The organism is Micromonospora sp. NPDC004704 (assembly GCF_053601675.1).
Genome location: NZ_JBSGCD010000002.1, coordinates 284333 through 342003 on the forward strand (window position 1 = coordinate 284333; position 57671 = coordinate 342003).

At 71.3% G+C, this 57671-nt stretch carries 50 protein-coding genes and 1 pseudogene (2 of these 51 running past the window's edge); 29 read left to right on the forward strand and 22 right to left on the reverse strand.

Features of this window, described 5'->3' with window-relative positions:
* Window positions 1–391: the end of an SDR family NAD(P)-dependent oxidoreductase gene (locus ACWEFB_RS03560; RefSeq protein WP_452281851.1), read on the forward strand. It extends 524 nt beyond the left edge of the window; only the last 391 of its 915 coding nucleotides appear in the window; its start codon lies beyond the left edge, outside the window; the stop codon is at window positions 389–391.
* Between the two features lie 7 nt (window positions 392–398).
* On the opposite strand, the gene ACWEFB_RS03565 is transcribed toward ACWEFB_RS03560, so the two are convergent.
* Window positions 399–821 (reverse strand): hypothetical protein, encoded by a 423-nt coding sequence (locus ACWEFB_RS03565; RefSeq protein ID WP_452281853.1) that lies wholly within the window; start codon window positions 819–821, stop codon window positions 399–401.
* A gap of 421 nt (window positions 822–1242) precedes the next feature.
* On the opposite strand from ACWEFB_RS03565, the gene yicI reads away from it, so the two are divergent.
* Window positions 1243–3528 carry an alpha-xylosidase gene (gene yicI, locus ACWEFB_RS03570; protein WP_452281855.1) on the forward strand — a complete coding sequence of 762 codons (2286 nt, stop codon included), beginning with the start codon at window positions 1243–1245 and terminating at the stop codon, window positions 3526–3528.
* Between the two features lie 80 nt (window positions 3529–3608).
* On the opposite strand, the gene ACWEFB_RS03575 is transcribed toward yicI, so the two are convergent.
* Genes ACWEFB_RS03575 through ACWEFB_RS03585 form a run of 3 tightly spaced genes read right to left on the reverse strand, consistent with a single transcriptional unit; the run spans window position 3609 to window position 6091 of the window.
* Window positions 3609–4394, reverse strand: coding sequence for a YqeB family protein (locus ACWEFB_RS03575; protein WP_452281857.1), 786 nt, complete (start codon window positions 4392–4394; stop codon window positions 3609–3611).
* Entirely contained in the window at window positions 4395–5195 is an 801-nt protein-coding gene (locus tag ACWEFB_RS03580) for an ABC transporter permease (RefSeq protein WP_452281859.1), read from the reverse strand.
* Window positions 5192–6091, reverse strand: a complete 900-nt coding sequence (locus tag ACWEFB_RS03585) for an ABC transporter ATP-binding protein (RefSeq protein WP_452281861.1) — start codon at window positions 6089–6091, stop codon at window positions 5192–5194. Before ACWEFB_RS03585 ends, ACWEFB_RS03580 begins: the two co-directional genes overlap by 4 nt.
* A gap of 129 nt (window positions 6092–6220) precedes the next feature.
* On the opposite strand from ACWEFB_RS03585, the gene ACWEFB_RS03590 reads away from it, so the two are divergent.
* Window positions 6221–7471 (forward strand): sensor histidine kinase, encoded by a 1251-nt coding sequence (locus ACWEFB_RS03590; RefSeq protein WP_452281863.1) that lies wholly within the window; start codon window positions 6221–6223, stop codon window positions 7469–7471.
* Window positions 7450–8250, forward strand: a complete 801-nt coding sequence (locus ACWEFB_RS03595; protein ID WP_452282110.1) for a response regulator — start codon at window positions 7450–7452, stop codon at window positions 8248–8250. The genes ACWEFB_RS03590 and ACWEFB_RS03595 overlap by 22 nt, the downstream gene beginning before the upstream one ends.
* Here ACWEFB_RS03595 and ACWEFB_RS03600 read toward each other — a convergent pair.
* Window positions 8198–10642, reverse strand: a complete 2445-nt coding sequence (locus ACWEFB_RS03600; protein WP_452281865.1) for a hypothetical protein — start codon at window positions 10640–10642, stop codon at window positions 8198–8200. The two genes, ACWEFB_RS03595 and ACWEFB_RS03600, sit on opposite strands and share 53 nt — an antisense overlap.
* Before the next feature lie 243 nt (window positions 10643–10885).
* Here ACWEFB_RS03600 and ACWEFB_RS03605 point away from each other — a divergent pair, with 243 nt between their 5' ends.
* Window positions 10886–11593, forward strand: coding sequence for a hypothetical protein (locus tag ACWEFB_RS03605; RefSeq protein ID WP_452281867.1), 708 nt, complete (start codon window positions 10886–10888; stop codon window positions 11591–11593).
* A 112-nt stretch (window positions 11594–11705) separates the two neighbouring features.
* Window positions 11706–12194, forward strand: a complete 489-nt coding sequence (locus ACWEFB_RS03610) for an SRPBCC family protein (RefSeq protein ID WP_452281869.1) — start codon at window positions 11706–11708, stop codon at window positions 12192–12194.
* 25 nt (window positions 12195–12219) lie between these two features.
* On the opposite strand, the gene aceB is transcribed toward ACWEFB_RS03610, so the two are convergent.
* From aceB to ACWEFB_RS03625, 3 genes are all read right to left on the reverse strand, one after another.
* A complete protein-coding gene (gene aceB, locus ACWEFB_RS03615) occupies window positions 12220–13821 on the reverse strand; it encodes a malate synthase A (RefSeq protein WP_452281871.1) in 1602 nt (533 codons plus the stop codon).
* Between the two features lie 178 nt (window positions 13822–13999).
* Window positions 14000–14440, reverse strand: a complete 441-nt coding sequence (locus tag ACWEFB_RS03620) for a hypothetical protein (protein ID WP_452281873.1) — start codon at window positions 14438–14440, stop codon at window positions 14000–14002.
* Window positions 14441–14595: 155 nt separating this feature from the next.
* Entirely contained in the window at window positions 14596–15351 is a 756-nt protein-coding gene (locus tag ACWEFB_RS03625) for an MIP/aquaporin family protein (protein ID WP_452281875.1), read from the reverse strand.
* 179 nt (window positions 15352–15530) lie between these two features.
* On the opposite strand from ACWEFB_RS03625, the gene ACWEFB_RS03630 reads away from it, so the two are divergent.
* From ACWEFB_RS03630 to ACWEFB_RS03645, 4 genes are all read left to right on the forward strand, one after another.
* Window positions 15531–16622 carry an NAD(P)-binding domain-containing protein gene (locus ACWEFB_RS03630; protein ID WP_452281877.1) on the forward strand — a complete coding sequence of 364 codons (1092 nt, stop codon included), beginning with the start codon at window positions 15531–15533 and terminating at the stop codon, window positions 16620–16622.
* A 295-nt stretch (window positions 16623–16917) separates the two neighbouring features.
* Entirely contained in the window at window positions 16918–17331 is a 414-nt protein-coding gene (locus ACWEFB_RS03635) for a hypothetical protein (RefSeq protein ID WP_452281879.1), read from the forward strand.
* Between the two features lie 324 nt (window positions 17332–17655).
* The gene (locus ACWEFB_RS03640; RefSeq protein WP_452281881.1) at window positions 17656–18048 is read left to right on the forward strand and encodes a cupin domain-containing protein; all 393 of its coding nucleotides are present in this window, start codon (window positions 17656–17658) and stop codon (window positions 18046–18048) included.
* A 51-nt stretch (window positions 18049–18099) separates the two neighbouring features.
* A complete protein-coding gene (locus ACWEFB_RS03645; RefSeq protein WP_452281883.1) occupies window positions 18100–19917 on the forward strand; it encodes a glycoside hydrolase family 15 protein in 1818 nt (605 codons plus the stop codon).
* Between the two features lie 88 nt (window positions 19918–20005).
* Here ACWEFB_RS03645 and ACWEFB_RS03650 read toward each other — a convergent pair whose 3' ends face one another.
* Together ACWEFB_RS03650 and ACWEFB_RS03655 are read right to left on the reverse strand one after the other, a co-directional pair.
* Window positions 20006–22120 (reverse strand): catalase, encoded by a 2115-nt coding sequence (locus ACWEFB_RS03650; RefSeq protein WP_452281885.1) that lies wholly within the window; start codon window positions 22118–22120, stop codon window positions 20006–20008.
* Window positions 22121–22257: 137 nt separating this feature from the next.
* Window positions 22258–23466 (reverse strand): threonine synthase, encoded by a 1209-nt coding sequence (locus ACWEFB_RS03655; RefSeq protein ID WP_326560695.1) that lies wholly within the window; start codon window positions 23464–23466, stop codon window positions 22258–22260.
* A gap of 205 nt (window positions 23467–23671) precedes the next feature.
* On the opposite strand from ACWEFB_RS03655, the gene ACWEFB_RS03660 reads away from it, so the two are divergent.
* From ACWEFB_RS03660 to ACWEFB_RS03675, 4 genes are all read left to right on the forward strand, one after another.
* Window positions 23672–24457, forward strand: a complete 786-nt coding sequence (locus ACWEFB_RS03660; RefSeq protein WP_452281887.1) for an aldo/keto reductase — start codon at window positions 23672–23674, stop codon at window positions 24455–24457.
* A 217-nt stretch (window positions 24458–24674) separates the two neighbouring features.
* On the forward strand, window positions 24675–26513 hold the full coding sequence (locus ACWEFB_RS03665) for an IPT/TIG domain-containing protein (protein WP_452281889.1): 1839 nt from the start codon (window positions 24675–24677) through the stop codon (window positions 26511–26513).
* Window positions 26514–26627: 114 nt separating this feature from the next.
* Window positions 26628–27017 (forward strand): TOBE domain-containing protein, encoded by a 390-nt coding sequence (locus ACWEFB_RS03670; RefSeq protein WP_326560692.1) that lies wholly within the window; start codon window positions 26628–26630, stop codon window positions 27015–27017.
* A 528-nt stretch (window positions 27018–27545) separates the two neighbouring features.
* On the forward strand, window positions 27546–28595 hold the full coding sequence (locus ACWEFB_RS03675; protein WP_452281891.1) for a hypothetical protein: 1050 nt from the start codon (window positions 27546–27548) through the stop codon (window positions 28593–28595).
* A gap of 74 nt (window positions 28596–28669) precedes the next feature.
* On the opposite strand, the gene ACWEFB_RS03680 is transcribed toward ACWEFB_RS03675, so the two are convergent.
* The gene (locus ACWEFB_RS03680; protein WP_452281893.1) at window positions 28670–29818 is read right to left on the reverse strand and encodes a GH12 family glycosyl hydrolase domain-containing protein; all 1149 of its coding nucleotides are present in this window, start codon (window positions 29816–29818) and stop codon (window positions 28670–28672) included.
* Window positions 29819–30028: 210 nt separating this feature from the next.
* Window positions 30029–30823 carry an IclR family transcriptional regulator gene (locus ACWEFB_RS03685; RefSeq protein WP_452281895.1) on the reverse strand — a complete coding sequence of 265 codons (795 nt, stop codon included), beginning with the start codon at window positions 30821–30823 and terminating at the stop codon, window positions 30029–30031.
* A gap of 54 nt (window positions 30824–30877) precedes the next feature.
* Between ACWEFB_RS03685 and eda the strand changes: the two genes are divergently transcribed.
* The 4 genes from eda to ctaD all read left to right on the forward strand — a co-directional run bounded on the left by eda (window position 30878) and on the right by ctaD (window position 35903).
* Window positions 30878–31630: a bifunctional 4-hydroxy-2-oxoglutarate aldolase/2-dehydro-3-deoxy-phosphogluconate aldolase gene (gene eda, locus ACWEFB_RS03690; protein WP_452281897.1), complete on the forward strand. Its 753-nt coding sequence runs from the start codon at window positions 30878–30880 to the stop codon at window positions 31628–31630.
* Between the two features lie 2 nt (window positions 31631–31632).
* Complete coding sequence (locus ACWEFB_RS03695) at window positions 31633–32730, forward strand: sugar kinase (RefSeq protein WP_326560687.1); 1098 nt, start codon at window positions 31633–31635, stop codon at window positions 32728–32730.
* Between the two features lie 116 nt (window positions 32731–32846).
* Window positions 32847–33953 (forward strand): FAD-dependent monooxygenase, encoded by a 1107-nt coding sequence (locus ACWEFB_RS03700; protein ID WP_452282112.1) that lies wholly within the window; start codon window positions 32847–32849, stop codon window positions 33951–33953.
* A gap of 192 nt (window positions 33954–34145) precedes the next feature.
* Window positions 34146–35903, forward strand: coding sequence for an aa3-type cytochrome oxidase subunit I (ctaD, locus tag ACWEFB_RS03705; RefSeq protein WP_452281899.1), 1758 nt, complete (start codon window positions 34146–34148; stop codon window positions 35901–35903).
* Between the two features lie 81 nt (window positions 35904–35984).
* Here ctaD and ACWEFB_RS03710 read toward each other — a convergent pair whose 3' ends face one another.
* The 4 genes from ACWEFB_RS03710 to ACWEFB_RS03725 form a co-directional block, all read right to left on the reverse strand.
* Window positions 35985–37229, reverse strand: a complete 1245-nt coding sequence (locus tag ACWEFB_RS03710) for an MFS transporter (protein ID WP_452282114.1) — start codon at window positions 37227–37229, stop codon at window positions 35985–35987.
* A 75-nt stretch (window positions 37230–37304) separates the two neighbouring features.
* Window positions 37305–37886 carry an isochorismatase family protein gene (locus ACWEFB_RS03715; protein ID WP_452281901.1) on the reverse strand — a complete coding sequence of 194 codons (582 nt, stop codon included), beginning with the start codon at window positions 37884–37886 and terminating at the stop codon, window positions 37305–37307.
* 30 nt (window positions 37887–37916) lie between these two features.
* Window positions 37917–39203, reverse strand: coding sequence for a nicotinate phosphoribosyltransferase (locus ACWEFB_RS03720; RefSeq protein WP_326560684.1), 1287 nt, complete (start codon window positions 39201–39203; stop codon window positions 37917–37919).
* Window positions 39204–39256: 53 nt separating this feature from the next.
* Window positions 39257–41950 carry a LuxR C-terminal-related transcriptional regulator gene (locus ACWEFB_RS03725; RefSeq protein WP_452281904.1) on the reverse strand — a complete coding sequence of 898 codons (2694 nt, stop codon included), beginning with the start codon at window positions 41948–41950 and terminating at the stop codon, window positions 39257–39259.
* A 208-nt stretch (window positions 41951–42158) separates the two neighbouring features.
* Between ACWEFB_RS03725 and ACWEFB_RS03730 the strand changes: the two genes are divergently transcribed.
* From ACWEFB_RS03730 to ACWEFB_RS03740, 3 genes are all read left to right on the forward strand, one after another.
* Window positions 42159–43847 (forward strand): hypothetical protein, encoded by a 1689-nt coding sequence (locus ACWEFB_RS03730; protein WP_452281906.1) that lies wholly within the window; start codon window positions 42159–42161, stop codon window positions 43845–43847.
* Window positions 43848–43951: 104 nt separating this feature from the next.
* Window positions 43952–44242 carry an ATP-dependent Clp protease adapter ClpS gene (gene clpS / locus ACWEFB_RS03735; protein ID WP_326563011.1) on the forward strand — a complete coding sequence of 97 codons (291 nt, stop codon included), beginning with the start codon at window positions 43952–43954 and terminating at the stop codon, window positions 44240–44242.
* Window positions 44243–44306: 64 nt separating this feature from the next.
* Entirely contained in the window at window positions 44307–44801 is a 495-nt protein-coding gene (locus tag ACWEFB_RS03740) for a DUF2017 domain-containing protein (protein ID WP_452282116.1), read from the forward strand.
* Between the two features lie 60 nt (window positions 44802–44861).
* Here the strand turns inward: ACWEFB_RS03740 and ACWEFB_RS03745 are convergent, their stop codons facing one another.
* On the reverse strand, window positions 44862–45725 hold the full coding sequence (locus ACWEFB_RS03745) for an aldo/keto reductase (RefSeq protein WP_326560681.1): 864 nt from the start codon (window positions 45723–45725) through the stop codon (window positions 44862–44864).
* A gap of 127 nt (window positions 45726–45852) precedes the next feature.
* Here ACWEFB_RS03745 and ACWEFB_RS03750 point away from each other — a divergent pair, with 127 nt between their 5' ends.
* From ACWEFB_RS03750 to ACWEFB_RS03760, 3 genes are all read left to right on the forward strand, one after another.
* Window positions 45853–46341, forward strand: a complete 489-nt coding sequence (locus tag ACWEFB_RS03750; RefSeq protein WP_326560680.1) for a M67 family metallopeptidase — start codon at window positions 45853–45855, stop codon at window positions 46339–46341.
* Window positions 46342–46413: 72 nt separating this feature from the next.
* Window positions 46414–46767: a MoaD/ThiS family protein gene (locus ACWEFB_RS03755; protein ID WP_326560679.1), complete on the forward strand. Its 354-nt coding sequence runs from the start codon at window positions 46414–46416 to the stop codon at window positions 46765–46767.
* Between the two features lie 10 nt (window positions 46768–46777).
* Window positions 46778–47743 (forward strand): PLP-dependent cysteine synthase family protein, encoded by a 966-nt coding sequence (locus ACWEFB_RS03760; RefSeq protein WP_452281909.1) that lies wholly within the window; start codon window positions 46778–46780, stop codon window positions 47741–47743.
* A gap of 15 nt (window positions 47744–47758) precedes the next feature.
* Here ACWEFB_RS03760 and ACWEFB_RS03765 read toward each other — a convergent pair whose 3' ends face one another.
* The gene (locus ACWEFB_RS03765) at window positions 47759–48328 is read right to left on the reverse strand and encodes a hypothetical protein (RefSeq protein ID WP_452281911.1); all 570 of its coding nucleotides are present in this window, start codon (window positions 48326–48328) and stop codon (window positions 47759–47761) included.
* A 305-nt stretch (window positions 48329–48633) separates the two neighbouring features.
* Here ACWEFB_RS03765 and ACWEFB_RS03770 point away from each other — a divergent pair, with 305 nt between their 5' ends.
* The 5 genes from ACWEFB_RS03770 to rdgB all read left to right on the forward strand — a co-directional run bounded on the left by ACWEFB_RS03770 (window position 48634) and on the right by rdgB (window position 53228).
* Window positions 48634–49380: an MBL fold metallo-hydrolase gene (locus ACWEFB_RS03770; RefSeq protein ID WP_452281913.1), complete on the forward strand. Its 747-nt coding sequence runs from the start codon at window positions 48634–48636 to the stop codon at window positions 49378–49380.
* Window positions 49381–49481: 101 nt separating this feature from the next.
* Complete coding sequence (locus ACWEFB_RS03775) at window positions 49482–50627, forward strand: glycosyltransferase family 4 protein (protein WP_452281915.1); 1146 nt, start codon at window positions 49482–49484, stop codon at window positions 50625–50627.
* A gap of 5 nt (window positions 50628–50632) precedes the next feature.
* A complete protein-coding gene (locus ACWEFB_RS03780) occupies window positions 50633–51760 on the forward strand; it encodes a glycosyltransferase (protein ID WP_452282118.1) in 1128 nt (375 codons plus the stop codon).
* Between the two features lie 104 nt (window positions 51761–51864).
* On the forward strand, window positions 51865–52593 hold the full coding sequence (gene rph, locus ACWEFB_RS03785) for a ribonuclease PH (protein WP_326560674.1): 729 nt from the start codon (window positions 51865–51867) through the stop codon (window positions 52591–52593).
* A 20-nt stretch (window positions 52594–52613) separates the two neighbouring features.
* Window positions 52614–53228 carry an RdgB/HAM1 family non-canonical purine NTP pyrophosphatase gene (gene rdgB, locus ACWEFB_RS03790; protein WP_452281918.1) on the forward strand — a complete coding sequence of 205 codons (615 nt, stop codon included), beginning with the start codon at window positions 52614–52616 and terminating at the stop codon, window positions 53226–53228.
* Window positions 53229–53348: 120 nt separating this feature from the next.
* Here the strand turns inward: rdgB and hutH are convergent, their stop codons facing one another.
* From hutH to ACWEFB_RS03810, 4 genes and pseudogenes are all read right to left on the reverse strand, one after another.
* Entirely contained in the window at window positions 53349–54890 is a 1542-nt protein-coding gene (gene hutH, locus ACWEFB_RS03795; protein ID WP_452281920.1) for a histidine ammonia-lyase, read from the reverse strand.
* Complete coding sequence (gene hutI, locus ACWEFB_RS03800; RefSeq protein ID WP_452281922.1) at window positions 54881–56068, reverse strand: imidazolonepropionase; 1188 nt, start codon at window positions 56066–56068, stop codon at window positions 54881–54883. The genes hutH and hutI overlap by 10 nt, the downstream gene beginning before the upstream one ends.
* Window positions 56065–57387 carry a formimidoylglutamate deiminase gene (locus ACWEFB_RS03805; RefSeq protein WP_452281924.1) on the reverse strand — a complete coding sequence of 441 codons (1323 nt, stop codon included), beginning with the start codon at window positions 57385–57387 and terminating at the stop codon, window positions 56065–56067. The genes hutI and ACWEFB_RS03805 overlap by 4 nt, the downstream gene beginning before the upstream one ends.
* Before the next feature lie 68 nt (window positions 57388–57455).
* Window positions 57456–57671: pseudogene (locus ACWEFB_RS03810) on the reverse strand (allantoate amidohydrolase); its annotated part runs 999 nt beyond the window's last position; the annotation flags it as partial.

Sequence of the window (57671 nt, forward strand, 5' to 3'; positions counted from 1 at the left end):
CCGCAGCTACGACCCCTGGTTGGCGTACGGGCAGTCCAAGTCGGCCAACATCCTGTTCGCGGTCGGTGTCACCGGGCGCTGGGGTGACGCCGGCATCACCGCGAACGCGCTGAACCCCGGCGCGATCGCGACCAATCTCCAGCGCCACGTCGGTGGCCGGATGAGCACCCCCGCCGAGCGGATCAAGTCGCCGGAGCAGGGCGCGGCGACCTCGGTGCTGCTGGCCACCTCGCCGGTGCTCGACGGCATCGGCGGTCGGTACTTCGAGAACTGCAACGAGGCGTCCCTGGTTGCCCGCCGGAGTCCGGACCTGAGCGGGGTGGCGCCGTTCGTGCTCGACCGAGCCAACGCCGACCGGCTCTGGGAGACGTCCCTGCGCCTGCTCGCCTGACCGCGATTCACGCTGTTGGGTCGGCGGCGGTGGGAGTCGGCTCGGCGGGGCCGTCGACGACCTGTAGTTGCAGCGGCCGGTAGTCGGTGTGCGGGTCGGTCACGGTGAAGCCGGCCGAGTCGAGGATGGACCAGATCGCCTGCCGCATGGCCTCGGCGATGGCACCGAAGTGGCGCAGTACGGGATCGTCCATCCGTTGTTCGGTCACGCTCACCACCACGGCGTTGCCCAGCCGCCGGTGCGGTCGCCAGAGTACGAAGACGCCGCCGGCCTCGTCGTCGCCCGGATCGACGTCCACCGTCACCCCGGCGAAGTAGTCGTCGTCGCCCTCGGCGGCGACCGGCAGTCCCGCCTCGGCCAGCACGCCGCGCACCTGTGCCGCGAGGTGCTTCCATTCGTCGAGCACCGCGGCCGGTACGAGCGTGAACACCCCTGGACTCCTCCAGCGTCCGAAGCGGCCACGTCACCGCGGCCCTGACCTGATCATCTGGACCGACAGTAGCAACGCCCGTGCGCCGTCGCCCGCCTGGCAACACCGCCCGGCCGGGCTGTTGCCCTCCGTTCGCGCAGGGTAGCCGTGTCGGTTCACCCCGGCGCTTCCTCCGACGCCCGGCACGGCGGGCCGGATGACCGGCTCGTCGGTACGTCGCGGAAATTCGTGGTCGTGCCATTGACACAGCTCGGACACGCTCGTAGCTTCCTGTCGAAGCGGATAGTCGAACCGCTTCGACGCGGCGCCGGCCAACTGGCCCACCCTCTCGGTGCTGTTCTTCCTCATCTTCCAGCGCACCCTGACCCGCGGCGTGATGGCCGGCGCGGTCAAGTAACGCATCAACCGGATAGGACCCGAGATGAAGTTCAGCAACGGTTACTGGCGGATGCGCGACGGCGTACACCCGCTCTACCCGATGCAGGTACGCGACGTCGCGGTCGAGCCCGCCGCGCTCACCGTGTACGCCCCGACGAAGAAGATCCTGAACCGGGGCGACACCCTCAACCAACCGCTGATCACCGTACGGTGCACCTCGCCCGCGCCGGACGTGATCGCGGTCAAGGTCGCGCACCTGCTGGGGGAGCGGCCCCGGCGGCCGGAGTTCAGCCTGACCACCGACCCGGACACCGAGGTCCACACCAGCGACGGCACCGACTTCGCCACCATCACCTCCGGCGCGCTGACCGCCCGGTTCCACCGGGGTGACGACTGGCGCCTCGACTTCGTCGCCGACGACCGGGTGCTGACCGGCAGCGGCTACAAGAGCATGGCCGCGCTCGACACCGACGACGGCTCGTACGTCCGGGAGCAGCTCCTGCTCGGCGTCGGCGAAACCGTGTACGGACTCGGTGAGCGGTTCGGCCCGCTGGTGAAGAACGGCCAGACGGTCGACATCTGGCAGGAGGACGGCGGGACCAGCAGCGAGCACGCGTACAAGAACGTGCCGTTCTACCTGACCACCGCCGGGTACGGCGTCTTCGTCAACCACCCCGGCCGGGTCTCGTTCGAGGTGGCCGCCGAGGCGGTGTCGAAGGTGTCGTTCAGCGTCGCCGGGCAGTCGATGGAATACCTCGTCATCTACGGCCCCACGCCACGGGAGATCCTGCGCAAGTACACCGCGCTCACCGGCCGCCCGGCCCTGCCCCCGGCCTGGTCGTTCGGCCTCTGGCTGAGCACCTCCTTCACCACCTCGTACGACGAGGAGACGGTGAACAAGTTCGTCAGCGGGATGGCCGACCGGGACCTGCCGCTGTCGGTCTTCCACTTCGACTGCTTCTGGATGCGCGAGTTCCACTGGTCGGACTTCGAGTGGGACCCGCAGGTCTTCCCGGACCCGGTCGGCATGCTGAAGCGGCTGCACGAACGGAACCTGAGGATCTGCGTCTGGCTCAACCCGTACATCGCGCAGCGCTCGGCGCTGTTCGCCGAGGGGGTGGAGCACGGCTACCTGGTCAAGACGGCCGACGGGGACGTCTGGCAGTGGGACCAGTGGCAGGCCGGCATGGCCCTGGTTGACTTCACCAACCCCGACGCCCGCCGCTGGTACGCCGACAAGCTGCGGGGGCTGCTGGACATGGGGGTGGACGCGTTCAAGACCGACTTCGGCGAGCGGATCCCGACGGACGTGGTCTGGCACGACGGGTCCGACCCGGAGCGGATGCACAACTACTACACCCAGATCTACAACCAGGTCGTCTTCGACCTGCTGCGCGAGCACCGGGGCGAGGGTGAGGCGGTGCTGTTCGCCCGGTCCGCGACCGCCGGTGGGCAGCAGTTCCCGGTGCACTGGGGCGGGGACAGCGAGTCCACCCCCGCCTCGATGGCGGAGACGCTGCGCGGCGGGTTGTCACTGGCCATGTCCGGCTTCGGCTACTGGAGCCACGACATCGGCGGGTTCGAGGGCAAGCCGGATCCGGCCCTGTTCAAGCGCTGGGTGCCGTTCGGGCTGCTCTCCACCCACAGCAGGTTGCACGGGAGCCAGAGTTACCGGGTGCCGTGGGACTTCGACGAGGAGGCGGTCGACGTACTGCGGATCTTCACCCGGCTCAAGGCGCGGCTGATGCCGTACCTGTTCGGGCAGGCGGTGGTCGCGCACCGGGAGGGAATGCCGGTCCTGCGGCCGATGGTGGCCGAGTTCCCGGACGACCCGGCGGTGGCGTACCTGGACCGGCAGTACCTGCTCGGCGACAGCCTGCTCGTCGCGCCCGTGTTCAACGTGGACGGCACGGTCGACTACTACGTGCCGGCGGGCACCTGGACCGATCTGATGACCGGGGCGGAGATCACCGGTCCGCGGTGGGTCCGGGAGTCGGTCGGCTTCGACCGGGTGCCGGTCCTGGTCCGCCCGGGTACGGTGCTGCCGCTCGGCGCCGTCGAGGACCGCCCCGACTACCCGTACGCCGACGGCGTGACCCTGGCCGTCTACCAGCTCCCCAACGGCGCCGACGTCACGGTGAGCATCCCCGCCCCCAACGGCACCGAAGCCGCCCGCTTCTCCATAACCCGCACCGCCGGCACCCTAACCGCCACCCGCCTAACCGGCCCAGCTCTCCCCTGGCACATCCAACCCACCCCCGGTTCCACCCCAACCCCCCTCCCCCCCACCCACTCCACCTGGTCCGCCCCCGCCCCACCAACCCGTTGATCATGAAGTTAGGTACGGCGATCGGCCCGGATCGCGTCGCTAACTTCATGATCAACGGGGAGGTCCGGCCGGGCCGGGGGCTAGGGAGTGGGTGGGGTGGGGTGGCGCCAGTGTTGGTGTTTTTTGTCGTCGCGGATGATGAAGCCGAGGTGGGATAGTTCGGTGCGGATGCGGGCGGCGTAGCCGGTCTTGCCGTCCTTGAGGGCCTTCTGCCTGGCGGTGAGCAGGACGTTCACGGACTCGGGCAGGTCGCCGACCGGTGCCACCCAGAGCCGGTACTCGGCCAGGTGCGGATCCTCGTCCACCCAGCGGTAGCCGTGTGCCTCGAACGCCTCCCGCAGCAGCTCACCCTTCAGGTCGGACTTCTCCCGGGCAAGCTCGGCGCCGGCCGCGTCGAGCAGCACCAGGTGCTTGCCGTCGAGGAAGACCAGATCCACCGTTTTCCCGTCGACCTCCCGTACGGTCCCGTCGCGCCGGGCCAGGGTGACCCGGTCGGCGGCGACGGTCACCGCGAGCTGCTCGTGCACGGCCGTCACCGCGACGATCAGCCCGGCCACCACGCCGATCCCGATGGCGCCGAGGGTCGCCGCGGGGTCGGGTAGATCCTTGACGAACTTGGCCGCGATCTTCACCGGTGCCCACGGCAGCTTCACGAGCCAGTCGGTGAGCGCGTGCAACCCGGCGATCGCACCCGCGCCCAGCAGCGGGAAGAGGGTCCAGATCAGGAGCCGTTCCCAGCCCGGCTCGGCCACCACCCGCTCACCGGCTGCCGGCCGCTCGGCGGGAGGCGCTGCCGGGGCGGGGTCGGGGGGCGCTGCCGGGGCGGGGTCGGGCGGCGCCCCCGGTGAGGACTCGGTCGGCGACATCTACGAGACCTCGCGGCGCACGATCCGGATCAGTCCGGCGACCAGCGGAAGCAGCACCCAGACCGCCACCGAGACGCCCAGCCGGCCCCACTGCCCGGAGGTGACATCGGCCGTTGTCAACGGTACGGAGGTGACGCTGAGGTCCAGCCACTCCGCCGACCGGCGCAGCCCGCTGATCATCTCGCCCAGGATGGACCAGAGGGTCGGCAGCAGCAGGTAGAGCACGATCGCCAGCGGGGTGTTCAGGAACAGCATGCCGAACGCGACGCCCATCCCCACGTTGATGATCTGGAACAGGGCGGCGTAGCCGATTATGACCGGCTCGAACGACCAGGTGCCGGCCCCGCCGAGCGCCCCGGCCAGCGCGGTGCCGATCGCCGCCACCGCCAGGCTGGCCAGCACCGAGGCAAGCGCGGCGACGCTCGCCGCGAGCAGCTTCGCCGCCAGCACCCGGTGCCGCCGGGGCACCAGGGCGAACGTGGTCATCGCGGTGCGCTGGGACCACTCACCGGTCACCAGCAGGATGCCGAGCACGGGCAGCAGGATGCCGACCGGGAGCAGCGACGGGACGAAGAAGTTGGTGAAGGTCTGGTCCTCGTCGGGCATGACGAAGAGCTGGACGGTGACGATCGCCGCCGCGGCCAGGGCGATCACGATCAGCAACCAGTAGCCGGCCCGGGTGTCGGCCAGCTTCCGCAGCTCGACCGTGGTGAGCCGGGCCAGCCCGGGGCGGCGCAGGACGGGATGGGACGCCGGTCCGGCCGGCGAGGTGGTCGGGCTGGTGGTGGTCGTGGTGGTCATTTGACTGCCTCCCGTACGGAGTCGCCCGCGGTCAGGGTGAGGAAGATCTGTTCCAGGCCGTTGCTCTCGGCGGAGCGCAGCTCGATCAGCACCGCACCGGCGTCAGCCGCGACCCGACCCACCGCCACCGGCTCGGCCTGCACCAGGAGTCCACCGTCGGTGCTCGTGGTGGCGGCCAACCCGGCCCGTTGCAGGGCCGTACGCAGGGTCTGCGGGTCGACCGCCCGGACCACGGTCCCGGTGCCGGCCAGCAGTTCGTCCTTGCTGCCCTCGGCGACGACCCGGCCACCCCCGATCACCACCAGTCGGTCCGCCACCGCCTCCACCTCCCGCAGCAGGTGCGAGGAGAGCAGCACCGTGCCGCCCCGGTCGGCGAAGTCACGCAGCAGGCCGCGCATCCAGAAGATGCCCTCCGGGTCCAGGCCGTTCGCCGGCTCGTCGAGGATCAGCACCCGGGGCTCACCCAGCAGCGCCTGCGCCAGGCCGAGCCGCTGCCGCATACCGAGCGAGTACGCCCGTACCCGTCGTTTCGCTGCCACCGCGTTCAGCCCGACCCGCTCCAGGGTCTCGCCGACCCGCCGCCGGTCCACGCCCATGGTCATCGCGGCCAGGGTCAGCGCCTCCCGGCCGGTACGCCCGGCGTGCTGGGCGGAGGCGTCCAGCAGGATGCCGATCTCCCGCCCCGGGTTCGGCAGGTCCTGGTAGCGGACCCCGTTGACGGTGGCGGTGCCGGCCGAGGGCGGGGTCAGGCCACAGATCATCCGCATGGTGGTGGACTTGCCGGCACCGTTCGGGCCGAGGAACCCGGTGATCGTGCCCGGTTCGCAATGGAATGTCACGTCGTTGACGGCGGGGTGCGCGCCGTACCGTTTGCTCAGGTGGTTGACCGCAATCATGTGACCAGCGTGGCGGCGCGGAGCCTCCCGCCGCTGCGGCCGTCGGTCGCGCATCCGCGACCTTGGTCTACGGTCCGGCCTCGACTTTGGTCGCTGTCGGTGGGCGGTGACAGTTCGTAACATAGGGGCGTGACCGGTATCGCGGCTTCGGAGAACGCCTGGCTGCTGCCGTCCGCCCTGACCGCGGCGCCGGACCGGGCCGGGCGCCAGCCCAGGCGCACCACCCGTGACTGGATCGTCGACTCGCTCTGCTTCCTGATCGCGGCCGGTTTCGCGATCATGGTCTCCTGGGACCTGCACCAACGGGACCAGCCCGGCCCGCTGGGCGGCACCATCCCGGAGTGGGTGCTCACCCTGGACGGCTGGCTCAGCGTCGCCCTCTGCGGCGTGCTCTGGGTACGCCGCCGCTGGCCGGTCCAGTTGGCCCTGGCCGGCCTGCCGCTGAGCCTGATCTCGCCCCCGTCCGGGATGCTCATCCTGATCGTGCTCTTCACGGTGGTGGTGCACCGGCCGCTCAAGATCGCCGCACCGGTCACCGGCCTGCACCTGCTCGCCGCGCTCATCTTCTGCTGGCTGCGCCCCGACCCCACCGTCGACGTCCGGTTCGCGATCGCCCTGACGCTCGCGATCATGGTCTCGGTGACGCTCTGGGCCATGGTCGTCCGGGCCCGCCGGCAGCTCGTCGTCTCGCTGCGGGACCGGGCACACCGGGCCGAGGCAGAACAGCAGTTGCGGGTCGCCCAGGCCCGGCACCTGGAACGGACCCGGATCGCCCGGGAGATGCACGACGTACTCGCGCACCGGATCTCGCTGCTCAGCCTGCACGCCGGGGCACTGGAGTTCCGCCCCGACGCGGCACCGGACGAGGTGGCCCGCGCCGCCGGGGTGATCCGGGACAACGCCCACCTGGCCCTCCAGGACCTGCGTGAGGTGATCGGGGTGCTCCGCGAGGAGAGCACCGGTGAGGGGCCCGAGCGCCCCCAGCCGACCCTGGCGGACCTGGCCGTCCTGGCCGAGGAGTCCAGGCGGGCGGGGATGCGGGTGAGCGTCCGGGAGCGGATCGAGCGGCCGGAGGCGGTGCCGGCGGGGATCGGGCGCAACGCGTACCGGATCGTGCAGGAGGGGCTGACCAACGCCCGTAAGCACGCGCTCGGGTCGGCGGTGACGGTCACCGTGGTCGGCGGTCCCGGCACCGGGCTCAGCGTCGAGGTCAGCAACAGGTGGCCGGTCGGGCAGGTGCCCGCCCAGCGGATCCCCGGCACCGGGACCGGCCTGGTCGGGCTCGCCGAGCGGACCAGCCTGGCCGGCGGCCGGCTGGAGCACGGCCGGACCGAGGCCGGCGACTTCCGCTTGGCGGCCTGGCTACCGTGGTCGGCGTGAGCGACAGTTCAACCGGGGTCGGCGTGGGTGACGGATCGACGGCGGCCGGCGGATCGGCCCCGGTGGGCGATTCGACGGCGGGCGGGGGCGGGCCGATCCGGGTCCTGCTGGTGGACGACGACGCGCTGGTCCGGGCCGGGCTGTCGATGATCCTCGGCGGGGCCGAGGACCTCCGGGTGGTCGGTGAGGTGGCCGACGGGAGTGAGGTCGCCGCCGCGGTGGCCGCGTACGCGCCGGACGTGGTGCTGATGGACATCCGGATGCCCCGGGTCGACGGGCTGGCCGCCACCGAGGCACTCCGGCAGGCGCCCGATCCACCCGAGGTGCTGGTGCTGACCACCTTCGACGCCGACGAGCACGTGCTCCGGGCCCTGCGCGCGGGTGCCAGCGGCTTCCTGCTCAAGGACACCCCGCCGGCCGAGATAGTCAGGGCGGTCCGGCGGGTGGCGGCCGGCGAGGCCACCCTGTCGCCGGCCGTCACCCGCCGGTTGATCGCGTACGCGACCGGGCCCGTACCCGATGTCCCGTCCGGCACGGGTGGGCGGACCGGTGCGGACTCCCGGCGGGAACGGGCGCTGCGGCAGCTCGCCGGGCTCAGCGACCGGGAACGCGAGGTGGCGCTGGCGCTCGGGCGGGGGTGCTCGAACGCCGAGATCTCCGCCGCGCTCTACATGAGCGTGGCCACCGTCAAGGCGTACGTCTCCCGGCTGCTGGCGAAGCTCGAACTCAACAATCGGGTACAGGTGGCCCTGCTGGTGCACGACGCGGAACTGGTCTGACCCGCGCCCCGTCGTCGGGTCGCGTCCGGGGCAGTGGCACCGCCGCCACGGTCGCCAACTCGCCCGCCAGCCGGTCCACGGTCAGCCAGACCGCCGGGTCGGACCAGTAACCGGAGTGGCGGCCGGCGACCGGCTCCGGCTGACCGTAGATGTGCCAGCTCGTCGGCGGATCGGGCAGCTCCACGTCCACCCGCTCGTCGGGACCGCCCCGATCGGGGAGTACGGGCCCGCCGATGTAGTCGGTGAGGTAGTAGAAGTTCCGCCACTCGTGCACCGCCGCTCCCGCCGTACCCTCGGCGGGGGAGAGCTGACGCAGCACGGTCTCGCCGAAGTACGCCGGAAACGCCCACCCGTACAGGGTGCGCAGCGGTGACCCGAAGGTCACCAGCCCCACCACGTCGTCGTCCGGCCGGCTGTGCGGCTGCAACAGGGCGGCGGCGGCGATCACGGTGCCCTGGCTGTGCGCGGTGACCACCACCCGCCCGCCCCGGTCGTGGATCCGCCACAGCCGCCGCTGCACCTCCGGCACCGCCCGTTCCGCGTACGACGGCGGGGCCAGCGGGTGGTACGCGCGCGGCCAGAACGTCATCACGTCCCAGAGGACGCCGATCCGACGTCGACTCTCCAGATTGCGCCAGCCCCGGCGCAGCAGCACGATCAGCGCCAGCGGGATGCCGGACCCCACGTAACTGCCCAGGGTGTAGGCCCACTGGGTGCCCCAGGGCAGCTTGCCGTAGGCGACGTACCGCACCTGGATCGCGATCACCACCGCGGTCACCGCCACCGCCATCACGGTCATCAGCTTGTCCAGGTCGTGTGCCATTCCGGCGAACCGCCGAGCCCGCGCCAGCCGTGCTCCCCAGGCCCACCCGGCCGTCCCGGACGCGGCGACGTCCGATGTGGACACACCGCCCCCGGCGGCGTCGTACTGCCACCGACGCTCGTCCGTGGGCTCGGCCACGTTGCCCCGGTACCACTCGCAGATCCGGGTCACCGCCGCCCGGTCCGCCCCCGCCCGCCAGTAGACGACCAGCTCGTACAGGACGAAGAGCAGGATCAGCGCCAGCGGCGCCAGCGTCAGGTAGTTGACCATCTTCCCGACGATCGGATAGATGTACACCTCCGCCCCCGTGGTGGGCGCGGACGGCAGCTTGCTCCGGGACGACACCTCCGCCACCAGGTCGGCGAACCGGGACATCGCCCCGAGCAGTACGACATTGAGCGCGAAGACGCCGAGCACCTGCGCCACGAACGGACCGAAGATGACAAACGTCCCCCGGCGCCAGCCCCCGCACAGGGCCGCCACCAGCACCAACAGCAGGCTGACGCCGACCGCGCCGAGCGTCAGGTTGGACACCAACGGGATGCCCGGCAGGTAGCCGAAGGGTTGGGCGTACCCGGGTTGGATCGCGGCGAACCAGCCGGCGCCGACCAGCGTGACCGCGCCCACCGCGAGCACGGCGCGGGCACTGCCGGGCGGACACGCGTCGAGCGCGGTGAGGACCAGTACGGCGAGCAGCAGCCCGCCGCCGGCCAGCAGCACACCGGTGTGCAGCCAACCGCCGGTCACCGGTGCCCCGGCCACCGACGAGGTGGCGTGCACGGTGTGGGCGAGGCTCATTCCGACGAACCCGAGTCCCGCGCCGAGATGCAGGTGCCCCAGGTCGTGGGTACTGCGCCCGCCGGCCCAGAAGGTCGGCTCGGACAGGCCCACACCGGGTTGCGCGGCACTGCGCGTCGACTCCTTCGCGACCACCCGCAGCGGTGGGTTGACCGCCTCGTAACGGCCGATCGACCGCAGGGTCAGCACCGCGAGCAGAGCGACCAGGGCGAGCGGTGCCAGCGCGCCGAGCAGCAGTCGCCGGCCCGGAAAGTCGGCGAACAGGGGGTCGCGCAGCGGACGCAGCAGCCAACTCTGCTCGGCGCACCGGGCCCGGCCCGCGCACTGGTACGCCAGCAGTTCGAGTGCGGTGATCACGGCGATGAGCAGCAGGTTGAGGGTGAGGAACAGGGCCGCCCAGCGGGTCGCCGTACGGTGCAGCCGGAACCGCCACCCGGAGGCGTGCGTACGCGGGGTGCACATCCACCCGGCGACGTTGCCCAGTGCGAAGGGGAACAGCAGCAGCCACAGCACCCGGGAGCCGGCCCGTGAGGTCATCCCACCCCACGAGTACGCCTCCACGTGGCGCCCGGCAACGTCGGCGGTCCGGTAGAAGCCGGCGATCCGGTCCCCGGAGACCTGTAGCGGGGCGTCGTCGCCGAGCAGGTCCTGCGGGGTGGTTCCGCCGACACCGTGCAGCCGTATCTCGGTGACCCCTTCGAGGTCCGGAATCGGGGGTACGAGGCCGGTGGGACGCTGGACCGGATCGGTGTCGAATCGCACGAGCGGCATGGGGAAACGCCTCCGATGATCGGCTCCGGCGCCTCGTTTGCCCAGCTCAGAGGCGATGTTCGAGGTGACCGGTGCTCCTCCACCGTGCTCCCGTGGCCGAGTTGGCGCAGTCGGATATCAGACTCAAATGGGCAGATAGTGGTAACTATCTGGTTTGCGCTGTCGCTGAGCCGACGCAACCGCCGTGATAGCTCGCCCGTGTAACGGGTACGGCCGGGAACCGGCCCTTGACGAGGAGGAACGATGTACCGAGCACGGGGGATCGGCGGACGGTGGCGGGCCGCGATGGTGACGGTCGCGCTGGGCGGCGGACTGCTGCTGGCGGCGGCCGGCTGTGGAAGCGCCTCCGAACCGGCGACCGGGGGCACCGGCGGCGGGACCGTACCGACCGCGACCACTGCCCCGCCCACGACCTCGCCCGAGACGGCAGCGCCCACCGGGACGCCGACGAAGCCCGTGACCCGTACGCCGAGCCGCCCGGCGACGCCTGCCACGAAGCCGCCGGCCGGCTACGACCCGGCGCGGGACTTCACCGACCTGGTGCCCCAGACCCCCGGCCTCACCCTCGACCGCCCGGTCAACGGCGTACGCCACGGCGAACTGGTGGTCACCATCCGGAACAACGGACCGTTCCCGGTCGCCCGGCTGATCTTCACCGTCGAACTACCCGCGAGCATGTCCGCCGACGGTGGCGACTGGGCCGGCTGCGACCAGCTCCGGTCACGGCAGGACGGCTTCCCGGCCGGGGCGAAGTGCGACAAGGGCTCCCTGGGCGCAGGTGAGTCCCGGGTCTACCGCCTCGGGGTCAAGTCACCGTCCTCCGAGGACAACAACGACAGCACCATCTCCCGCTGGCTCGTCGACGCCTGGTCCGCCGGTCCCCAGGGCGAGATGTACCGCGACACCACACCCGAAGACAACCGCCGCATCTTCCGCATCACCCGCTCCTGACCCCTCTCGGTCCCCCGTTGATCTAGGGCAAATGGTGGCGTTCAAAGATCGACTAACGAGGATTTACCCTAGATCGACGGAAGACGGGCGCACGATCCACGGGGGAGTGGGAATGGGACGGCAGGACATCGATGTGACGGTTCGGTCGGGGGCCGGGGTGGAGACGGTGTACGAGCTGCTGCGGGCCGGCGCCACCTGGCCGACCTGGTCGGGGCTGGACTCGTTCGAGCTGGAACGGGCGGTACCGCCGGTGGACGGGGCCGGGGCCGGGGCCGGGGACGGCGGGCCGGGCGCACACGAGGAGGTGGGCGCGATCCGGGTGTTCCGTACCGGGCCGATGACCAGCCGGGAGGAGATCGTGGAACTGGTGCCGGGCCGTCGGCTCAGTTACGTACTCCTGTCCGGGCTGCCGCTGCGGGACTACCGGGCCGACGTCGACCTGACGCCGACCTTGGAGGGCACCACGATCCGGTGGCACTCGACCTTCGAGGCGAAGGTGCCCGGCACCGGCTGGTTCTACCGCCTGTTCCTCGGACGGTTCATCCGGCAGACCGCCGAGGGGCTGGCCGCGTACGCCGGAAAACAGTCCACAACGGACTGATCGCGCGCCGACGGCGGGACCCCGGTCAGGGCATCCGCTCGTACGCCGGCACGGTGAGGAAGTCGACGAACTCGTCCGCGACGGCCACCTCGAGGAAGAGGTCACGGGCGGCGGCGTACCGACCGGGGTCGCCGCCCAGCGCCGCGATTTCCTCGTCGGCGATCCGTTCGACCAGTTCACGGGTGACCAACTGGCCGGGTCCGGCCCCACCGCTGCCGGCGTCGAGCGTCACCCCGGTGTGCAGCCACTGCCACACCTGGGAACGGGAGATCTCGGCGGTCGCCGCGTCCTCCATCAGGTTGTTGATGGCCACCGCGCCGGTGCCGGCCAACCAACTGGCGAGGTACTGGATGCCGACGCTGATGTTGCTGCGCAGCCCCGCCTCCGTACGCGACCCGGGCGTGTGCCGTACGTCCAGCAGTTGCGCGGCGGTGACGGTGACGTCGGCGCGGACCCGGTCGAGCTGGTGCGGCCGGTCGCCGAGGTGGGCGTCGAAGATCTCCCGGCAGAGCGGCACCAGGTCCGGGTGGGCCACCCAGGAGCCGTCGAAGCCGTCGCCCGCCTCGCGCGTCTTGTCCTCGCGGACCTTGGCCAGCGCGGTCTCGTTGACCTGCGGGTCGCGCCGGCTCGGGATGAACGCGGCCATGCCGCCGATCGCGTGCGCGCCGCGCTTGTGACAGGTCCGGACGAGCAGTTCGGTGTACGCCCGGATGAACGGGGCGGTCATCGTCACCGTGTTCCGGTCCGGGAGCAGGAAGTCCGCGCCCCTGCTGCGGAACTTCTTGACCACGCTGAACATGTAGTCCCAGCGGCCGGCGTTCAGCCCGGCGGAGTGCTCGCGCAGCTCGTGGAGGATCTCCTCCATCTCGAACGCGGCCGGGAAGGTCTCGATCAGCACCGTTGCCCGGATAGTGCCGCGCGGGATGCCGAGCCGTTCCTGCGCGAGCACGAAGACGTCGTTCCAGAGCCGCGCCTCGAGGTGACTCTCCAGTTTGGGCAGGTAGAAGTAGGGGCCGGCGCCTCGGTCGAGTTGCCGGCGGGCGCAGTGGAAGAAGTAGAGGCCGAAGTCGACCAGCGCCCCGGCCAGCCGCTCGCCGTCGACCAGGAGGTGCTTCTCGGTCAGGTGCCAGCCACGCGGGCGTACGACGATGGTGGCCAGGTCGCCGTCGTGCAGGGTGTAGCGCTTGCCGGTCGGTCCGGTGAAGTCGAGCGTACGGTCGATCGCGTCCCGCAGGTTGAGTTGCCCGCCGATCACGTTTTCCCAGGCCGGGGTGTTTGCGTCCTCCAGGTCGGCGAGCCACACCTTCGCACCGGAGTTGAGCGCGTTGATGGTCATCTTCGCGTCAGTGGGTCCGGTGATCTCGACCCGGCGATCGACCAGCCCGGGTGCGGGTTCGGCGACCCGCCAGTCGCCCTCGCGGATGTGCGCGGTGTCGGGGAGGAAGTCGAACAACCCGCCCTCGGCCAGCACCGCCTCCCGCGCGGCCCGGCGGGCCATCAGGTCCCGGCGCCGGGGCTCGAAGACGCGGTGCAGTTCGGCCAGGAACCCGAGCGCCTCGGCGCTGAGAATCTCGTCGTACCGCTCGTGCAACGGCCCGTCAACCTCAACACCGTTGGTCAGACCCATTGACACTCCCCCCACTACCCCAACCCACCAACACCCGCCCGCCGACTCTAGACGAGCCACCCCCACCCCGCGCACCGCGCCGATCTTGCACTTGTGGTGGTACATGAATCGGGATCAGTGCCCTGATTCGGGGCACCACAACTGCAAGATCGACGACGGAAGGGGGCGGGGACGGGGGTTAGGTCAGGGGGGTGGCGGTTACCGGGCCGGTTTCGGGTAGATCGGCGACCGTGATGGCGGCCACGGCTTGGTCGCCGAGGAGGCGGCCGTCGACCAGGACCAGCCGTACGCAGTTCGGGTCGCCGGTACGTTCCGGCAGCGAGTCGGCCAGGTCCCGGACCTTCGTGCCGCTCGCCTCGTCCAGGGTGAACCCGTCCTTGTCCCAGTCGCCCTCGACGGCGAAGAACGCCTTGCTGTCGTTCTCGAAATCCCCGTTGAGGACCACGGTCCGGTTCGCTCCGCCGAGTTCGCTCGAGGTCTCGTTCAGCCCCCACACCTGGTACGTCGCCGAGCCGGAGTCCGGTGCGCCGGCCACCCCGACGCCGGTGCAACCGGTCAGCCCGACCATTGCCCCGAGTAGCAGGAGCGGGAGTGCCCGCCGCAGGTGTCCGTACGCCATCCCGACCGCCCTGTCGTGGACCGTGATGGCGATCCGGGCGCCACCGACTGGGCGTCAGCCTATCGATCGCCGTCCCCACGTTCCAGGGGAGCGAGGTCGTGGAGGGGGCTGGAGAGGCCCCGTTATGGCTGGGCCATCGACCGTGCTGGACGTCCTCAGGCGACGGCGGGCGGTCCCGGCGGCTCGGGGGCCGGGCCGGGGCCGCCGGGTCCCGGGCTGGGTGCGAGGGCAGGGCTGCGCCAGTCGGGACCCAGGGTGAGCGGCAGGGCCAGGGCGGCGAGGATCCCGCCGATCAGCGGCGCCACGATGAAGACCCAGAGCTGGGACAGGGCCGCGCCGCCCTCGAACAGGGCCGGGCCGAACGACCGGGCCGGGTTCACCGACGTCCCGTCCAGTGCGACGCCGACCAGGTGGCAGGCGGCGATGGCGAGCCCGATGGCGACGGCGGCGATCGCGCGCTGCTCGTACCTGCTGGTCACCGTGAGGATGACCAGGACCAGCAGGAAGGTGAGCACGATTTCCAGCAGGAACGTGCCGCCGAGGTTGATGTTGGCGCCGTAGCCGTTGGTGCCGAGAGCGCCGCTCTGGTCGACCACGTCGCCGCCCTTGACCAGGATCCAGAGCAGGAGTGCGCCGATCACCGAGCCGACCAGTTGGGAGATCCAGTAGCCGATCGCCCCGGCCAGCGAGATCCGGCCGGTGAGCAGGGCACCGAGCGTCACGGCCGGGTTGACGTGGCAGCCGGAGAGTGGCAGGAGCATGTAGGTCAGGACGAGCAGGATGAAGCCGAAGGTCAGGGCCACCACGACCACGCCGCCCTCGACACGGGCGGCGATGACGCTGCCGACGCCGAAGAAGACCAGCAGCAAGGTGCCGAGGAACTCCGCGCCGTAGCGTTTGGTGTTGTCCATGTCGTCAGGATAGGAACCTTTCAGCCATTCCGACGACATTTCCGCCTGATTATGGGTCCATGTCGGGCCTGTCGTGATCCCTGACCGCCGCCTCGAACTGGCCGGCGCCGGGCCGCGATGTGAGCCGACCGACGCCGGCAACCGGTACGGATCCCACCGGCCCGGTGGTTGTACCGGCCGTGGATGGCCGTGATGTCGACGTCGTGGTGATCGGAGCCGGTCAGGCCGGACTCTCCGCCGGCTACTTCCTGCACCGGGCCGGGTTCGCGCCCGAGTCCGGATACGTGCTGCTGGACGGCGACGACGGGCCGGGCGGCGCGTGGCGGCACCGGTGGCGGACGCTGCGGTTCGACGGCGTACACGGGATCAACGACCTGCCCGGACTGCCGCTGGGGACGCCCGACCCGACCCGGGTGGCGGCCGACGTGGTGGCCGAGTACTTCGAGCGGTACGAGCGGGAGTTCGGCCTCCCGGTGCACCGGCCGGTACGGGTCGACGCCGTACGGGACCGCCCCGACGGGCGCCTCGACGTGGTCGCCGCCCCCGCCGAAGGGGCACGGGGCGAAAAGACCTGGACCGCCCGCGCGTTGATCAACGCGACCGGCACCTGGACCCGGCCGTTCTGGCCGCACTACCCGGGGCAGGAACTGTTCCGGGGGCGGCAGTTGCACACCGCCGACTACCGGGGTCCGGCCGAGTTCGCCGGCAAGCACGTGCTCGTGGTCGGTGGCGGGACCTCGGCGGTGCAACTGCTCGGCGAGATCTCCGAGGTCGCCCGTACCACCTGGGTGACCCGCCGGCCGCCGGTCTTCCGGGAGGGTGAGTTCACCCGGGAGGAACACGGCCGGGCCGCGGTGGCCCTGGTGGAGGAGGCGGTACGCGCCGGTCGCCCGCCGGGCAGCGTGGTCGGTGTGACCGGGCTCGTCGACACACCCCGGGTACGCGAACTGCGGGAACGCGGCGTACTGCGCCGGTTGCCGATGTTCGACCGGATCACTGCGGACGGGGCCGTCTGGGCCGACGGTCGTACGGTCGACGCCGACGTGATCCTCTGGTGCACCGGGTTCCGGGCCGCCCTGGACCACCTCGCCCCGCTGCGGCTGCGGGCACCGGGTGGTGGGATCACCATGGACGGGACCCGCGTGGTCGCGGATCCCCGGATCCAGTTGGTTGGTTACGGTCCGTCGGCGAGCACTATCGGCGCGAACCGGGCCGGTCGTGCGGCCGTACGCGAGGTCCGGCGTTTTCTGCACCCGGCGGTCATCGGCTGACAGTTCCGCCGATTGACCTCCCACCCCCTCGGAGCAGCACCGACATCAACAATCGGTCCACATAGGACGAGAGAGGTCGGGTGATTTGCGAACCCTGCTCGTATTTAGTGATGTCTGTCGTTGATTGTACAGGTGTACGACCTGGTCACTGGCGGTAGTCGGGCCTAGCCTTAAGGAGGTAAATGGCATTGATCAGGTGGGAATCTCGGTTTTTCCCATAGATCAATGGATCTGTTCCATTTCCTCCCATCCCCCGCAGGCTGCCGTCCAGCCTGCTCCAGCAAGGAGCATCACCATGTCCGAATCCGCCACCAGCAAGGGCAAGTCGACCGAGCAGCCGTCCGCCAGTGCCGCCGAAGCGGCCGGAGTGGGCGTCGAGTTTGTACCGGCGACCACCGCCGGGCTGCCGCCCACCGCCCAGACCTTCTTCGCCGTGATCAACGGCGGCACCGGTGCCGTCGTACGCGGCTTCGGCGTGGTCTCGGCCGCCCGTCTCGCCGTCGGCCAGTACCAGGTCGTGTTCAGCCACGACGTCACCGGCTCGGCCTACGTCGGCACGATCGGACTCACCGGCAGCGTCGGCACCTCACCCTCGGGCGAGATCGCCGTTGTCGGTCGGTCGGGCGTCGCCAACGGCGTCTTCGTCCAGACCTGGACCTCCGCCGGTGTCCCGGCCGACCGGGCGTTCCACCTCGCTGTGCTCTCCTGACACCCCCGGCAGTGGTCCCCGGGACATGCCACGTCCCGGGGACCACTGGCGTCCGGGACGGGCAAGAGGTGTGGAGCAGGCAACGGGTGGGTACATGAGCGCGCGGCGCCGCCCGACTCGGTCGGGCGTCGCCGCGCTCTGGCCGTCTCCCACCACCGCAGCCCTTCGGCGGTACGCCAGCGGGGACCTGGCTCGACCGGTCCGGAAAAGGTTCTCCGTAGCGCCGGTCAGATATTGACGTTCCCACCCACGCGATCGGCAAACCTCCATCCCGGTACCGATTGCCGCGCGTCATCCGGTGCCCATCGGGGTAAGGAGGCGGACATGGAGCATTTCACTATCGCGACCGTCGCCGAGAAGAGCCCGGACTTCCGTCAGGTGCTCTGGACCGGCGAGCACACCCAACTCGTCATCATGACCATTCCGGCCGGTGGTGAGATCGGCGAGGAGGTCCACGAGGACACCGACCAGATCCTCACCTTCGTCAGCGGCACCGGCGAGGCCCGGGTGGCCGGCAGGACCAAGAAGGTGGCCCAGGGCGACCTGGTGGTGGTGCCGGCCGGGACGAAGCACAACTTCGTCAACACCGGTCCCAATCCACTGGTGCTCTACACCGTCTACGGCCCGCCGGAGCACGCCGACAAGGCGGTGCACCGGACCAAGGAGGAGGCCGACGCGGCCGAGGAAGCCGGCAAGGACGAACCGCCGACCTCCTGAAGTCGATGATCGTCGCGCGGTGAGTGGCGGGGATCGGGGTATCCGGGGGCGGTGTCCGAGTCACCGCACACCGACGCCCCGATCTCCGACTACGGCTTCCTCTCCGACTGCCGGTCGGCCGCCCTGGTCGGTCGCGGCGGCTCGGTCGACTGGTGGTGCCCGGCCCGGTTCGACAGCCCCTCCGTCTTCGGCCGGCTGCTCGACCCGGATGCCGGGTACTGGCTGCTGGCGCCGGTCGATCGGGACCGGCCCGGATACCGGACCGAGCGGGAGTACCTGCCCGGCACGCTGGTACTGCGTACGGTGCACCACACCGACAGCGGGAGCGTGGCGGTCACCGACGCGCTCGCCCTCGAACCGGGGGCGCGCGGGCACGACCTGGGGCACCGCTCGCCGGCGGTGTTGCTCCGGGTCGTCGAAGGGCTCACCGGCAGCGTACGGATGCGTACCGAGTTTGTACCCCGCCCCGAGTACGGGCTGCTGGCGCCGTACGTGCACCACCAGGGGGACAGGGTGGTGGCGGCGGCAGGGCCGGCGACCCTGACCATGAGCGCCCCGGTGCCGGTGCACTGCGAGCGGGGCCACGCCACCGCCGAGTTCGAGGTCGACGCGGGTCAGGTGATCCCGTTCGACCTGGCCTACACGCAGGCGTACGCCCCGGTGCCGCCGGGCGACCCGGCCCAGCGGGCCACCATCGACGACACCGCGCGGTCGTGGCGCTCACTCGACGCGGAGCACCACTACGACGGCCGGTACGCAGACCAGGTCAGGCGCAGCGCACTGGTGTTGCAGGGACTGACGTACGTGCCGAGCGGGACCCTGGTGGCCGCCGCCACGACCTCGCTACCCGAAGACCCCGGCGGCAGCCGGAACTACGACTACCGGTACGCCTGGCTGCGCGACTTCGCGTTCACCATGCACGCGCTCTGGATCGCCGCCTGCCCGGACGAGACGTCCCGCCTGTTCGCCTGGGCGGCCCGTTCCGCCGGCCGGATCGGCCCCGGACCCGTGCAGATCATGTACGGGGTGGAAGGCGAGCGGGACCTCACCGAACACTCCCTGGCCCACCTGCGCGGGTACGCGAGCAGCCGTCCGGTCCGGGTCGGCAACGACGCCTGGGGGCAGCGCCAGCTCGACGTACCGGGTGAGATCTTCGCCGCCACCAAGCGGCTCAGTGACCAGCTCGGCGAGTTCGACGGGGAGCTGCGGGCGATGCTGATCAGCCTCGCCGAGGAGGTGGTCGGCACGTGGCGGGCACCGGACTGCGGCATGTGGGAGGAGCGGGGCGCCGAACGGCAGTACCTGTCGTCGAAGGTGATGGCCTGGGTGGCGCTGGACCGGGCGGTGCAACTCGCACCCAAGCTCGGTACGGACGCCCGATCGCGGGTCGAGCGCTGGGCCAAGGTCCGGGACGAGATCCGGGAGATGGTCCTCGCCGACGGCTGGAACGAACGCCTCGGCGCGTACGTCGGGGTGATCGGCACCGACGAACTGGACGCCTCCGCACTGATCATGCCGCTGGCGAGGTTCCTGCCGGCGACCGATCCCCGGATGCGGTCGACGATCGAGGCGATCGAGAGCCGGCTGGGCACCGACGGGCTGATCCGGCGCTGGTCGGGCGACCCGGCCGCGTTTGTCCTCTGCACGTTCTGGCTGGTCGAGTGCCTGGTCCTGGCCGGGGAGCGGGAACGGGCCGAGGCCCTTTTCGAACGTACCCTGGCCCGGGGCAACGACCTGGGACTCTTCGCCGAGCAGATCGACCCCGCCAGCGGCCAACACCTGGGCAACACCCCGCAGGCCCTCTCCCACGTAGGCCTCATCAACGCCGCCTGGCAACTCACCGAAGAACAACCCGCCTTCCGGGGGTAGCGCCTCTTGTAGAGAAAGAGTGGCTACCCCCGAAGGAATAGCCACTCTTTCTCTACCTGAGCGCGATCTTCAACAGGAGGGCGGCGGGTCAGGCGGGGATGACGTCGAGGGGGCGGTTGAAGTGGCGGTGGTGGGCTATGTCCTCGACGAGGGCCGCTACGAAGTCGTCGCTGGCCGGGCCGGCGGTTGACTGGACGATCACGCCGGCTGCCCGGCCCACGCCGCTGCGGTCGGGGACCGGTGCGGTCAGCCCGGCCTGGTTGAACACCGCCAGCCCGCTACCGAGTACGCCGATCGGCTTGGCGTGCTTGTACGCCTCGGCGACGAAGTGCACCGCGTACCCGTCGGCGGTCAGCGCCAGCGCGGCGTCCTCACCGGCCGGCAGCACCACGGCGTCGTAGAGGACCGAGGCGACGGTGGTGATCGCCCGGGTGACCGGCAGGTCGACGCCGTCGACGGTGGTGACGTTCCCGTCGACCGGCGCGAGCAGTTCCACGGTGGCGCCCAGCGCGGTCAGGGCCTGCTCCAGGACGGTGACGCTCTCCCGGTCCACCCCGTTGGTGACCAGGACGGCGATCTTCCGGCCGAGGATCGTCTCCCGGGCGGTCAGTGCCTGGCTCAGGGCGGGGGAGGTGCGGCCGTGGTTCTCGCCCTCCGGTTCCGGTGCGGGCACCCCGATCCCGGCCGCGACGGCGGTGGCGAGCTGGTGGTCGATCCGGTTGAGGTGCGTCACCATCAGCGCGCGGATCGGCAGCCGGGTGACCTTGCCCAGCTCGAACCGGTACGCGGCCACGATGTGCTGCCGTTCCCAGTCGGACATGCTGTTCCAGAACAGGGTGGCCTGGCTGTAGTGGTCGGCGAAGGTGGCGCTGCGACGACGTTCCTTCGGGCCGTCCACCGTCTCCGGGTAGGTGACGAACGGCTGCTGATCCGGCCCGGCGATCAGCGGGCCGTCGCCGCCGATCGAGTGCGGGTGGTAGTTGGCCGGCCCGCGCCGGATGGTCTGCTGGTGGAAGCCGTCCTGCTGGTGGTTGGCCACCGGCGCGACCGGCTGGTTGATCGGGATCTGGGCGAAGTTCGGGCCGCCCAGCCGGGTGAGCTGGGTGTCGAGGTAGGAGAAGAGCCGGGCCTGCAACAGCGGGTCGTTGGTGAAGTCGATGCCCGGCACCACGTTGCCGATGCAGAACGCCACCTGCTCGGTCTCGGCGAAGAAGTTCTCCGGGTTGCGGTCGAGGACCATCCGTCCGACCGGGGTCACCGGCACCACCTCCTCCGGAATGATCTTCGTCGCGTCGAGCAGGTCGATGTCGTCGAACCCGAACTCCTGGTCCTCCGGGATGAACTGCATGCCGAGTTCGTACTCCGGGAAGTGGCCGGCGTCGATCGCCTCCCACAGGTCCCGACGGTTGAAGTCCGGGTCCTTGCCGGCGATCTTCTGCGCCTCGTCCCAGACCAGCGAGTGGGTGCCGAGGACCGGGGTCCAGTGGAACTTCACGAAGGTCGACCGGCCGCTCGCGTTGACCAGCCGGAACGTGTGTACGCCGAACCCCTGCATGGTGCGGAAGCTGCGCGGCAGGGCCCGGTCGGACATCAGCCAGATGACGTGGTGCATGGTCTCCGGTTGCAGCGAGACGAAGTCCCAGAACGTGTCGTGCGCCGAGGCGGCCTGCGGCATCTCGTGCTGCGGCTCGGGTTTGAGCGCGTGCACCAGGTCCGGGAACTTGATCCCGTCCTGGATGAAGAAGACCGGCATGTTGTTGCCGACCAGGTCGAAGTTGCCCTGCTCGGTGTAGAACTTCGTGGCGAAGCCGCGTACGTCGCGCGGGGTGTCCGCCGAGCCTCTGGATCCCTGGACGGTGGAGAACCGGACGAACACCGGCGTACGGACCGACGGGTCGTGCAGGAAGGTGGCGGCGGTACGGTCGGCCAGCGACTCGTACACCTGGAAGTAACCGTGCGCCCCCGACCCGCGCGCGTGGACCACCCGCTCCGGGATCCGCTCGTGGTCGAACCGCATGATCTTCTCGCGGAGGTGGAAGTCCTCGAGCAGGCTCGGCCCCCTGGCGCCGGCCCGCAGGGAGTTGTCCGTGTCCGATACCCGGATCCCCTGGTCGGTGGTGAGGTATCCGGTCAGCGGGTCGACCTCGGCGGCGGCGAGTTGCCGAGACTTGGCGGTGGGTTCGGACTGCGGTCGCGGCGTCATCGCGGATCCTCCCGAGGCAAGCGGTACGCGCGGTCTGTCCGGTATCAAGACAGACTGCGTGATTACCGCAATTCTGCGCCGTTCACAGGCGCCTCGGGCGTTTTCGTGGAGTTACCGGCGTGGCAACCCGCCCCGGTTCACGGGCGGGGCAGCACCGGGAGGTTGTCGGCGTCGATCGTCTCCGGGTACTTCAGGCCGGCACCGGTGTTGAGCACCACCACCCGCTCGTCGGCCCGGATCCAGCCACCGGCCCGGAGCTGCTTCGCCGCCGTCAGGCACGCCGCGCCCTCGGGACAGAGCAGCAGACCCTCCCGGGCACCGAACTCGCGCAGGTCGGCCAGGATGTCCTCGTCGCGTACGGCGATCGCGGTTCCCGCCGTGTCCCGCAGCGCGTCCAGGATCAGCTCGTCGCCGAGCGGCGCCGGCACGGTGATCCCGAACGCCACCGTCTGGGCGTCGACCCACGGCTCGGCCCGTCGGGCACCCGAACCGAAGGCGCGCACGATCGGGGCGCAACCCGTCGACTGGACCGCCACCAGGCGGGGGAACCGGTCGCCGATCCAGCCGAGCTGCCGCATCTCGTGCAGCGCCTTGTGGATGCCGATCAGCCCGACCCCGCCCCCGGTCGGGTAGAGGATCACGTCCGGGACCTGCCACCCGAGCTGTTCGACGATCTCGTACCCCATGGTCTTCTTGCCCTCGAGCCGGTACGGCTCCTTGAGCGTGCTCGCGTCGAAGATCGGGCCCTCGGGGGAGTCCGCCGACGCGGCGATCAAGCCGGCGACGTACCGCCCGGCGTCGTTGATCAGACCGTCGATCAGGTGCAGGTCGGCCCCGGCGGCGATGCACTCCCGACGGGTGATGGTCGGCGCGGCGACCGGCATCGCGATGGTCGCCCCGATGCCGGCACGGGCGGCGTACGTGGCCCAGGCGGCACCCGCGTTGCCGTTGGTCGGCATCGCCACCCGGCGGATCCCGAGCTCCCTGGCCCGGGAGATCCCGACGGCGGCCCCGCGTGCCTTGAAGGAACCGGTGGGGATCAGTCCCTCGTCCTTGATCAGCAGTCCGGGCAGCCCGATCCCGGCGCCGTAGCGGGGAGCGGCCACCATCGGCGTCCAGCCCTCGCCGAGCGTGGTCACGTACGCCGGGTCGGCCACCGGCAGCAGTTCCCGGTAGCGCCACAGGTCGGCCGGACGACCGGCGAACTCCGCCGGCTTGACCGCGGCGGCCACCGCGTCCAGGTCGTACCGGGCGAGCAGCGGGGAGCCGCAGGAGCAGAGGTTCTGTGGCTGGTCGGCCTCGGCGGTGTCGCCGCAGCGCGGGCACTCCAGGTGGGTCAGGTACACCGTTCTCCTCGGGTGGTCCGTGCGGCGGGACGGCCCCGGACCGAGTCCCCGACAGGTAACGGTCCGAAGATCAGAAACTGTACGCCGGGCGGCTGACCGGGCGTACGCAGGCGTCCGTCGCCGTCCGGGTCGTCACCGCCACCGGTATTCTCTCCCGGTCCGGTGACCCCGTGCATGGTCCCGGCCGCTGTGGGTAGGAGATCCCATGACCTCATCCGTGGACCAACCGACGGTCGCCCTGCCCGGCGAGGTGGCCATGCCGCTGGTCGGCTTCGGCACCTGGCAGGCCACCGGCCGGGCCTGCTACGAGGCGGTACGGGCCGCCCTGGAGGCCGGTTACCGGCACATCGACACCGCCACCGCGTACGGCAACGAGGACGAGGTGGGGCGGGCGCTGCGGGACAGCGGGGTGCCGCGCGAGGAGGTCTTCCTCACCACCAAACTCCCGCCCGAGCACGCCGGACACGAGCGACGGACGTTGGCCGCCAGCCTGGCCGCCCTCGGCACCGACCATGTCGACCTGTGGTTGATCCACTGGCCGCCGCAGCGGGGTGGTGGGCTCGACACCTGGCGGGAGTTCATCGCCGTACGCAACGAGGGGCTGGCCCGGGCGGTCGGTGTGAGCAACTACAGCACCACCCAGCTCGACGTCCTGATCCAGGCGACCTCGGTGGCTCCGGCGGTGAACCAGATCCGCTGGGGCCCGTCGCTGTACGACCCGGACCGGGAGGCGGAGAACCGGGAGCGCGGGGTGGCGCTGGAGGGGTACAGCCCGTTCAAGAGCACCAACCTCAGCGATCCGGTGCTGGTCGAGATAGCCGGGGCGCACGGGGTCACGGCGAGCCAGGTGGTGCTCCGCTGGCACATCGACCACGGGGTGGTGGTGATCCCCAAGTCGGTCACCCCGGAGCGGATCAGGGCCAACTTCGACGTGTTCGGCTTCTCGCTGAGCGACGACGAGCTGCGCCGGATCGACGGCCTCGCCGGCTGACCCCGAGTGGGTTACGGCCTCCCAAAAATCGGATAGTTTGCTAGATCTGGACGCTTGCGGTACGATCAGTCCGTTTTCGTCGTAACCGCCCAGTACTGCCTTCGTTACAAAGATCGGGTTGTTTGAGTAGTTTTCTCGACCCTCGAGAAGACTCTGACGTGATCTTTGAGACGAGGCAACGACGGTGCGTCCTATCTGGCGAAACACATCAACTGCAGTGCTGACCCTCGCGGTCGCCGGGGCGACGACGCTGGGGCTGGCATCGCCTGCTCTCGCGGCGCCCGGCGACGCGAGCGCCACCGGACTGGTGGTGGCTCTCGACGCCGACGTACTCGGTGTTCCGGTGATCACCGCGGACGCCACGATCGGTTCGGTGACCGCGCCGCCCGGCGGCGGCACCGACTCCGACACCGCACTGGCGATCAGCCTGCCCGGCGCGGTCGGTGCGGCGGCGACCGGCACGGTGACCGTGACCGCCACCCGGGACCCGGGCATCTCCTCCGCGACGTCCACCGTCAACAACCTGTCGCTGAGCATTCTCGGCGCCAGTGTCATCACGGCAGGCGAGATCTCGGCGGCCGTGACCTGCCCGGCCGTCGGTACGCAGACCGCCGACACCACGCTGAACGGCCTGACCCTCTTCGGTGCCCCGGTCAACCTGCTCCCCAACACCCCCGGAGTCGACGGCAGCCTGGCGGTTGTCGTCCCCGGTGTGATCGGCGCGGCGCTCAACGTCACCCTGACCAGCGTCGAGACGGTTGCCGCGGGCGGGGCGACGGCAACCGCCGTGATCGCCGCCGTCACGCTCACCGGTACGGTCCTCGGCCTGCCGATCAACATCGACGTCGGTGACGTGACCGTCGCCTCGGCGACCTGCGAGCGGGCGCTCGCGGCGCCGGCGCCGACCGCCGCGTCGATCGTCCCGAACTCCGGACCGCAGTCCGGCGGGCAGCAGGTGACCATCACCGGCGCCAACTTCATCCCCGGTGACACCACCGTCAACTTCGACGGCGTACCCGCGACCAACGTTGTTGTCGCCCCGGGCGGCACATCGCTGACCGCGACCACCCCGGCCGGCGAGGTCGGACCGGCATCCGTTGTGGTGAGCACGTCGAGCGGCGACTCCGACTCGCTGGCCTACACCTACCTCGCCGACGGTAGCGACGCGGTCGTCGGCGACCTGACCCCGACCTCCGGCCCCACCGCCGGCGGCACGCTGGTCACGATCACCGGTACCGGGTTCACCGGGGCCACCGGCGTCACCTTCGACGGGATTCCGGGCACCGGCTTCACGGTGAACCCGGGGGGCACCAGCATCACCGTGGTGACCCCGGCCAACACCGCCGGACCCGCCGTGGTGAACCTGGTCTTCCCGGCCGGTACGGCGGTCGCGCCGGTGTTCACCTTCGTCGCGCCGACGATCACCGACGTCGTACCCGACACGGGTCCGACCTCGGGCGGCACCAGCGTGACGATCACCGGTACCGGCTTCACCGGGGCCACCGGGGTGACCTTCGGCGGCAACCTCGGCACCAACCTGGTGGTGAACCCGGGCGGCACCTCGCTGACCGTCACCACCCCGGCCGGACCGGTCGGACCGGTTGACGTGGTCGTGCTCCTGGAGGGCCCGGACGCCACCGCGCCGGACGGCTTCACCTACGTGCTGGCCGCACCGACCATCAGCGACCTCGACCCGGACCAGGGCCCGACCGGTGGCGGCACGACCGTCACGGTCGGCGGCAGCGGCTTCGTGCCGGGCGCGACGATCGTGAACATCTGCGGGCGGTCGATCCCGGCCACCGCGGTCACGGTCAGCCCCGACGGACTGTCGCTGACCTTCGTGACCCCGCCCTGCGCGGGCGGGAACACCACCGTCAGCGTCACCACCGATGCGGGCAGCTCCAACGGGCTGACCTTCCGCTACGTGGCAGGTGGCCTGCCGGTCACCGGTGCCTCGGTGGGCACCCTGCTCACCGTCGCGCTGCTGCTGATCGGTGCCGGCGCGGTGGCACTGATGGTGATCCGCCGCCGTGCGCGGCTCTCCTTCACCGTCTGATCCATCCGTACCCGCATGATCTGATCCACCGGTGAACGATCCGGGCTCCTGGGCATCCGTCCGGGAGCCCGGATCCGTTCGATCCCGACGCCGGTACGGTTCTAGGGTGGTCGGGTGGCGACGTATCGGATTGGCGAGGCGGCCGACCTGCTCGGGGTCAGCGTGGACACGGTACGGCGCTGGGTGGACGCCGGTCGGCTCGCCGCGACCAGGGACGAGCACGGCCACCGGAGCATCGCCGGTACGGATCTCGCCGGCTTCGCCCGGTCGCTGGCCGAGACACCCGACGGTGGCACCGGCCGGTCCTCGGCGCGCAACCGGTTGCGCGGGATCGTGACCGCGGTCAGCCGGGACTCGGTGATGGCGCAGGTCGACATCCAGGCCGGACCGTTCCGGGTGGTGTCGCTGATGAGTCGTGAGGCGGTCGACGAACTCGGCCTGGACGTGGGTTCCACCGCCGTCGCCGTGATCAAGTCCACCACCGTGGTGGTGGAACGAGCCTGACCGATCGGGCCCCGTCCCCCGCGGATCCGACCGATCGGATCCGGATGTCGGTAAGGGCCACTTCCAATACTGAAAACGATAGGAAGAGGCCCGTCCCTACCGATTGGTGGGATGGACGCAACGCGGTCGTCCAATTCGGATCGTGAGTGGTGGGCACCTCTGTGTAATGGCCTCGATTGCCGTAACCGGTTCCGTGGCGCCGACCATGGCGGATGCCTCCGGTGACAGGCCGATCATTCGCCTCGACTACGCAGAGTGTTGTGACGGGGCCCATTGAGCGATGTTGTCTTGCCGCCCTGACCTGGTGTATTACCGATCCGGACGCCCGCACTGTCAATTCCGTGACTAACGGTCAGTATGGGTGGTGCCGCTGCGCGTTGCCCGTGGATTTTCTCGCAGATCTAGGGCAAAGTGGCGTCACCCACGTGACCGAACCACTCGACCCGGCCCTGCACCCGAGGAAAAAGGTCGGGCGTAGCGGGTGTGTGGAGATAGGGACCTGGGGTGGAGCCATGGGGAGGCGCAAAGATGAACAATGAAGGGAACCACGGCGGTCCTGTGCCGTCGATGTGGGGACACTACAGCGAGTCGGAACCCGATTTTGCTACCTGTCTGCTCTATCTGGACTGTGGTGACGATCCGTCCCGCAGCCTCGCGCTGCTGCAGCACTGGTACGACGAGGCCAGCCGGCTGCTGCTGCCGTTCGTCCAACCGGCGGGGGCACCCGAACCGTGGCTGTCGCTGAGCGCGTACGAGCAGCACCCGGACGGGCGGGCCCGCCGCCGCCGGCCGCAGCGCTGGGCGGACGGGCTGACCGAGGGGCTCTACCAGCTCTCGGCGCACTGGGCAGACGTCGATCCGTCGGCCGTCGCCTCCGAACTCGAACTCTACGTTTTCCGGTTCGCCCACCAGCGGCACCTCAAGCTGCAGGTGTCGGTGGGCTTCGAGGGCCGTCCGGGACGCCTCGCGCAGGTGCTTCCGGCGCTGGTCGAGCTGACCCGACGGGTCGGCGACGTGGCCAACCCGTCGTACGGCGAGATCGTCATCAACGCCGGTACGGTGGCGCCGGCCACCCTGCTCGACTCGGTGCTCGCCCGACCGGTCGAGGAGTCGGCCCAGTCCAGCCGCGGTTACCTGCGCGGGTACGAGTGGGTGACGCTCTGCCCGGAGGAGCTGCTCGGCCGCCTCGGTGGCATCGCCGCGTTGCGGGAGACCGGCGCGTTCGCCGAGGTCGTGCCGCTGTCGTACGGCGGGGCGCTGCTGCGGGCGACGTACTCGCCGGCCGACTACCGAGGTGACCGCGTACGGGCGGTGTTCCAGGCGCTCGCGCCGGTCCTGCCGCCGGGCGAACCCCGTGACCTGCCGGCCGACCTGCCGGGGCAGGACCTGAGCCGGGTCGTCTTCGCCGACGCGGGATACCCGTACGGGGCACTCGCCCTCGGTGCGCCGTTGCCGCCCAAAGGCGGTGCCGGGGCGGCACCCGTCCGGCCGCAGCAACCCGTGCAGGCGATGGCGCCGCAGGGCTGGCCCGCCTTCGGTTCACCCGGCGGTGCCGCACCCGTACGGCGCGACTTCTGAGCCCCTGGTCGTCCGGGTCCGGTGGGCCGCGTCCCGGACGACCAGGGGTGGGGCGAAGTCAGCCCCGGCGTGGCTCAGCCTCTGGTGCAGGCGGTCCCGTTCAGGGTGAACGCGGTCGGCGGGGTGTAGCCGCCGCCATGTGTGCCCTGGTGCCCGAAGGTGACCGTGGCACCGGGGGCGATGGTGCCGTTCCAACCGATGTTCCGGGCGGTCACCGCCGATCCGCTCTGGGTCACGGTGGCGTTCCACGCGCTGGTCACCTGCTGCCCGGACGGCAGGTTGTAGGCCAGTGTCCAGCCGTTGACCGGGGTGGACCCGGTGTTGGTGATGCCGACGTCGGCGGTGAAACCGTTCTGCCAGGAGTTCGAGGTGTAGGCGACGCGGCAGCTACCGGTCCCCGGGTTCGGCGGCGGGGTGGTGGGCGGCCCGCCGGTGGGCGGCGTGGTCGGCGGGTTGGTGGGTGGTGTGCCGCTGTTGACCGCGGCGGCGAACGAGGTGACGCCGAGGCCGGCGCCGCCCTGCCACGGCTCGAATCCGGCCTGGATGCTGGTCAGGTACCAGGAGTTGGTGATCGCGCCCCGGTTGCGTACGTCGTTGATGAAGTCGAGCACGCTGAAGTTCCAACTGGTGATCGGTGACGGGGCGAGGTAGGAGATGACGTTGTTGCCGCCGTTGTTGCCGGTCCACACCTCCCAGGTGCGCCCGCCGACGGTCGCACTGCCGGTACGCGACCCGATCGGCTGGATCGAGCCCTGCCGGTTGAACCAGATCATGATCTCCATCTGGTTCACCCCGGTGGTCTTCGGTGCCGGGTCGAGCCAGATGTCGTACGACGCGTTGTAGGTCGCGCCGCCGACGTACGTGTAGTTGATGCTGCTGGTGGCGCTGCTGATCCGGCTGACCTGGAGTGGCAGGTTGCTGCCCGGTGAGCAGTTGCCGTAGTGGCACCCGAGATACACCGACGGGTACGACACCGGGGCGCCGTTGGTCGGCGCGGAGCCCTGCTGGCTCAGCACCGAGAAGCCGGTCGAGGTGACGTTGATGCACTGCTGGGCGGTGGTGCCCCAGCGGTTGTTCTGGACCACGTAGCGGCCCTGGATCGTGGTGGTGCCGTACTGCTCGCAGATCTGGGTGTCGGCCTGGGCCGGGCCGGCGGCCACGATGGCGACGAGCGAACCCGCGACGAGCAGGCCGGCCGCCGCGATGGCGCGGACGGTTCTCATGGATGCTCCTTGGACGGTGGGTGGCCGTGGAGACGTGACTGGTGCGGGTGTGTTCCCTGGTGGTGGTTCCGGGAGCGCTCCCATCACTACGCAATACATTTACATGCGTCAAAGTTAAGCGCAACCTCGGCGCCGGCCGTGGGTGTCCGCGACGAAAGAGCGCGCCCGGCATCCGTTCCGCTGGGTGAACGCCGTACCCGGCGGGTCGGGTCAGAGGGCGGGCAGGAGGGGGCGGGCGGCCCGGATCTGGGCCAGGGTGGCGGTGAGGGCGGCGACGATCCGGTCCTCGCTGGTGGCGTCGAGGCGGGTGGCCGGGATGGAGAGGCTGATCGCGTCGGTGGCCGGAGCCTGGAGCGGTACGGCCATCGCGAAGCAGACGATGCCCTCGGTGTTCTCCTCGCGGTCCATCGCGTAACCCCGTGACCGGATGGCGGCCAGCTCGTCGTGCAGCGCACCGGGGTCGGTGATGGTCCGCCCGGTGAGCGCGGTGAGCGGCCAGTGCAGGAGCCGGTCGACCGCCTCGTCCGGGCGCTCGGCGAGCAGCACCTTGCCCAGTGCGGTGGCGTGCGCCGGCAGGTGCCGGCCGATCGCGCTGTAGAGCCGCAGCGGGTGCACCGACTCCCGCTTGGCCAGGTAGACCACGTGCGGACCGTCGAGCCGGCCGAGGTGAACCGTCTCGCCGAACTGCGCGGCGAGCTGGTCGAGCACCCCGCTGAGCAGCCCGGTCACCGTGTCCGTCTCCAGGTACGCCGCGCCCACCTGGAGGGCGCGTACGCCCAGCCCGAACCGGGTGCCGGTGGCGTCCGCCTCGACCCAGCCGCGCTGGATCATCGTGCGCAGGATGCCGTGCAGGCTGCTCTTCGGGATGGCCAGGGCGCGGGCGAGGTCGCCCAGGGAACGGGGACCGGCACCGTCGGCCAGTGCCTCCAGCACGTCCAGGGTCCGCCCGGCGGACTTCACCGGTTGGAAGGCCTCGCCCCTGGTCGCGTCGGCGGTGCTCGTCATGCCGGTCACTCTAGCCCGCTTGACACCCGGTATGGCCGCAGTAGGGTCACGTATGTGACTAGCGTTCATCATCCTGAACAATCATCGGATTCGGCCTCGGTCGCCGGTTCGGCCACGACCTCGACGGCCGCCGGGACCGGCGACGGGCGGCACTCGGTGCCCTCGGCCATCGCGGCGGGGCGGATCCTGCCCGTGGTGGTGCTGGAGGACGCGGCCTCGGCCGTTCCGCTCGCCGCCGCGCTGACCGCCGGCGGCCTGCACACCGTCGAGGTGACCTTCCGGACCGACGCCGCCGCCGAGGCCATCGCGCTCATGTCCGAGCGGCCCGACCTGCTGGTCGGCGCCGGCACCGTACTCACCCCGGCCCAGGTCGACCGGGCGGTGCAGGCGGGTGCCCGGTTCGTGGTCAGCCCCGGGTTCGGGTCGGCCGTGGTGAAGCACTGCCAGGAACTCGGCGTACCGGTCTTTCCGGGTGCCGCCACCGCGACCGAGATCCAGATGGCCCTCGACGCCGGACTGGACACGGTCAAGTTCTTCCCGGCCGAGCAGCTCGGCGGGCTCAACATGATCAAGGCGCTGGCCGCGCCGTTCCGGTCGGTTCGGTTCATCCCGACCGGCGGGGTCAACACCACCAACCTGCCCGACTACCTCGCCCACCCGGCGGTCCTCGCGGTCGGCGGCACCTGGATGGTCGCCCCGGCCCTGCTCGCCGCCGGCCGGTGGGACGAGGTCACCCGGCAGACCGCCGCCGCCGTATCCGCCGCCCACGCCGCCACCGGCGGCACCACCACCGGGAGCCAGGTGTGACCGTGATCGAGCTTCGTCCCGCCGACCAGTGCCGCTACGACCTGGTGTCGCTCGGCGAAATCATGCTGCGGCTCGACCCGGGTGAGGGTCGGGTGCGTACCGCCCGTGGGTTCCGGGCCTTCGAGGGCGGCGGGGAGTACAACGTCGCCCGTGGGCTGCGGCGCTGTTTCGGGAAACGTACCGCCGTGGTCACCGCGTTCGCCGACAACGAGGTGGGCCGGCTGCTGGAGGACCTGGTCCTGACCGGTGGCGTGGACACCGCGCTGATCAAGTGGCTGCCGTACGACGGGATCGGGCGCACCGTCCGCAACGGACTCAACTTCACCGAGCGGGGGTTCGGCGTACGGGGCGCGGTCGGCACCTCGGACCGGGGGCACACCGCCGCCAGTCAACTCCGCGCCGACGACGTCGACTGGGACCACCTCTTCGGCACGCTGGGCGTGCGCTGGCTGCACACCGGGGGCATCTACGCCGCCCTCTCCGAGACCACCCCGGAGACCATCGAGGCGGCGATGTCCGCCGCGCGCCGGCACGGGACGGTCATCTCGTACGACCTCAACTACCGGCCCAGCCTCTGGCAGGCGGTCGGCGGGCAGGCGCGGGCGCAGGAGGTCAACCGCCGGCTGGCCCGCTACGTCGACGTGATGATCGGCAACGAGGAGGACTTCACCGCCTCGCTCGGCTTCGAGGTGCCCGGCACCGACGAGTCCCTCGCCGACCTGGACGCGGCGAACTTCCGTCGCATGATCGAGGCGGTGACCAAGGAGTACGACAACTTCCGGGTCGTCGCCACCACGCTGCGCACCGTACGCAGCGCCACGGTCAACGACTGGGGTGCGGTGGCCTGGTCGGCCGACTCCGGATTCGTCGAGGCGACCCACCGGCCGGGGCTGGAGATCCTGGACCGGGTCGGCGGCGGCGACAGCTTCGCCTCCGGCCTGGTGTACGGGCTGATGGAACACGGTGACCTCGCCCTCGCGGTCGAGTACGGTGCCGCCCACGGCGCCCTCGCCATGACCACTCCCGGTGACACGTCGATGGCTAGCCGTAAGGAGGTTGAGGCGCTGATGCGGGGTGCCGGAGCCCGCGTACAGCGCTGACAACCGGAAACGGGAGGGCTCGGCGCCATCCCGCGCGGTGCTATCGGTGAGGGATCGCACGGAGTAGCGTCTTGGCTTCAACGCGTGCCGAGTCCCCTCCCGGAGGCGTCACCAACATGCTCGGTTCCACCCTTCGCATCCTGATCGTCGGCGGGGGCATCGCCGGTCTGGCGACCGCTCGCGCCCTCCGGCTCGCCGGTTTCCGGCCGGAGGTCACCGAGTGGCAGTCCGCGCCGATGGCGATCGCGGGCGGCATCTACCTTCCGGGCAATGCCGCCCGCGCCCTGCGTGACCTGGGCCTGGACAGCCCGGTCCGGCCACTCGGCCAGGTGATCGGCCGGCAGCGCTTCCTCGACGTACGCGGGCGCCGGTTGTGTGAGGTGGACCTCGGTCTGCTCTGGTCCGGCGTGGGGGAGTGCCGCGCGCTGCCCCGGGCCGAGTTGCACCAGGTGCTGCTGACCGCCGCCGGCGGCGAGGTCCGGTACGCCACCGGGATCAACACCCTGGAACTCGCCCGCGACGCCGTCTCGGTCACCTTCGACGACGGTCGCCAGGGCGAGTACGACCTGGTGATCGGGGCCGACGGCCGGCACTCCACGGTGCGAACGCTGGCCGCCCTCGGCGGTCCGGCCCGGCAGGTCGGTCAGATCGTCTACCGCAGCGTGGTCACCGGTGGACCCAGGGTCACCGACTGGACCGCGCTGCTCGGCCAGCACTCCGCCTTCGTGGTCGTGCCGATGGGTGCCGGCCGACTGCACTGCTACGCCGACGAAACCTGCGCCGACCTGCCGGACGACCCGATCGCCCGACTGCGGGAACGCTTCGCCGAGTACGGCGGCCCGGTGCCGGCCGTACTCGACGCGATCCGTTCCGTGCGGGTCGGTACGAGCGACGAGGTCGAGTTGGGACGCTGGTCGCGTGGGCGGGTGGTGCTGGTGGGTGACGCCGCACACGCCACCGCCCCGACCCTGGCCCAGGGCGCCGCGATGGCGCTGGAGGACGCCCTGGTGCTGGCCCGTGCGCTCGCTGCGGCGGAGACCGTGACCGAGGCGCTGGCGCGGTACGAGAGTCGTCGGCGCCCCCGTACGAAATGGGTGCTGGACCGGACCCGCGACCGGGACCGGACCAGGGACGTGCCGCCACCGCTGCGCGATCCGTTGTTGCGCGGACGTGGCGCCCGGATCTTCGCCGAGCACTACCGGTTACTACTCGATCCCGCGTAACCGCGCACCGCGACGCCGTCGCTGCGGCAAAAGCCGGTGGACCGCCCCCGACGGCGCATCCGGCCACCCGGCGCCGGAGCCGCCGCTGCTGGGGACTATTCTCGCCTCCGAGATACGGCCAACAGAGAATCAACAGCGCGTGCGGATCAGATCTGTGGGCGCAGTGGGACCAACGAGAACCGGAGGCCACTCGTGACCACCGTCGCACCGAAGCCGATCGTGACCCGGCCCTGGCCGGTCCGCCAGCCGGTAAAGGGTTCGGCCATCGCGCGGCTGCTGCGTACGACGGACGCGAAGCAGATCGGGATCATGTACATGATCACGGCTTTCGCGTTCTTCATGATCGGCGGCCTGATGGCGCTGCTGATGCGCGCCGAGCTGGCCCGGCCGGGACTGCAGTTCCTGTCGGCCGAGCAGTACAACCAGCTGTTCACCATGCACGGCACGATCATGCTGCTGTTCTTCGCGACGCCGATCGTGTTCGCGTTCGCGAACTACGTGGTGCCGTTGCAGATCGGCGCGCCGGACGTCTCCTTTCCCCGGCTGAACAGCTTCGCGTACTGGCTCTACCTGTTCGGCGGGACGATGGCCCTCGGCGGCTTCGTCAGCCCCGGTGGCGCCGCCGACTTCGGCTGGTTCGCCTACGCGCCGCTGAGCAGTGTGGAGAACTCGCCGGGTGTCGGCGCCAACCTGTGGATCGTCGGCCTGGCCATCTCCGGTCTGGGCACCATCCTCGGTGGCGTGAACATGATCACTACGATCCTCACGCTGCGTGCGCCCGGCATGACGATGTTCCGGATGTCCATCTTCACCTGGGCCATCCTCGTCACCAGCCTGCTGGTGATCATGGTCTTCCCGCTGCTCGCGGCGGCCCTGTTCGCGCTCGCCGCGGACCGGATACTCGGGGCGCACGTCTTCGACGCGGCCACCGGCGGACCGATGCTCTGGCAGCATCTCTTCTGGTTCTTCGGCCATCCCGAGGTCTACATCGTCGCGCTGCCGTTCTTCGGCATCATCAGCGAGGTCATCCCGGTCTTCTCCCGCAAGCCGATGTTCGGCTACAAGGGCATGGTCGGTGCGATGATCGGTATCGCCGCGCTGTCGATGAGCGTCTGGGCGCATCACATGTTCGCCACCGGCCAGGTGCTCCTGCCGTTCTTCTCGTTCCTGAGCTTCCTGATCGCCGTACCGACCGGCATGAAGTTCTTCAACTGGATCGGCACCATGTGGCGAGGCCAGATCAGCTTCGAGGCGCCCATGCTCTGGGCGGTCGGCTTCCTGGTCACGTTCCTCTTCGGTGGCCTCTCCGGCGTACTGCTGGCCAGCCCGCCGGTCGACTTCCACGTCTCCGACACGTACTTCGTGGTGGCGCACTTCCACTACGTACTCTTCGGCACCATCGTGTTCGCCGTCTTCGCCGGGATCTACTTCTGGTTCCCGAAGATGTTCGGCCGGATGCTGGACGAGCGCCTGGCCAAGGTGCACTTCTGGCTCACCATGGTCGGCTTCCACACCACCTTCCTGGTGCAGCACTGGCTCGGCGCCGAGGGCATGCCCCGGCGGTACGCCGACTACCTGCCCTCGGACGGCTTCACCACGTTGAACACGATCTCCACGATCGGCGCGTTCATCACCGGTATCTCCACGCTGCCGTTCATCTACAACGTCTGGAAGTCGTACAAGACCGGTCCGGTGGTCGAGGTCGACGACCCGTGGGGTCACGGCAACTCGCTCGAGTGGGCGACCAGCTCGCCGCCGCCGCTGCGGAACTTCGACCGGATGCCCCGGATCCGCTCCGAGCGCCCGGCATTCGACCTCAAGTTCCCGGAACTGGCCGCCGGTCACTCCCTGGCCGGTCCGCCCGAGGGCGGCGCCAAGCCCCTGACCAGCGAGTCCGACGGCGGCGCCAGCTACCAGGAAGACACCGCCTCCGACCTGGACCGCCGCTAAAACCCCAACCCACGGAAAGGCGCCGCCCCCACGGGGCGGCGCCTTTCCGCATCCCCACCCACCCCCACCCCAGCTCGTTGATCATGAAGTTAGCGCGGATTTTTCGCGCTCTGGGTGCGCTAACTTCATGATCAACGCCGGATCGGGGCGGTGGGGGTGGAGGGGGAGGGAGAGGAGGGCGGTTAGGGCGCCTAGGAGGCCGGTGGCGGCGAAGCCCCAGGCGGGGGATGTCGTGTCGATTATGGCGCCGGCCAGGGGGGCGCCCAGGGCCACGCCGACGGTGATGGCGGAGCCGTGCAGGCCCATCGCCTCACCGCGCACGCTGGCCGGGACGAGCCGGCTGACCGCGTCGGCGGTGGCCGCCAGGGTGGGCGCGCAGAGCGCACCGGCGGGCAGCAGCGCGAGGCTCAGCAGCCACCACCGGCCGCCGCCGAGTCCGACCGGGATGGTCGCCAGACCGAGCAGTACGGTCAGCAGCAACGGGGAGACGGGGCGGGACAGCGCACCGTACGCGAAGCCCCCGACCAGCGAGTACGCCGCCCACATCGTCAGCACCGCCCCGGTCCAGCCGACCTGGCCGTGCTCGCGCAGCACCGCCACCACCGAGACGTCGGTGCCGCCGAGCACCAGGGTGCCGGCCACACTGATGGCGAGCAGCCCGATCAGCCGAGGGGTGAGCCACTCCCGGCGCGCCACCGGCCGCCCCGGAGCGGTCGCCTCCGCCGCCGTCCTGGTCGGCGGGTTCAGCACGAACAGGATCACCCCGGACAGGACCATGCCGGCACCGATCGCGAACATGGTGACCTCGGGCGACACGGTGGTGGCCAGGAGCACGGCCAGCGCCGGCCCGGTCATGAAGGACACCTCGACCGACATCGAGTCCAGCGCGTACGCCTGCCGGCGCCGCTCCGGCGGGACCAGCGCGGCGATCGACTGCCGGACCACGGAGAAGACCGGCAGGGTCAGCAGACCGCCGAACAGCACCGAGCCGAGCAGGACCGGATACGACAGGTGCGGTGCGGTGAGCCAGAAGACCGCCGAGGCGATCGTGGTCAGCAGCAGTACCGGCCGCAGGCCCCGCCGGTCAACCAGCCGGCCCAGCAGGGGTGCGCCGAGGGCCGAGCCGACCGTCATCACACCCCCGACGGCTCCGGCGGCGGCGTAGCCGTACCCCAGACCGACCACGTGCAGGGTCAGCACCACGGCAGAGGCCGCCATCGGCACCCTGGCCAGGATCGACACCAGTAGCAGCGGGCGGAGCCCGGGCAGCGCGAGCGCTTTCCGGTAAGGCTTCAAATCCAACACGGTCCGTACCTCCCGGACCATCCTGGCCCAGGGGTGGGACACCGGCGCCACCGGGTTTTACGGCGCGATCCCCGACTCAGCGCCTCGCTGGCCGGCTCAGCGCGCCTGGATCACCGGTTCACCCAGGAGGATGATCCCCGCCTCGTCCAGCTCGGTGACCGTCTGGTCGGTGGTCAGGCGGGCCACCCCGGCGGTCAGGTCGAGCAGGACGGTGGTGGCGAAGCCCTCCCGGGCGGCGTCGAGGGCGGTCGCCCGTACGCAGTGGTCCGTGGCGATGCCGACCACGTCCACCGCGTCGACCTCGCGCCCGCGCAACCAGTCGGCCAGTGTCTCGCCGCCGTCCGAGAACCCCTCGAACCCGGAGTACGCCGCCGACCGTTCCCCCTTGCGGAACACCGCCTCGATCGGGTCCGTACGCAGGTTCGGGTGGAAATCGGCGCCCGGTGTCCCGGCCACGCAGTGCTCCGGCCACGAGTCCACGTAGTCCGCCGGCTCACTGAAGTGGGCGCCGGGGTCGACGTGGTAGTCCTTGGTCGCCACGACGTGCTGCCACCGGTCAGGTTCGGTTTCCAGCAGGTCGGAGATCCTCGTTGCGATCCCCGCGCCGCCGCCGACCGGGAGCGAGCCGCCCTCGCAGAAGTCGTTCTGCACGTCGACGATGATCAGTGCTCTGCTCATCTGGGTAGCGCCTTTCGGGTCGTTCCGAGGTCAGGTCGTGGGCACCACGGTGACCGGGATGGTCGGGTCGCCCGCGGAGAGCTTGAGCCCCTCCCAGGGGATCGAGATGAGGCACTGCCGCAGGTGCTCGCGGGACTCGACCAGGCCGGGCAGTTCCACCGGCTCGCCCGCGACCACGAAGCTGCGCTGCAGCAACCGGTCGTTGGGCCGGTGGTCGGGCACCCCCTGGGAGACCACGATCTCCTCGGTCGCCGTACCGGTCGGTTTGTGCCGGCGGATCGCCACCTTGCGCCCGCCGACGGTCGCCTTGTTCTCCGACCGCTTGACCACCGGACGCCCGTCGACCTCGACCAGCTTGTAGACCAGCCCGGCGGTGGGCGCGCCGGATCCGGTGACCACCGCCGTACCGGCGCCGTACATGTCGACCGGTTCGGCTGCGAGCGCGGCGATCGCGTACTCGTCCAGGTCGCCGGAGACGATGATCTTCGTTTCGGTGGCGCCGAGCGAGTCGAGCAACTCCCGCGAGTGGTGCGCCAGCACCGAAAGGTCACCCGAGTCGATCCGGATCGCCCGCAGGTCCGGGCCGGCGACCGCGATCGCGTTCCGGATGCCCTGGGCGATGTCGTACGTGTCGACGAGCAGCGTCGTCCCCTTGCCCTGCGCCGCCACCTGCGAGGCGAACGCCGCTGCCTCGTCGTCGTGCAGCAGCGTGAACGCGTGCGCGGCGGTGCCCGCCGTCGGGATCCCGTAACGCTGCCCGGCGGCCAGGTTGGAGGTGAAGCCGAAACCGGCCAGGTACGCCGACCGGGCTGCGGCGACCGCAGCCTCCTCGTGCGCCCGGCGGGAACCCATCTCGATCACCGTACGGCCACGGGCGGCGGTCACCATCCGGGCCGCGGCGGCGGCGATCGCGCAGTCGTGGTTGAGCACCGACAGGGCCAGGGTCTCCAGCATCACGCACTCGGCGAAGGTGCCGGAGACGGTCAGGATCGGCGAACCGGGGAAGAACAACTCGCCCTCGGCGTACCCCTCGATGTCGCCGGTGAAGCGGAACCGGGACAGCCAGGCGGCGGTCTGCTCGTCGACCACCCCGGCCTCGCGCAGCCAGTCCACCTCGGCGGAGTCGAAGCGGAATTCGCGGATCAGCTCGACCAGGCGGGCCGTGCCGGCGACCACGCCGTAACGCCGTCCGGTGGGCAGCCGGCGGGTGAACACCTCGAACACGCACTGCCGGTCGGCGGTGCCGTCCTTGAGTGCGGCACTGACCATGGTCAGCTCGTAGTGGTCGGTCAGCAACGAGGAACGGGGACTGCTCACCCGTCTAGCCTAAGCGCGGGCCCGTTCGGCCGGGACGGCATGTCCACAGGCGTTCATCCAGTGGTCTTGCCGTCGTGGTCCGGCAGTGCCCGCAGCGCCGGCCAGAGTTCCCCGCGCCCGGCCACCCCGAGCTTGGTGTAGACCCGCTGGAGATGGTTCTCCACCGTGCGGGTGGAGATGTAGAGCTGCTCCGCGATGTTGCGGCTCGGTACGCCACCGGCGGCCAACCGGGCGATCTGGCGCTCCCGCTCGGTCAGGGCCGGCTGCTCGGCGGTCAGCGCCGGGCTCCGTACGGTGTCGCACCGCTCCAGCAGCGCGCTGAGCCGTACGTTCGCCTCGTGCGCACGGGATGACTTGGCCTCGCGGAGCCGGGCCACCGCCATCGCCGTCGCCTCGGCGGCGAAGAGTGTCAGTTCCAACTCGTCGAAGCTGTCCGCCACCGCCAGCAGATCGTCGCCGGACCGGGCCGCCACCGCCCGGCCGTGCCGGGCCAGCAGCGGTGGCAGCACACCCTCGACCACCTCGGTCAGCTCGGTGAGCCGGTGCGCCACGCTCTGCCGCCGCCCCTCCCGGGTGGCCTGCCCGACCTCCGTGTCGGCACGGTCCAGCCGGACCAGGTCGTGCAGGGCCAGGATCTCGTGTCCGGTGAGCTTGTCCTCGCGGAGCTTGCCGACGAGCTTGACGAGGTGGCCGGCGGCACCGTCGAGGTTGCCGGTAGCGGCCAGTACGGCGGCCCGCGCCTGCTCCCGCCACGGGTAGAGGATCGCCATCCCGGATGAGTGTGTCTGATCGGAGGCCGCCATCGCGTCGGTGGCCTGCACGGTGTCACCGCGCAGCGCCGCCGCGTGGGCCCGTTCGGCGTGCGCCAGGCCGGCGAACACCCGGCTGGTGGCGAGCATCGCGCACGCGTCCGTGCTGGTCCGCAACGCGTCCGCGGTCCGGCCCCGCAGCCGGGCGGCCTGGGCGCGCAGGATCGACAGGTAACCGGAACCGAGCCGGAAGTCCCCGGCCACCGCCAGGTCGGCGAACTCGGCGGCCACGATCGCGTCGATGCCGCGCAGGTCACCGGCGAGGGCGAGCCGGGTGCCCCGGGCCAGTTCCAGGGCCAGTTGCAGGTACGGCATGTCGGTACGCCACAGGGCCGCCTCCGCCTCCACCCCGGCGATTGCCCGTCCGCTGTGCAGCAGTTCACCCTGGGCCGCCTGCAGGTGCGCGATCGTGCACCGGGCCAGCCCGCGGGCGGCGAGACTGGCCGCCGGCCGGTCCAGCACGGCCCGGCTCAGCCGGAGCGCGTCCGCGAACTCGAGCTGGTGCAGGCGCATGATCGCCTCGAAGGCGCGTACCCGGGCGCGGGCCGGCGGGTCGGTGAGCTGATCCGCCGCGGCCGAGATCTCCTTCACCGTCGACTGCTGACTGAGCCCCCAGTAGGTCACCATCCCGCGTACGGTCAGGTAACGGCCGCGCCGCTCGTCGGAGTCGACCTGGTCGACGATGCCGTCGAGGACCGTGATCGCCTTTTCCGGCTGGTCGGTGAACATCAGGATGGTGGCGAGCAGTTCGGCGGCGTCGAACCCGCCACCGGTGTCCAGCGCGGCCCGCGCCAGCCGGGCGGCGAGCGGTACGTCGAACCGGCCGAACGCCTGCACTGCCGCCTCCAGCAGCAGGACCGGATCCTGTGCGGTGCCGGAATCCAGCCGCAACACCGCCAGCCGCAGCACGTCGTCGCGGCGTTTGTTGCCGGTGGTCTGGAGCAGGTCGGCGAGTTCGGCCTTCAACCGCCGGGCCCTGGTCGCCGGGCACCGCTTGCGGACCAGATCACCGTAGAGCGGGTGGGCGAGCTGCACGTTGGTGCGACGGTCATCGCGGAACTCGCGGATCAGGCCGCGTTCCTGGGCCGTCTCCACGTCCAACTCGTCCGTGGCGTTCTGCAGCAGCCGCAGCCCGATCGGCTCGCCCAGGGCGACCAGTTCGAGCACCTGGCGTACGCCCGGACTGAGCTGCCCGATCCGGGTGTCGATCAACTCCTCCAGGCTCGGGGCCAGTTCCACCGGGCCGGACCGGGTCCAGGTCCAGGTGCCGAACTCGCTCTGCACCAGCTCGTTGCTGGTCATCGAGGCGATCACCAGCTCGCGCAGCATGAGCGCGTTGCCCTGGGAGTACCTGTACAGCCGGTCGGCGGAGATGCCGTCGAGCTGGCCGCCGAGCATCTCGTTGAGCAGGTCGTGCGCCTCGGGTGGGCCCATCGGGCTCAGCTCCGCGTGCTCGACCAGGTCGTCCCTCCACAGTGCCCGGATCGACAGCGGGATCTCCTCGCCGATGCGTACGGTGCAGAACACCTTGGCGTTCTCGGCGTGCGCGATCAGGTAGACCAGCGCGGCCGAGGACTGGTCGAGCAGGTGGGCGTCGTCGATGGCGAGCACGATGGTCCGGCCGGCGGCCTGCTGGTGCAGCGCGTCGAGCGCCCAGCGCAGCACGCCCGCGGCGGAGAGTCCGGCCGGCTGGTCGGCCGGCAGCACCTGGGCCAGGCCGCCGAGCGGAAGTCCGCCGGTGGCGATGTTCCCGGACGCGTGCCAGACTGCGAACCGGTCCGCCGGCAGCCGTTTGACCGCCTCCCGGAGGAGCCTGCTCTTGCCGATCCCGGCGTCACCACTGAAAATGAGGCCGCGACCGCGTGAACTGGTCGCGGCGGCGGTCAGTCGGTCAATCTCAGCCGCGCGGCCGACGAAGTTCCACAGGGGGATCGCCATCCCCGCAGCATATCGATCCAACTCATTCCAGGTGTGACTCGCGACGCGCCGGAGTTGAGTATGGCTACGGTTCCCGATGAGTAACAACGCTGCTCGCAGCGTGCGGGCATCGACACGTAGCGTTCTCCTTGTTCGGTGTTAATGCCGGACTCGTACCTGTCCGGCGTGATCCGTCGGACGCCGCCAGTTGGTTCAGGAGGCCGCCCGCATGGAGTCCGGACCGCGGTACAGCAGCACCGGTTCCGGCCCGGCCGACGCCGCCGGCACGGAGGGCGACCGACCGGACGCGGGTCCCGGCCCGGTCCGTACGTTCGCCGGCTCGGAGGTCGACGGCGGCCGACCCGCCGAGGCACCGGACCCGGCGGAGGTACGCGCACAGCCCGGCCCCGCACCCGCCGGCACCGAACAGCCCCGCGTCGACGCCGCGCTGGTCGACCCCGCGCCCGACGAACCGCTCGCCGTGGTGGCCGTCGGACCCGCCGGAGCGGACCGCACCGCCGTGCTCGCCGCCCTGCTCGACACCGACGAGTCCGGGCTGCGGGCACCGGAGGGCAGCTACCTGGTGGTACGGCACGGCCGGGAGGTCACCGGCGCCGCCTACGTCCCCGGTTACCGGGATCCGCACGGGTACGCCACCGGGGCGACCGCCGCCGGTCCGGCCCTGGCCCGCCCGCCCCGCCGGGTCGAACTGACCCACCCCGAGCCACTGCTGCGCCGCTTCGACCTGGTCGACGCCCCGGACACCGGAAGTCTCGGGCTGGCCGGCACCCGGGTCCTGCTCGACGTGGTCGAGCGGTCCGGTGCGCTGCTGTTCGTGATCTCCGCCGACCAGGCGCTGGGCCTGGCCGACCTGGACCTGCTGACCCAGGTCGCGCGGGGCGAGGCGAAGGTCTTCTTCGCCGTCACCCCGGGCGCGGACGGCTGGCCGGAGGCCGACACCAACCTCGGGCCGCTGCGTCCGGAGGACGACCTCGGCCCGGACATCGGTTACGTCCTGGACGCGCGCGATCCCGGTCCGACGCGGGTGATCCTCGCCGCGCACCGGGCCGCCCTGCTGGCCGCGGTGCCGGCCCTGGCCGACGCGGACTGGTTCGCCGTCGACCCGAAGTACGGGGACACCGGCCCGCTGCGCGGCGTGCTGGTGGACTGGGCCGACCGGGAGGCGATGCGCCGGGTCGCCGCGCATCCCCCGGTGCCGCCGAACGCCACCCGTACCGTCCCGGTGGCCCGGGACGCGCACGAGTCGGATTGGGCCGACTGGCTCGACCGGGAGGTGCATACCCGCGCCCACCGGCTCCGCCAGCACCTCGCCCTCGAACTCGCCCACATCCACCTGCGCTGCGTGCAGGAACTCGTCTTCGGCGGCGGGTGCCGGGCGCTGCCCGGTGCGCTGGACCGCGAACTGCACGCCCTGTCGCTGCGTGCCGTCGCCGAGTCCGACCTGGGCGTCGAGCGGATCCTGACCGAAACCCTCACCCGGGTCTTCGGCCAGCCACCGGACGAGGCGGTACGCCGACGGGTGGCGGTCGCCGTACGGTGGGGGTTCGCCGAGGACCGGGGCGGCCGGGAACTGGCCCGGGTGCTGCTCGTCACGAGCACCGGCGGGGTCGCCACGGTCACCGGGGCGCGAGCCGTGCAGGCGCTGGCGGCGTACCCCGGCGAGCTGGGCGGGACGGTCCTGCCGCCGATCGGCGCCGGTCTGTCCGGCGGCTGCTACCAGCACTGGCGCAACCCGGCGAACGCCGACACCCCCAAGGGCCGGTCCTGGCTCCAGCGGGCGCTGCGGGAGGTCGAGCTGGAGCTGGCCCGCGAGCTGACCAGACGGTTCGAGGCGGTCCAGGTCTCCCTGGGTACGGTGCTGAACGACGCCGTCGACCACGGCATCCTGCTCGCCTAGGCATGCCCCCGCGCCAACCGCCGAAGATCTTTCCGCGCCAACTTCCGGACAACGGCGGCGTTCCGGTTCAACAGTTCCCGTGGGGCAGTGGCACGATGGAGGGCATGGCGGCTCCCCAGATCGCACCAGTCGAGACGCCGGACACCGAGGAGGTGCCGGTTTCCGACCGGGCCTGGGTCACCATCGTCTGGGACGATCCGGTGAACCTGATGTCCTACGTCACCTGGGTGCTGCAGAAACTCTTCGGCTACAGCCACGAGAAGGCCGAGCAGCTCATGCTCGACGTACACCACAAGGGTCGCGCGGTGGTGTCCAGCGGCGCCCGTGAGCGGATGGAACACGACGCGGCACAGTTGCACGGCTACGGACTCTGGGCGACAGTCGACCGGTCGTGAATAGTGGGCACCGGGTTATTCGGTCCGGTCGGGCGCACGAGGGCAGCGGGGAATCGGAGTGAGCATGTTCCGTCGGTACGGCGAACACTGCGTGGCCACCTTCGCCGCGGACGAGGTACGGGTGCTGCGCAAGGTCGCCGGCGAGGTGGTCGGCCTGCTCACCGACGGTTTCGATCATGACGATCCGGTGGTCGGCCGGCTCTTTCCGGACATCTATCCCGAAGATCCGGCCAACTCGGCCGAGTTCCGCCGGTACACCGAGGGTGACCTGAAGACCGGCAAGATCGACCAGGCCGGGGCGATCCTGGCCGGGCTGCCGCCGGAGACCGGTGGTGAGGTACGTCTCGATCCCGAGGCGGCCGAGGCGTGGCTGCGCGCCCTCAACGACGCCCGGCTGGCGATGGGGGTACGGCTGGAGATCAAGGACGGCACCGACCTGGGTGACGAACTCGACCAGGCGATCCTGCAGGATCCGACCTCGAGCCGGGTGTTCCAGCTCTCCGTCTACGCCTATCTCGGTTACCTGCAGGAGTCCCTGCTCAACGCCCTGGTCGACTAGACAACGCGTACGCCGAGGGGCCCCGGGCGCAAACCCGGGGCCCTTCGCCGTGACCATGGTTCACCCGAAGGTGAGGGTGGCCAGTTCGTCGTCGTCCAGGGTCAGCGCGGTGGCGGCCACCGAGTCGAGGATCGACTCCGGCCGGCTCGCGCCGGGGATCGGGATGACCACCGGCGACTGGGCCAGGTGCCAGGCCAGACAGATCTGCTGCGGGCTGACACCCCGGGCGGCGGCCACGTCGGCGAACGGCTGGAACCGGTTGCCCAGCTCGCCCGCCTGGGCGATCCCGCCCAGCGGGGACCAGGGCAGGAACGCGATCCCCAGCTCGTCGCAGAGCAGCAGTTCCGGCTCGGAGCTGCGGAACGCGGGGGAGAACTGGTTCTGCACCGACACCAGCCGACCGCCGAGGATCTCCTGGGCCTGCCGGATCTGGTCCGGGTTCGCGTTGGAGATCCCGGCCATCTGGATCTTGCCCTCGTCCAGCAGGTCGCGTACCGCACCGATCGAGTCGGCGTACGGGACCGAGGGGTCGGGGCGGTGGTGCTGGTAGAGGCCGATCGAGTCGACGCCCAGCCGCTTGAGCGACGCCTCGCAGGCCGCCCGGATCTGCTCCGGTCGGCCGTCGGTTCCCCAGGTGCCGTCGCCGGGCCGGACCATCCCGCCCTTCGTGGCGACGAGTACGTCCGAGGTGTCGCCGCCGTAGCTGCCCAGGGCTCGGGCGATCAGCGACTCGTTGTGGCCGACCTCGTCGGCGTACTGGTGGTAGGCGTCGGCGGTGTCGATCAGCGTGACACCGGCGTCGAGCGCGGCGTGGATGGTCCGGATCGACCGGTTCTCGTCGTCCGGGCGGCCCTCGATCGACATCGGCATGCCACCGAGGCCGATCGCGCTCACCTCGACGGCGCCGATACGGCGGTTCTTCATGACGGAGCCCTCCTTGGATCACATCTCGACTAACAGCTTCCCTCCCCGTGACCGGGCTAACCCGGCTGGGGGTCCACGGGTGAGGTGGCCCCCGCCGGGGCCCCGAATCAGGCGGTAAGCTGGTGCCGTGCTGAGCATCGACCGGGCTATCCGCGACGCGATCGTCGCGCATGCTCGTCGGGACCACCCCGACGAGGCCTGCGGTGTGGTCGCCGGCCCGGCCGGGAGCGACCGGCCGACCCGTCACATCCCGATGGACAACGCCGCCCGCTCGATGACCTTCTACGAGTTCGACTCGATGGAGCATCTGCGGGTCTGGCGGGAGATGGACGACCGGGACGAGGAGCCGGTGGTGATCTACCACTCGCACACCGCGACCGAGGCCTACCCCTCCCGCACCGACGTCTCCTTCGCCGGTGAACCGGGCGCGCACTACCTGCTGGTCTCCACCCGTGACCCGGACGCCGAGGAGATCCGCTCGTTCCGCATCGTGGACGGCGTGGTCACCGAGGAGCCGGTCGAGATCGTCGAGGCCGCGGTGGACCCGCACGCGGTGCAGTCCTACATGTTCGGGCAGAGCCCGACGACGGTCGACTACGAGTGTTCCGGCCGCTGACCCGCTCGCGGGTGGCGCCCTGTCCGTAGTCCCTCCTTCCTCCGAAACCGTCGCATCTTTAGGAGTAACACCATGGCCATCGAGGTTCGCATCCCCACCATCCTGCGCAGCTACACCGGCGGCGCGAAGATCGTCGAAGGCGCCGGGGACACCCTGGCCGAGCTGCTGTCCAACCTGGACTCCAACCACGCCGGCCTGCGTGGCCGGCTGGTCACCGACGAGGGCGCCCTGCACCGGTTCGTCAACGTCTACGTCAACGACGAGGACGTACGTTTCCTCGGCGCCCTGGACGCGAAGGTCGCCGACGGCGACACCGTGACCATCCTGCCGGCCGTGGCCGGTGGCGCGTTCGGCTTCGCCGCGGCTGCGGCGATCATCTCGCACAGCGCGGCGACGGGTCGCCGCGCACCGGTCACCACCCGCTGAGGCGGCCGCCGTGGCGCGGTACGACAACCTGCTCGACGCCTGCGGCGGAACGCCGCTGGTGGGTCTGCCGCGCCTCTCACCGACGGTGCCCGAAGGGGCACCGCCGGTGCGGCTGTGGGCCAAGCTCGAGGACCGCAACCCGACCGGGAGCATCAAGGACCGGCCGGCCCTGCACATGGTCCGGGCGGCCGAGGCGGCGGGCCGGCTCCGGCCGGGCGACACGATCCTCGAACCGACCAGCGGCAACACCGGTATCTCGCTGGCCATGGTGGCGAAGCTGCACGGCTACCGGCTGGTCTGCGTGATGCCGGAGAACGTCTCCACCGAACGGGTCCAGCTCCTCCGGATGTACGGCGCGGAGATCATCTTCTCGCCGGACGCGGGCGGTTCCAACCAGGCGGTGGCGACGGCCAAGCAGATAGCGGCCGAACACCCGGACTGGGTGATGCTGTTCCAGTACGGCAACGACGCGAACGCGCGGGCGCACTACGAGACCACCGGACCGGAACTGCTCCAGGACCTGCCGACGATCACGCACTTCGTGGCCGGGCTGGGCACCACCGGGACCCTGATGGGCACCGGCCGGTACCTGCGGGAGAAGGTCGAGGGCATCGAGATCGTCGCCGCCGAACCACGGTACGGCGAGGTGGTCTACGGGCTGCGCAACATCGACGAGGGCTACGTGCCCGAGTTGTACGACGCGACCGTACTGAGCCGGCGGTTCTCCGTCGGGACCCGGGACGCGGTGCTGCGTACCCGGCAACTGGTCGAGGTGGAGGGCATCTTCGCCGGGTTCTCCACCGGTGCCATCCTGCACGCCGCGCTGGCGGTGGCACACGAGGCGGTACGCGCCGGCCGCCGGGCCGACGTCGCGTTCGTGGTCGCCGACGGCGGCTGGAAGTACCTCTCCACCGGCGCCTACGGCGGCACCCTCAGCGACGCCGAGGAAGCCCTGGAGGGTCAACTCTGGGCCTGAGACCCTCGCCGCGGTTCACAACGCGGCGAGGGTCAGCGCCAGGTTGACCGCGAGCGGCAGCGTGGCCAGACTCAGCATGATCCAGGGCAGTCGAGGGTGCCGGACGGAGAGGAACGCGACCATGGTCAGCGCGACGCCGCCCAGGCCGACGGCGGCCATCGTCGGCTCGTACCAGTCCGGTGCCGCCCCCGCGACGATCGCGACCAGTCCGCGCAGCCCGGTGGCGAGCCCGATCAGACCCAACGCGGTGGCCCAGCCGCACACGCCGAGGATCTGCCGGCTGGTGCCGCGCGGACCCGCCCGCCGGGTGCAGATCGGGTGGTCCGCGGTGGGCGCCGCCCAGGGCACCAGGGGCGGCTGCGGTGCCATGGTGGCGCCGTCGTCCGGTCCGGCGTACGCCGGGCGTACCCGCGCCGCGGCCCGCGCGACCGTCGGGGCGACGGCGTACGCGGTCTCCGGCGCGTGGGTGGCCACCGGATGACCGGTGGGCGCCGCCGGCCGGATCGTGCCGGTCGCCACCAGCGGTACGGTGCCGAGAGCGACCGCCGGCATGGCCGTCTCCCGCTGCGGGGCGCCAGTCGTCATCTCAGCCTCGGTGGGCACGGTGCACCGTCCTGGTCCAGATCATCGCCCGCCACCGTCGGCGGGACTTGTCACCTGATGCAACGCTCAGGCGTGACGGGGCGTAACGGCGAGGTACGGGAAGTCGTTCGGCCCAAGTGGGAGGCGGAGGTTGGGGCGGTGTCACCTTGGCGACAACAAGCACCAGTTTTTTCTTGCCTCCCGGTGTCGAAGCGTAGGCTGCGCACCGTGACCGAGGCGCCGGCAAAGATCGTCTACTCATTGGTCGGCGGGCTGTCCGTGACCATCGGTAACTTCAGGGCGACCGGATGCGACTGACTGTTCTGGGCTGTGCCGGGAGCTTCCCGGGTCCCGAGGCGGCCTGCTCGGCCTACCTGGTCGAGGCCGACGGATTCCGCCTGCTGGTCGACTTCGGCTCCGGATCACTCACCGCCCTGCAGCGCTACGCCGGGCTGCACGCGGTCGACGCGATCCTCCTCACCCACCTGCACTGCGACCACATCCTCGACGCGGTCACCTACGTCGTCGTGCGCCGGTACGCCCCCGACGGGCCGTACCCGCCGCTGCCGGTGTACGCACCGGCCGGGGCGCCGGACCGGCTCGCCGCCGCGTACAGCCAGGAGGAGACCGGCGTCGACGACGTCTACACCTTCTACGGCCTGCAGCCGGGCAGCTTCCCGATCGGCCCGTTCACGGTCACCGTCGACCGGGTCAACCACCCGGTCGAGACCTACGGCGTACGCCTGGAGCACAACGGGCGGTCGCTCGCGTACTCCTCCGACACCGCCCCCTGCGAGGCGCTGCTCCGGCTGGCCCAGGGTGCCGACCTCTTCCTCTGCGAGGCGAGCTACCTCGACGGCGTGGACAACCCCCCGGACCTGCACCTGACCGGGCGCGAGGCCGGGGAGATCGCCACCAAGTCCGAGGTCGGCCGGCTGGTGCTGACCCACCTGGTCAGTGCCTGGGGAAGCGAGGCGCTGACCCACGAGGCCGCGGCGTCGGCCTTCGCCGGCCCGGTGGAAATCGCCCGACCGGGTGCCCGCTACGACATCTGACGACGGGTCGGACATCGACGGCGACATCTTGTGCGGCACTGTTTGCCAGCCGGTCAGCTAGCCGTCGCCCGCCGCACCAGCACGGGTTCCACGGTGAGCGCATGCGCATCGCGATCGTCACGGAGTCCTTCCCACCGGATGTCAACGGTGTGGCGCACTCCGTCGTCCGCGTCGCCGAGCACCTGGTCCACCGGGGGCACACCCCGATCGTGATCGCGCCGGCGCCGTCGTCAGCCACCCGTGGTGTTCCCGGCGACCACCCGTACCCGGTGATCCGGGTGCCGAGCGTGGCCGTGCCCCGCTACCGCAGCTTCCGGCTCGGGCTGCCGTCCGCCCGGCTCGCCGACGCGCTGAACCAGCACGCCCCCGACGTCGTCCACCTGGCCAGCCCGTTCGTGCTCGGTGCCCGGGGCATGGCGGTGGCCGGTCAACTCGACCTGCCGACCCTGGCGGTCTACCAGACCGACCTGGCCGCGTACGCCCGGCACTACCGGCTCGGGTGGGGCGAGGCCGCCGCCTGGCGTTGGCTGCGCAACATCCACAACGCCGCCGACCGTACCCTCGCCCCGTCCACCCGGTCCGCCGCCGACCTGGTCACGCACGGCGTACAGCGGGTGTGGTTGTGGCGCCGGGGTGTCGACAGCGTCCGGTTCGACCCGGCGCTGCGCAGCGAAGAGGCACGCGCGACCCTCGCCCCGAACGGCGAACTCCTGGTCGGCTACGTCGGCCGGTTGGCGGTGGAGAAGCGGGTGGAACTGCTCGCGGCCACCTCCCGGCTGCCCGGCGTACGGCTGGTCATCGTCGGGGACGGGCCGGCGCGGCGGGACCTGGAACGGGCCCTGCCCGAAGCGCTCTTCCTCGGTTCCCGGCAGGGGTCGGAACTCGCCCGGCTCTACGCCAGCCTGGACGTCTTCGTGCACAGCGGCCCGTACGAGACGTTCGGGCAGACCGTCCAGGAGGCGCTGGCCAGCGGCCTGCCGGTGGTCGCACCGGCCGCCGGTGGGCCACTGGACCTGATCGAGTCCGGGGTGACCGGGACCCTGGTGCCGCCGGAGGACGGGGCCGCGCTCGCCGACGCGGTCGCCGAGCTGGCCGGTGACGCCGAGCGCCGCCGGGCGTACGGCCTCGCGGCCCGGACCTGGGTGGCCAGCCGGACCTGGGCGGCCGTCGGTGACGAGCTGATCGGGCACTACCGGGCGGTGCTGACCGGTGCCGGAGCCACCGCCCCCCGCCGGATCGCCGCGTGACGGCGCTGCGCATCGTCCGGCTGGCGAACTTCGTCACCCCCCGCTCCGGCGGGCTGCGTACCGCGCTGCGCTGCCTCGGCGCCGGGTACCGGGCGGCCGGACACGAACCCGTACTGGTTGTTCCCGGCGAGCGCGCCGGTGACGAGATGGTGGGCCCGGACCGGGTCATCACCCTGCCCGGACCGGTGCTGCCCGGTACCGGCGGCTACCGGGTCCTCGCCGGCCGCCGCCGGTTGCGCCGGCTGCTGGAGGAACTGGAGCCGGACCGGCTGGAGGTCTCGGACCGGTCGACCCTGCGGTGGACCGGCGCCTGGGCGAAGGCTCACGGGGTGCCGTCGCTGATGGTGTCGCACGAGAGCCTGACCGGGCTGCTCGGCGTCTGGGGTGCCCCGGCACCGATCGGGCAGCGGGTGGCCGACCGGCTCAACGGGCGCAGCGCGGCCACGTACGACCGGGTGGTCTGCACCACCGACTGGGCCGCGGCGGAGTTCCGCCGGATCGGGGCGCCGAACCTGAGCCAGGTGCCGCTCGGCGTCGACCTGGAGGGGTTCCACCCGGACCGGCACAACCCGGCCGTACGCGCCGAGTACGCCCCCGACGGCGAGGTGCTGCTGGTGCACTGCAGCCGGCTGTCGCCGGAGAAGCGCCCCGACCTGGCGATCGACGCGCTGGCGGCGCTCCGGGCCAACGGTGTGCCGGCGACGCTGGTGGTGGTCGGTGACGGGCCCCGCCGGACCGCGCTCGGCCACCGGGCCGCCGGGCTGCCGGTGCACTTCACCGGGTTCCTGCCCGACCGGGACCGGGTCGCGGGCCTGCTGGCCAGCGCGGACGTGGTGGTCGCGCCGGGACCGGTGGAGACGTTCGGGCTCGCCGGTCTGGAGGCGCTCGCCTGCGGTACGCCGGTCGTGGTGAACGCCGCCAGCGCGTTGCCGGAGGTGGTGGGGGAGGCAGGCAGGGGCGCGGACGGCACCGGTGACGCCTTCGCCGAGGCGATCGTGTCCGTGCTGGCCACGCCGGAGTCGGAACGCCGGGCCACCGCCCGCGCCCGAGCCGAGCGGTTCAGCTGGGCCGCCTCGGTCGAGGGCTTCCTCCGCGCCCACGACGCCCCGGTCGCGGTGTCCGTCCCCGCCTGACCCGCGCCGCCGTCCCGGCTCCGGCCGCCGGGTTCCGGGGTCTGTTCCGGCGCGACGGGGTGCCCCAGGGCGGCGGGCTGCGGTGTAACACATAGGCTGCCCCCATGGCACGACCTGATGGGCGGCAGCCCGATGAACTCCGGCCGGTGACACTGACCCGGCAGTGGAGCGTGCACCCGGAAGGGTCCGTGCTCGTCGAGTTCGGCCAGACCCGGGTGCTCTGCACGGCGAGCGTCACCGAGGGGGTGCCCCGGTGGCGCAAGGGATCCGGCCTCGGCTGGGTCACCGCCGAGTACTCGATGCTGCCCCGGGCCACCACCACCCGCTCCGACCGGGAGAGCGTCAAGGGCCGGATCGGCGGCCGGACGCAGGAGATCTCCCGGCTGATCGGTCGCAGCCTGCGGGCCTGTATCGACCTGAAGGCGCTGGGCGAGAACTCGATCGTGCTCGACTGTGACGTACTCCAGGCCGACGGGGGGACCCGTACCGCCTCGGTGACGGGCGCGTACGTCGCCCTGCACGACGCGGTCGGCTGGCTGGCCGCCCGCAAGGCGCTGGCCGGTAAGCCGGCCTCGGTGATGCACCGCTCGGTCGCCGCGGTCAGCGTCGGCATCGTCGACGGTGAGCCCCGGCTCGACCTGAACTACCTGGAGGACGTGGCCGCCGAGGTGGACATGAACATTGTCTGCACCGGTGCCGGGGACTTCGTCGAGGTGCAGGGGACCGGTGAGGCCAACGTCTTCGCCCGGGACCAGCTCGACGCCCTGCTCGACCTCGGGGTGCTCGGCTGCGCGGAGCTGGCCGACGCCCAACGCAAGGCCCTGGCCGGCTGAGAGTGGAACGAGGAGAGCAGATGACCCGGGTGCTGCTGGCGACCCGCAACACCAAGAAGCTGGTCGAGCTGCAGCGCATCCTGGACGGGGCGCTCGGTCCACAACGGATCGAGCTGGTCGGCCTGGCCGACCTGCCCGCGTACCAGGAGGTGCCGGAGACCGGACTCACGTTCGGCGAGAACGCCCTGCTGAAGGCGCGCGAGGGGGTCAAGCACACCGGCCTGCCGACGGTGGCCGACGACTCCGGCCTGACCGTGGACGCCCTCAACGGGATGCCGGGTGTGTTCAGCGCCCGCTGGTCCGGCCGGCACGGCGACGACCGGGCCAACCTGGAACTGCTGCTGGGGCAGACCGGTGACGTACCGGACGAGCACCGGGGCGCCGCCTTCGTCTGCGCGGTGGCCCTGGTCCTGCCGGGCGGCAAGGAACACCTGGTCGACGGCAGGCAGACCGGTCGGCTGCTGCGCGCTCCGCGCGGCGAGGGCGGCTTCGGCTACGACCCGGTCTTCCTCGGCGACGGCCAGGAGCGTACGAACGCCGAACTCTCACCGACCGAAAAGGACGCGGTAAGCCACCGGGGCAAGGCACTCCGTGCCCTGGCGAAGGTCATCGCCAAAGTCCTGCTGCCGCTCTAACCCCCCACCCCCCACCCCCCACCCCTTTCCCTCGTCGATCTTGCAGTTGTGGCGCCAGGAATTGACCGTTTCGCCTGGTATGCGTACGACCACAACTGCAAGATCGGCGCGGGGGCGGCGCTAGGGGAGGGGGCCGATTTCTGACTCGATCGTGGTGCGTAGGTCCGGGCCGGAAACCACCGCGCGGGCGGCCTCCAGGGCCGGGGCGAGGAAGATGTCCGGGCCGGGTTCCCCGGCGAACCGGGCCACCGCGTTCACCGCGGCCCGACCGGCCGGTGACGGGGTCAGCGGGGCGCGCAGTTGCAGTCCGCGTACGCCGGCCAGCAGTTCCACCGCGAGCAGGCTGGTCAGGTTGTCCAGCACCGTACGGAGTTTGCGGGTGGCCGCCCAGCCCATCGAGACGTGGTCCTCCTGCATCCCGCTGGTGGGCAGGGAGTCCACCGAGGCCGGGGCGGCCAGCCGGCGGTTCTCCGCCACGATCCCGGCCGCGGTGTACTGGGCGATCATCAGCCCGGAGTTGACCCCGGCGTCCGGGGTGAGGAACGCCGGCAGGTCCCGGTTGCGGGTGATGTCGAGCAGCCGGTCCACCCGACGCTCCGAGATCGCGCCCACCTCGGCGGCGGCGATGGCGAGGAAGTCGGCGGCGAAGCCGAGCGGGGCGCCGTGGAAGTTACCGGTCGACTCGACCCGACCGTCCGGCAGCACCACCGGGTTGTCGACGATGGAGAGGAGTTCCCGTCCGGCGACCGAGGTGACAAAACCGAGGGTGTCCCGGGCGGCGCCGGCGACCTGCGGGGCGCACCGCATCGAGTACGCGTCCTGGACCGCGTGCACCAGGTCGTTGCGGTGGGAGTCCATGATGTCCGACCCCTGGAGCAGCCGGTGGATGTTCGCCGCCGAGACGGCCTGCCCCGGATGCGGGCGGATGGCGTGCAACTCGGGCTGGAACGGCCGGTCGGTGCCGAGCATCGCCTCGATCGCCAGGGCGGCGGTGACGTCGGCCATCGCGAACAGGTGTTCCGCGTCCCCGATCGCGAGCAGCAGCATGCCGAGCATGCCGTCGGTGCCGTTGATCAGCGCCAGCCCCTCCTTGGCGGCCAGCTCGATCGGGGCCAACCCGGCCCGGTGCAGGGCCACCGAGGCGTCCTCGCGGGTGCCGCCGCCCTTGCCGAGGATCCACCCCTCGCCGAGCAGGGCCAGTGCGCAGTGCGCCAGCGGGGCCAGGTCACCGGAGGCGCCGAGCGAGCCGTGCTCCGGCACCCACGGGGTGATGTCGTGGTTGAGCAGGTCGACCAGGGACTGCGCGACCAGTGGCCGGACCCCGGAGTGGCCGAGCGCGAGCGAGCGTACGCGCAGCAGCATCATCGCCCTGACCACCTCGCGGGGCATCGGGGCACCGATCCCGGCGGCGTGGGAACGGATCAGCGCGTGCTGCAGCTCCGCCCGGCGCTCGGGGGCGATGAAGGTGTTGGCGAGCGCGCCGAAGCCGGTGGAGACCCCGTAGACCGGGCGGCCGTCCTGTTCGATCCGGTCCACGATCGCCCGGCTGGTCTCCATCGCCGCGATCGTGGCGGGGTCGAGCACAACCGTGGCCGAGCCGCGGGCGACGGCGACGACGTCGGCGGGGGTGACGCCGGTGGGGGTGACGGTGACTACTGACATTGCGGTACTCCGTTGTGCAGGACCTGGCGGATCAGCGGTACCCCTGGCCGGTAGGCCAGGTGCAGATACGAGGGCGCGTCGAGGATGGTCAGGTCGGCCCGCGCGCCCCGGCGCAGCACGCCGACGTCGTCGCGGCGCAGCGCCCGTGCCCCGCCGGCGGTCGCGGCCCAGACCGCCTCCGCCGGGGTCATTCCCATTTCGCGTACGGCGAGAGCGATGCAGAACGGCACCGACGAGGTGTACGACGAGCCGGGGTTGCAGTCCGTGGCGAGGGCGACCACGGCACCGGCGTCGAGCAGGCGCCGGGCGTCCGGGTAGACCGACCGGGTGGAGAACTCGGCACCGGGCAGCAGGGTGGCGACCGTCTCCGAACCGGCCAGCGCGTCGATGTCGGTGTCGGTGAGGTGGGTGCAGTGGTCCGCGCTGGCCGCGCCGAGTTCCACCGCGAGCCGCACTCCGGGACCGGGGCCGAGCTGGTTTGCGTGCAGGCGTACGCCGAGACCGGCGGCCTGACCGACGGTGAGGATCGCGCGGGCGTGGTCGGCGTCGAACGCGCCCCGTTCGCAGAACACGTCGATCCACCGGGCGTACGGCAGGGCGGCGCGCAGCATCGGCCCGCAGACCAGGCTGACGTAGTCGTCGGGCCGGTCGGCGTACTCGGCGGGGACGACGTGGGCGCCGAGGAAGGTGGTCTCGGTGCTGAACTCACCGGCGATCCGCAGCGAGCGGGCCTCGTCGGCGACGCTGAGCCCGTACCCGCTCTTGATCTCGATCGTGGTGGTGCCCTGGCGCAGCGCCTCGATCCGCAGCCGGGAGACGTTGGCCCGGAGCGTGTCGTCGCTGGCGGCGCGGGTGGCGCCGACCGTGGTCCGGATCCCGCCGCCGGTGTACGGCTGACCGGCCATCCGGGCCGCGAACTCGGGTGCCCGGTCACCGGCGAAGACCAGGTGCGAGTGGCTGTCCACGAATCCGGGGAGCACCGCCGCGCCGTCGGCGTCGATCCGCCCGTCGGCGGCCGGGGCGTACTTCGCCGGGCCGAGCCAGGCGATCCGGCCGTCCTCGACCAGGACCGCCGCCCGGCGCCGGATGCCGAGCGGGCCGCTCTCGCCGTAGGGCTCGTTGGTGACCAGCTCACCGATGTTGTCGACCAGCAGGCTCGGCCCCGGGTGGGCGCTCACCGCCACACCCGCGCGATCGACCGGTGAAGTTCGGCGGCCACGTCGATCGACACGTGCCGGCCGTCCCGGACCACCGCCCGACCGTCGACCAGTACGTCGGTGACGTCGGCGGCGGTGGCGGCGAAGAAGACCCCGGCGGGCGGCACCGCCGCGGTCCGTACGCTGTCCAGCCGGACCGTGACCAGGTCGGCCCGGTTGCCGGCGGCGATCGTGCCGGCGTCGGTCCAGCCCAGCGCGGCGTGCCCGGCGGCGGTGGCGGCGTGGGTGAGCGCGGCCGGGGTGAAGTGCCCGCGCCGCTCGGTACGCAGCCGCTCGTCGAGTTCGACCGCCCGCGCCTCCTCGAACAGGTCGATCACGGCGTGGCTGTCCGAGCCGAGGCTCAGCGGGCTGCCGGCGTCGGCGAGGGCGCGGGCCGGTCCGATCCCGTCGGCCAGGTCCCGTTCGGTGGTCGGGCAGAGGCAGGCGCCGGTGCCGGTCTCGCCGAGCAGGGCCACCCCGTCCTCGGTCAGGTGGGTGGCGTGCACCGCGGTCGAGGTCGGCCCGAGTACGCCCATGTCGGCGAGGAGCTGGACCGGGGTGCAGCCGTGGGTGGCGAGGCAGGCGTCGTTCTCGGCCCGCTGCTCGGAAAGGTGGAAGTGCAGGGGCCCGCCGTTGTTGCGGTAGGCGAAGGTGGACAGCGAACCGAGCGGGACCGCCCGGACCGAGTGCAGCGCGGCACCGAGCAGCAGATGCGCCGCGGCCCCCAGCTTGCCGTGCCGGTCCGACCAGGCGTCCACGTCCCGGTCGCCGAACCGGCGCTGCACCCCGTGCAGCGGCTCACCGTCCACGGTGGAGGTCAGGTAGAGCGTGTCCAGCAGGGTGAGCCGGACACCGGCCTGGTCGGCAGCCTCGACCAGCGCGGCACCCATCACGTTCGGTTCGTCGTACGGGGTGCCGTCGGGCTGGTGGTGCAGGTAGTGGAACTCGCCCACGCAGGTGATCCCGGCCAGCGCCATCTCGGCGTACGTGGCTCGGGCCAGGGCCAGGTAGGTGTCCGGGTCGAGTCGCCCGGCGACCTCGTACATCCGGTCCCGCCAGCTCCAGAACGTACCGCCGTCGGTCTGGGTGTGGCCGCGCAACGCCCGGTGAAACGCGTGCGAGTGGGCGTTCGCCAGCCCCGGCAGGGTGACCCCCGGCAGCCGCCGCACGCCTGGCGGCACCTGCACCCCGGCGGTCACCCCGGTGAACCTGCCGTCGGCGATCTCGATCAGCACGTCGGGGGTGGGTGACTCGTCGCCGGGCAGCCAGGCGTACTCGGCGTGGAACCGTTGTGTGCTCATGCGTCCTCCACCGGTTCGAAGTCGGTGCCGCCGCTGCTCCGGGCGCCGATCGGTGCCGGTTCGCAGGCCAGGGCGGCCAGCACGTCGGCGAGCCGGGTCACCCCGGCCGCGCAGTCGTCGTCACCGGCGGTCTCGGCCGGCGAGTGCGACACCCCGGTCGGGTTGCGGACGAACAGCATCGCCGTCGGCAGATGCGGTGCGAGCACCCCGGCGTCGTGCCCGGCGGCGGTCGGCAGCACCGGTACGCCGTCGTCCAGCACCCGCCGGAACAGGTCGATCAGACC

Bases quoted from the DNA above. Each gene is read 5' to 3' on its own strand.
- yicI (WP_452281855.1), top strand. From the start codon at position 1,243: ATGAAGTTCAGCAACGGTTACTGGCGGATGCGCGACGGCGTACACCCG.
- ACWEFB_RS03805 (WP_452281924.1), bottom strand. From the start codon at position 57,387: ATGAGCACACAACGGTTCCACGCCGAGTACGCCTGGCTGCCCGGCGAC.
- ACWEFB_RS03680 (WP_452281893.1), bottom strand. From the start codon at position 29,818: ATGAGAACCGTCCGCGCCATCGCGGCGGCCGGCCTGCTCGTCGCGGGT.
- ACWEFB_RS03755 (WP_326560679.1), top strand. From the start codon at position 46,414: ATGGCCATCGAGGTTCGCATCCCCACCATCCTGCGCAGCTACACCGGC.
- ACWEFB_RS03625 (WP_452281875.1), bottom strand. From the start codon at position 15,351: ATGGACAACACCAAACGCTACGGCGCGGAGTTCCTCGGCACCTTGCTG.
- ACWEFB_RS03740 (WP_452282116.1), top strand. From the start codon at position 44,307: ATGTTCCGTCGGTACGGCGAACACTGCGTGGCCACCTTCGCCGCGGAC.
- ACWEFB_RS03730 (WP_452281906.1), top strand. From the start codon at position 42,159: ATGGAGTCCGGACCGCGGTACAGCAGCACCGGTTCCGGCCCGGCCGAC.
- ACWEFB_RS03610 (WP_452281869.1), top strand. From the start codon at position 11,706: ATGGGACGGCAGGACATCGATGTGACGGTTCGGTCGGGGGCCGGGGTG.
- ACWEFB_RS03710 (WP_452282114.1), bottom strand. From the start codon at position 37,229: ATGGTCCGGGAGGTACGGACCGTGTTGGATTTGAAGCCTTACCGGAAA.
- aceB (WP_452281871.1), bottom strand. From the start codon at position 13,821: ATGGGTCTGACCAACGGTGTTGAGGTTGACGGGCCGTTGCACGAGCGG.
- ACWEFB_RS03650 (WP_452281885.1), bottom strand. From the start codon at position 22,120: ATGACGCCGCGACCGCAGTCCGAACCCACCGCCAAGTCTCGGCAACTC.
- ACWEFB_RS03725 (WP_452281904.1), bottom strand. From the start codon at position 41,950: ATGGCGATCCCCCTGTGGAACTTCGTCGGCCGCGCGGCTGAGATTGAC.
- ACWEFB_RS03775 (WP_452281915.1), top strand. From the start codon at position 49,482: ATGCGCATCGCGATCGTCACGGAGTCCTTCCCACCGGATGTCAACGGT.
- ACWEFB_RS03685 (WP_452281895.1), bottom strand. From the start codon at position 30,823: ATGACGAGCACCGCCGACGCGACCAGGGGCGAGGCCTTCCAACCGGTG.
- rph (WP_326560674.1), top strand. From the start codon at position 51,865: ATGGCACGACCTGATGGGCGGCAGCCCGATGAACTCCGGCCGGTGACA.
- ACWEFB_RS03660 (WP_452281887.1), top strand. From the start codon at position 23,672: ATGACCTCATCCGTGGACCAACCGACGGTCGCCCTGCCCGGCGAGGTG.
- ACWEFB_RS03700 (WP_452282112.1), top strand. From the start codon at position 32,847: ATGCTCGGTTCCACCCTTCGCATCCTGATCGTCGGCGGGGGCATCGCC.
- ACWEFB_RS03635 (WP_452281879.1), top strand. From the start codon at position 16,918: ATGTCCGAATCCGCCACCAGCAAGGGCAAGTCGACCGAGCAGCCGTCC.
- rdgB (WP_452281918.1), top strand. From the start codon at position 52,614: ATGACCCGGGTGCTGCTGGCGACCCGCAACACCAAGAAGCTGGTCGAG.
- ACWEFB_RS03640 (WP_452281881.1), top strand. From the start codon at position 17,656: ATGGAGCATTTCACTATCGCGACCGTCGCCGAGAAGAGCCCGGACTTC.
- ACWEFB_RS03600 (WP_452281865.1), bottom strand. From the start codon at position 10,642: ATGCCGCTCGTGCGATTCGACACCGATCCGGTCCAGCGTCCCACCGGC.
- ACWEFB_RS03620 (WP_452281873.1), bottom strand. From the start codon at position 14,440: ATGGCGTACGGACACCTGCGGCGGGCACTCCCGCTCCTGCTACTCGGG.
- ACWEFB_RS03770 (WP_452281913.1), top strand. From the start codon at position 48,634: ATGCGACTGACTGTTCTGGGCTGTGCCGGGAGCTTCCCGGGTCCCGAG.
- ACWEFB_RS03580 (WP_452281859.1), bottom strand. From the start codon at position 5,195: ATGACCACCACGACCACCACCAGCCCGACCACCTCGCCGGCCGGACCG.
- hutH (WP_452281920.1), bottom strand. From the start codon at position 54,890: ATGTCAGTAGTCACCGTCACCCCCACCGGCGTCACCCCCGCCGACGTC.
- ACWEFB_RS03675 (WP_452281891.1), top strand. From the start codon at position 27,546: ATGAACAATGAAGGGAACCACGGCGGTCCTGTGCCGTCGATGTGGGGA.
- ACWEFB_RS03715 (WP_452281901.1), bottom strand. From the start codon at position 37,886: ATGAGCAGAGCACTGATCATCGTCGACGTGCAGAACGACTTCTGCGAG.
- ACWEFB_RS03745 (WP_326560681.1), bottom strand. From the start codon at position 45,725: ATGAAGAACCGCCGTATCGGCGCCGTCGAGGTGAGCGCGATCGGCCTC.
- ACWEFB_RS03765 (WP_452281911.1), bottom strand. From the start codon at position 48,328: ATGACGACTGGCGCCCCGCAGCGGGAGACGGCCATGCCGGCGGTCGCT.
- ACWEFB_RS03575 (WP_452281857.1), bottom strand. From the start codon at position 4,394: ATGTCGCCGACCGAGTCCTCACCGGGGGCGCCGCCCGACCCCGCCCCG.
- ACWEFB_RS03605 (WP_452281867.1), top strand. From the start codon at position 10,886: ATGTACCGAGCACGGGGGATCGGCGGACGGTGGCGGGCCGCGATGGTG.
- clpS (WP_326563011.1), top strand. From the start codon at position 43,952: ATGGCGGCTCCCCAGATCGCACCAGTCGAGACGCCGGACACCGAGGAG.
- ACWEFB_RS03585 (WP_452281861.1), bottom strand. From the start codon at position 6,091: ATGATTGCGGTCAACCACCTGAGCAAACGGTACGGCGCGCACCCCGCC.